Genomic DNA, 55,103 nt, shown 5'->3' with positions numbered 1-55,103 from the left:
TAGACGTTCTGGTCCACCACCTCGCCGGTGCCCAGGTTGGTCACCTGCTGCGGCAGGCCCAGCACCCAGTGCGCGGTGTCGTTGAGGTAACTGGTCTGCTCCTGCAACGTGCCCTGGCCGGCGATCGAGTTGAAGCGCCGGGTTTGCGTGACCTGGGCGTATTCGTTGAAGGCCTCCGCCTGCCAGGTGTAGGTGTCGCCATCCTGTTGCAGCACGCGCTGGCTCTGGGGCGACAAGGTCCGCAGCAGCGCCTCGTTCATGTACAGCTGCAGCGAAGAGCCCAGCGACGTCGGCCACGGGCCGCCGGTGGGGTTGGCGTAGTTGCTCTGTTCGCTGCGGATTAAAGCCGAACCCGCCGCGCCCGCATAGAAGTCCGTACTCAGCAGCAGGCCCTCAGTCGCATCGAAGCGGTTGCTGAAGGTGTAACGCTTGGCATGGCCCTCAGGATCGATGGCATCGGTCCATACCGTCGAGACGCAACCGTTCGAACAGTTTTCGATGGCATTTTCATTGGGAGGCGAATAGGCGTAGTTCCACGTCTGATTCGGCATCCCTGCCCCTGACAGCACCTCCTGCGTAACCGCGGCGACTACGTAGGCATACGGCGTGCGGGTCTCCTTTTGCCAAGCCCCTACCTGAACACAGGTTGAAGGCGTATAGGAGCGGCCGCGCACCGTACTGGTGACGGCGAACGTGCCTAGAAGCCCCGAAGGATGGGTAACCGACAACGTCGAGCTTGTACCGGGATGATCCCAGACATCCAGACATCCCGATGAGGAGTCCAGCAAGTGGTCGAGCGTGGGGTTCCGAGCATTGGCGAAGTTGAAAGACCAAAACGTACCGTCCGGCAACTGCACTTGCGATAGCCGGGGCAAGTTATTCACGACGGTGTAGAAATAACGCCACGTGCGTGGCGCGCCGCTCTCGGGTTGCAGGGTAACCGAGGCGAGTCGGACGCCCGCAACTGTGGAGGTCTGCCAAGACTCGTAGCTCGCGACCAGTTTGCGTCCATCGCTGGCGACGATGCTCGTGAGATGCCCGTTGGCATCGTAGGCGTACGTCAACGCATTGCCGAAGCGATCTTCGATGCGGGATACCAGCATCTTGATGTTGCGTCGACGCAATGGGCTGCCCGATTTCTTGATCATCACGGGCGCGTCGGTATAAGCCAGCCAATCGAACCAGAACTTGGTCCCGTCCGTCGATACGGCGAGAAATCCCTCGCCCGGCTGGCCGTTCGAGGTCTGCGCCAGACAGCCGACGGCCCAATGCTGCTTGGTGACCGCCGTGAACGAAACGGCCTGGCCACCCACACTCAACGTCGGTACCTGATTGTTGCTGCTGTCACGCTTGAGCAGGTCTTGGCTCGAGCCATCCGGCGTGATCAGCTGATAGCCGTGCCACCAGTTGTAGGCTTCGTATTCGACAGGAACCGACCCCGGTGTCTGCTGCACTGTGATGCTTGGTGCGCTGCGTATAGCCGTGCAACGCTGAGGGTTGTCCTGAAAGAACCACAGGTTGTTGAGCGTCTCGTCCTTGGCGGAGAGCGTCTCGATGCGCGGAACGTTGAGCGTCCAGTCCGTAAGCTCGCTCGTCGTGATATCGACGTAGTACTGCTCCGGCGGCAGGTCGGGAATTTTGAACGACCGGGTCAGTTGCAGCGTGGGGCCGTTACCCGACGCGTTGGCATCCACCTGCGTGAACGAGAGCGCGCCACTGTACAGGCTGATGCTCTCGCCAAAGGGATGCTCGCCCAGCGGCTGCACGTCCTCGGAGACACGGATCTTCTTCGAGAATTCGTCCTCCGGCTTGACCGAGGTCGATTGGGCATGAAGCACACTGCCCACCGCACATACCACCATGAACACACACGAGCGAGCCAACCATCCCTTTGGCAACCTGGACATGCACGCCCCTGTTTGGGCCGCATTGCGCGGCCCGGGGATTCCAATCAATCGAACGACTGACGTCTATAGGGCTAAAGTTATAGCTGCAAAGCAGCATGAGAAATGCTTGCTTCTCACTGCGCTCAGCGGCGACGCCACGACAAGAGCCTTTACATGGTGGCGTGCCCGCACTGCTGCGGAAGTACCGGCCATGCGCGCATATCGCACGTAAGCACCGAGTTCCCCGAGGCCGCCAGGCATTGCGCCCGCGCACAAAAAAAGTGGGCGGCTCGCGCCGCCCACCCGTTCTTCAATCACGCCGTAGCGTGGAAATCGGAACGCTTAACGCACATTCCCGACGTTGACGTTGGCCGGGATGTCGCCGAAGCCGCCCAGGCCGCCGGTGCCGTAGGTCAGGTCGACCTGCGTGGTGGTGGCGCCGATGTCGATCTTCACCGTCGGGGCCAGCGCACCGCCGCGGCGGGGACCGATCGCGTCGATGAACGACTCGACCAGGCCGCCCGGCATGACGTAGTGCGAGTACGACTGGAAGGCGCGCGGGTTCTGCGACGGATCCAGCGCGAACGGCGCACCGACCGGCGCATTGAGGTCGGTCGGGTTGCCGAGCACCAGGCCGCTACCGCCGTTCAGCGGCAGGAAGTCGCTGCGGATGCCGTTGCCGATGAAGCCCATCACGCCGTCCGGACCATCCATGCCCGCCGCATAGGTGGAGCGGTGGGTGATGGTGAACAGGTAGTACTTGCCGTCCTTGAGGTAGAACTGCGGACGCTCGGTCTGGTCCGTGACGCAGTTGGCCGAGAGGATGGGCGGCAGGAACTTCCACTGGGTGAGCTGCTTGTTGGTGGCGACCGCCAGGCCGACGTTGGCCTGCTGGAAGGTGGCGCCGGAGTTCAGCACGTCCTCAAGGTTCTCCCGGTTCGGATCGTCGGGCGCATAGCCCAGGTCGGCCTCGGTGCAGGAACGGGCGCCGCGCTGCACGGCCGTGTTGCCCTCGAACACCATGTAGGTCTGTCCCGGGTGCGCCGGATCCTCGAACACGAACGGGTCGCGGAAGTTATAGAACGGGTTCTGCGCGCCATTCTGGTAGTACACGCCATCGGGCCTGAGCAGCGGGGCGTGCTTGTCGAAGCCGGTGAACCACACGTGGGTCTTGTCGGCATGCAGCTGGCCGTCGGTGCGCGAAATGATCGCCACGGCCGGGCTGATGTCCTGGCCCTGCGGCGTGCGGTTGAACGCCAGCGCGGTGTAGTACACGCTGACCTTGCCGCCACGGTTTAGCAGGCGGCTCGAGCCGGACCATTCCGCATTCTGGGTGATCGGGGTTCCCGGGTCGAACACCTTGATGCTGGCGCCGTCGGGGAACACGTGGCCGCCGTAGATCCAGCCGCCGTCGCGCGGACGCTGCGAGGCCGGGATGCCCGCCTTGCGGTAGAAGAAGCCCAGGCGCGCATGCACGTGGCGGTCATCGAAGACGTAGCCGGCGTGCGGGTCGGCGGTCAGCGAGAAGATCACCTCCCAGCCATCGAAGCTGATGTTGTTGGCCTGCATGTCGCTGAGCGGCCAGGTGTCCCACACCCACACGTCCGGGTCGGTCTGCGGGAAGTCGGCGGGGATGTCGGGCATGGTGAGCCACGACGGCAGCGAGTTCTGCCCGGTGGGAACCGACGGGTTGGACATCGCCTTGATCTGGCTGGCGTCCGCACGGGTCCAGAGGGACGTGAAGGCCGCCGCGGGGTCGTGGGCCTCCTGCGTGTGCGGCGTGGGGAACGGGAAGTCGGCCGCCAGGGCCACCGGCGCAGCAACGACCGACGCCAGCGCGGTGGAGAGCAGAACGCCCAGCGCGCGCGGACGCGGGCAACGGATATTGAACTTCTGAGACTTCATAGCCTCCCTCCTTATGGGGTAAGCGCCCGTGGGGTGATTGATGAGCGCAAAGGCTAGCTAACACGCATAAAACCAACTTTCAATAAACAGTAGATGAAAAAGAGACACCGCACATCGTTACACGTATATTATTGATCAGGCAGCATTTTATTTATGGATAGTTTTGATCGTTTTTTCAGCATCAAGACAGCCCTTTTGCAGGATGTGTAAAATTGTCGCAGATAGCTGTCAATATACATTTTTGCCAACCTCATTCAAATTGAATTCATTTACCTGATTTAGCTTGGCCTGTTTTTTTCGAGGAAGCCCCATGCATCCGGCACGAAGCTTTTTTCTCTCCCTCGGTGCGGCGCTGGCGGTCTCGACCGCGGCGTGCTCCGCGCCCACGGGCAGCCAACCGGCGCAGGCCGGCGAGGGCACCTCGCAGTGGCGCCCCGCCCTCCACTACACGCCGCAGCGCAACTGGATGAACGACCCCAACGGGCTGGTCTACTACCAGGGCGTCTACCACCTCTTCTATCAGTACAACCCGCACGGCAATTACTGGGGCGACATGTCGTGGGGCCATGCGACCAGCCGCGACCTGATCCACTGGAGCGAGCAGCCCGTGGCCATGCCGGTCACCGACAGGGAGGAGATCTTCTCCGGCTCGATCGTGCTGGACGAGCACAACACCTCGGGCCTCGGCAGCGCCGGCAAGCCGCCGCTGGTGGCGCTGTACACCAGCGTCTTCAAGGAAGGCTCCGGCCACGAGGCCGGCATGCAGGCGCAGTCGGTCGCCTACAGCACCGATGGCGGCGAGAGCTGGCGCAAGTACGAGAAGAACCCCGTGCTCACGCTCAACCCCGAGTCGCGCAACTTCCGCGATCCCAAGGTGAGCTGGTACGCGCCGGGCGGCTACTGGCTGATGGCCACCGTGGTGTCGGACGCGCACGTGGTGAAGTTCTACCGCTCGAAGAACCTGATCGACTGGGAGTTCCTGAGCGACTTCGGCCCCGCCGGCGTCGCCAGGCCCGGCGTGCTGTGGGAGATGCCCGACCTGTTCCCGCTGCCGCTGGACGGCAATGCGCGCGACCCGCGCTGGGTGCTGATCGTCAACATCAATCCGTGGTCGATCGCCGGCGGCTCCGGCGCGGAGTACTTCGTGGGCCGCTTCGACGGCAAGACCTTCACGCCCGAGAACCTGGCGCCGCCCGACTCCGACCCCTCTCGCTACCTGTGGCTCGACCACGGCGCCGACTACTACGCCGCCGGCACCTTCGCCAACGAGCCCCACGGCAAGGCGGTGACCATCGGCTGGATGAGCAACTGGGACTACGCCGACCGCGTGCCCACCACGCCATGGAAAGGCGCCATGGCCCTGCCCCGCCAGCTGGCCCTGAAGACCATCGACGGCGTGCCGCAGCTCACCTTCGCGCCGGCCGACCAGTACGCCGCCCTGGTGGACAAGGGCCCGACCACGCGCGTGGGCACGTTCGCCGTGTCCTCCGGCAGCAAGGAGCTGGTGCCGGCCGCGCGCGGCACCGTGCAGAACATCGACCTCACCCTCGAACCGCGCTCGGCCCGGCGCGCCGGCCTGGTGGTGCGCGGCTCCGCCGACGGCGCCGCCGGTACGCGGATCGTCTACGACACCGCCCGGCACACCTTGACGCTCGACCGCTCCCACGCCGGCATCGGCAACTTCTCGCCGGCCTTCAGCAAGGAGCACATCGTCAACCTGCCGCTCGACAACGGCCGGCTGCGCCTGCGCATCGTGGTCGACCGCGGCTCGGTGGAGGTCTTCGCGGCGGACGGACGCGCCGTCATCACCGACCTCGTGTTCCCCGCTTCCACCGACGACCGCATCAGCGCGTTCGCCGAGCAGGGCGAGGCGAGCTTTCACGACGTGGCGGTGACGAACCTGCGCTGATCGGCACCACGTACTGCCCACGACCAGGGCCCGGCATGCCGGGCCCTTTTTGCGACCGGAGGCTTGCCGGGTACAGCGTGGCGCAGCCACGGCCGCATCGCGCGGACGCGATGCGCGAGGGCGGCGACATGTCCGCCCCGGCAAGCACGTCAGGGACGTCGGGCCCGGCGCCGGCGATGCGCGGCAGGCGCCGGCCCGCCTGGTTCAGGACTCGCCCGGCTCCTCGTCGCGCGGCGTGCGGTCGCGGCGGATCACGTGCATCGCCAGGCTCGCGCCGAGCGCCGCGGCCAGGGCAAACAGCAGCAGGGCCAGCACCGGATAGCCGAACAGGCGCGCCCCGCCCGGCACCCGCGCCAGCATCGCGCCGGCGATCACCAGCGCGGCCGTGATCACGCCGGTGCTGATGCGGTTGGCGATCTTCTGCAGGTTCTCGATCAGGCGCGACTCCTCCAGCCCGTCCAGGCGCACCCGGAAGCGGTTGTCGGCCAGGGTCTGCAGGATGCTGCCGAGCTGCGCCGGCGTGCGCACCGCGAGGTCCTGCAGGTCGAGCAGCGAGGCGGCGCCCTGGGCCGGCGAGGCGGTGCGCAGCAGGTGCCGGGCCAGCACCCGCTGCAGGTGCGAGCGCACCACCTCGCGCACCGGCAGCTGGCGGTCGAGGGCGAGCAGCACCGTCTCCAGGTTGAGCAGGGTCTTGCCGAGCAGGGTCAGCTCCGAGGGCGGGCGCAGGCCGTGCTCGGCGCCGCGCACGGTGAGTTCGAGCAGCAGGCGCCCTTCGGAGAAGGCCGCGTCCTGGCGGCCCGTCTCGTAGCGCGACACGGCCGTGCAGATCTCGCGCCGGTAGGCGGCCGGATCGAAGTCGGCTAGCTTGCTGCCCAGACGCTCGGTGATCGCCGCCACGCGGTCGCCGTCGCCGTCGACCGCCGCCAGCATCATGCGCAGCAGCTGGCTGCGGACCTGCGGCGAGAGCCGCGCGACCATGCCCAGATCCACCAGGGCCACGCGCCCGTCGTCGGTCACCATCACGTTGCCCGGATGCGGGTCGGCGTGGACCAGGCCGTGCACGAACACCTGGTCGAGGTAGGCGCGCAGCAGCTCCTCCCCGTGCGGCCCCCAGCGCCGTGACGTTCGCGGCAGCCCGGCCGCCTCCGACACCTTGCGGCCGATCACCCGCTCCATGGTCAGCACGCGCACGGTGCACAGGCCGGACACCGGCCGCGGCACCCACAGGCGCGGATAGCCGCGCAGGTTGTCGGCGAAGGCGTCGAGGTTGTCCGCCTCCAGCAGGAAGTCCAGCTCGCCCAGCAGGCTGCTGCGGAACTCGTCGACCCAGTGGGCGATGCCGTAGCGGCGGCCCGCCTCGGTGTAGCGCTGCGCCGCGGCGGCCATGCGGTCGAGCGCGGCGAGGTCCTCCATCACCTGCGCGCCGACGCCCGGGCGCTGAACCTTGACGATGGCTGCGCGGCCGTCGCGCAAGGTCACCGCGTGCACCTGCGCCAGCGAGCCGGCCGCCAGTGGCACGGGGTCGAAGGCGCCGAAGGCCGCCTCGACGGGGCGCCCCAGCTCCGCCTCGATCACCGCGCGCACCGCCGCGGCGTCGATGGAGGCCACCTTGTCCTGGATGCGCTCCAGCGCCGCGAGGTAAGGCGGCGGCACCAGGTCGGGGCGCGTGGACAGCACCTGCCCGAGCTTGATGAAGGTCGGCCCCAGCCGTTCGAGGTCCGCGACGAAGCGCTCGGGCAAGTTGTCCGATGCGGCCACGGCGCCGCCCTGCGCCAGCGACTCGTCCACGCTCAGCCCGTGCAGCAGGCCGGTGTGGCGGTAGCGCAGCACGAAGGCGGCGATCTTGGCGTAGCGGGAAAGTTCGGCCATCGCCGTCTGGATCTCCTCGCGCGCCGGTGCCGGCAAGGCCGGCATGCGAGCGCCTGGATGGGTACCGGCCGTGCATGGATGCGGCGTGCGCACATCCGGCGGCGGTCGGAACCGGACCTGGCGGCCGGACAGCGGGGGTCGCGCCGGCCACCGGCCCCCTCGAGACTGCCGCAGCGCCATCCTGTCATGCCCGCCTGCGTGGCCGGCGTGAACGGGCGTGCCGCGAAGGTGTCCGGCCGTCGCGCCACTTGCACGGACCATCGCCCGCAGCCTGCGCCACCCGGAGTGTCCCATGGACGCCCTCGAACGGCTGACCGCCGACCGCAGGCCGCGGCGCGTACTGCGCGAACAGCCCGAGGCCACCACCGCTCCCGGCATCAAGATCCGGCAGGAACTGCTGGAGCAGATGGTACTCGCGAGCAGATCGTGAACAGGTTCCGAGAGCATGAGCGGCCACCAAGAAGCCCACGCGGAAAAATTTACGCAAACGATACGGGGTAGCGGTTTTCCGCTACCCCTTACTTTATGCGCAGCCGCCTCGCCGACACGCTGGCCAGCTACGAGGAACGGCTGCCGCGCGAGGAGCGCCGCGAGCTGCTGGAGGCCATCCTGGGCGAGGGCCAGCGGCTGGACCGCTACATCCAGAACCTGCTCGACATGACCCGGCTCGGCCACGGCACGCTCAAGCTCAACCGCGACTGGACCGACGCCGCCGAGATCGTCGTTGCGGCGGTGGCGCGCCTGCGCAAGCTGTTCCCCGAGCTGCGCGTGGACACGCAGCTGCCGGCGGAGACCGTGCTGCTGTACGTGCTGCCCGGCGGCGCGCGGCGACCGCGCGCCGCCGGGCACTTGGCTCGGCCTCGCCAGGTGAGCCTGGACGACGCGCCGCTGGCGCTCACCCGCAAGGAATACGCCGTGCTGGCGATGCTGCTGCGCCACGCCGGCCGCGTGGTCGCGCAGCAACAGCTGCTGCGTGAGAGATGGGGCGCCAGCCACGTGGAGGACACGCACTACCTGCGCATCGTGCTCGGCAAGCTCCGGCAGAAGCTCGGCGACGATCCCGCCTCACCGCGCTGGCTCAAGACCGAGCCCGGCGTGGGCTACCGCTTTCTCGGCGGCGGCTGAATGCTTCGGCGGCACTGAAGGCGGCGGGCCGTCGGCAATACGGCGGCGGGTGGTTTAGGCGGATGGTTTAGGCGCCCCGGCACGCGCCCGGCCGCCCACGCCCTCCCCTGCTTGCCGGGGAGGGCCACGGAGGGTAAGCCCTGGCCTTCGGGGCAAGGGCTCACCCTCTCCCCGCCCCCCCCCCTTGCACGCAGGGGAGGCGCGGTGCCAGGCGCCTCAGCAGGTGGGCGACAGCCAGCCCTGGCTGCCCGTCGCGCCCTTGCTGGCGTAGGCCACGGCGTCGTGCGGGTGCAGGCTCTCCTGATGTTCCAGACGCACGTGGAAGTCGGCGATGCGCGCGTCGGCGTCCAGCGCCTTCTGCACGCGCCGCGCGGCGTCCTCGCAGAACATCAGGTTGCCGCCGTTGGCGAGCGCGAAGGCCTGCTCGTCCTCGCGCTTCACCGCCGTCTGCACCGGCGTGCCCAGGGCCTGCTCCACGCGGTCGAGCAGGCCGATCAGGTCGAGCGGCGCGCCCTCGGCGAAGCGCACCAGCAGGCGCGCCACGCTGCGCTGCGCGTGCGGCGTGGCGACGATGCCCTGCTCGCTGCCCAGCCAGGCCAGCACGGCGGAGTAGTCCAGCGGCCGGTCCTTGGCGAAGTCCTTGGCGAACTGCTCCTGGATCAGCTGGCGCGAGAGCGCCGCGGAGGCCGGGCAGGTGGAGGAATAGACCACCTCGGTGCCGAGCTCCAGGCGGAAGCCGTCGGCATCGAGCTGCGCCTCGATCGACACCGGGTAGGCGCGCCAGCCGCTGTTGCCACTGCGCAGCGCGGCGCGGCGCACCAGGTGCTCGAAACGGATGCTGATCCGGGCACGGTCGGAAAGCTCCTTGTGCGTGCCGAGGAACTCGCGCAGCAGCGACTCGACCATCGCCGCATCCAGCGTCTTCGCGCTCAGGTACTGATCGACCAGCAGGTACAGGCGCGACATGTGGATGCCGCGCTTGTCGGGGCGGTTGAGGTTGACGAAGGCGCCGACCTGCGCGCTGGCGCGCTGCACCTCGCCGTCGCCGGCGTCGAAGCGGACCGGCACCTCGATGTCGTCCATGCCCACCCAGTCCAGCGCGCCGGCGAGGTGCGGCTGCGCCTGGCTGGCGACGTCGGGCATGAGGCGGACGGTGTTTTCGTGGCTATGCATGGGGGAAATCCTGTAACGCTTTCGGCGGCCGCGCCGCCTGACCCGAGCTTATGTTGGGGCAGCTCGGGCGAGCGCAACAGGCCGCTGCCGGAAACACTGCGTCGCGGCGGAGCGGTCCGAACGCCGCGAAATCGCTTACGCCGCCGCCCGCCGCCAGCGCCGCGCGGCCTGCCAGGTGGCGAACACCGCCGGCAGGCCAGCCTTGTCGCCCGTCTGCAGGGCGGCCAGCGGATCGGCCGCGGATGCCGCGCGCCGCGCCGCGCGCGCCGCCTGGCGCGCCTCCAGCGCCCGGAACACGCTGAGCGGCCCCGGCAGGCGCTCGGCCTCGCGCCAGGCGGCGAGCAGGCTTTGGAGCTGCGCGCGCACGGCGCCGTCGCGCGCCTCGTTCCGCTGGCGCAGCTGGCCGCGGCGCAGGCCGAAGCGGGCCAGCCGGTCCATCGGCAGCGGCAATCGGTCGCGCTCGGCATCCTCCTCCAGCCGGCGCAGCGCGTGCAGCAGGTGGGCCAGGGTCGCCAGGCGGCCGGCGCGCTCTGGCGAGGCGCCCTCGCCGTACCACCAGGCGGTCTCCAGCGCCGCCAGCGCGCCGTGCAGCGCGGAGGCAGCCGCGAGCTGGGCGTCGAAATCCGCCGCGGTGCCCTCTTCCAGCTGCGCCATCGCGGCCAGCACCGGCGCCAGCCAGCGCCCGGGCGGCAGCGCGCGGGCGCGCCCGTCGTCGAACAGCACCCGCGTCAGCGGATGGCGGCCGCCGCTGGCGGGGGCGCCGGTGAGTTCCTGCGCCCACCATTCGAGCTTGGCCGCTGCCACCTGCGGCTCGCGGATGCCGTAGGCGGCGCCGAGCAGTTCCTGTTCCAGCGCCGCCAGCGCGATGTGGCCGGCGTGCCGCGGCGCATCCACGAAGGCCAGCGCGATGCGCTGCGGCGGCTGCACCGCCAGCCATTTGTCGATGTAGCTCTGCAGGGCGCCGTGCCCCTCCGCGTTCATGCGAGGGCCTGTCGCCCGGCGAGCAGCGCGGCGAGTTCCTGCGGGTGGTCCACCACCAGGTCCGCGCCCCAGTCGTCCGGGTCGCCGCCGTTGAGGTAGCCCCAGCGCACGGCCACGGTGTACAGGCCGGCGCCGCGGCCGGCCTCGACGTCGCGGCGGTCGTCGCCCACGAACAGGCTGCGGGCCGGCGCGAGGCCGGCGCGGTCGCAGGCCAGGCGCACCGGTGCGGGGTCGGGCTTCTTCACCGGCAGCGTGTCGCCGGCCACTACCGCGGCCGCGCGCCCCCCCCAGCCGATGCGCGCCAGCAGTTCCTCGGTGAGGAAGCCGGCCTTGTTGGTGACGATGCCCCAGCGCACGCCGTCCGCCTCCATGCCCTCGAGCAGGGCGTCCACGCCGGCGAACGGGCGCGTGTCGCGCCCCATCACCGCGTGGTAGAGCTGCAGGTAGCGCGGCAGCAGGGCCTGCCGGGCCGCCTCGTCGTGGGCGGGAAAGCCCTGCCGCAGCACGGCGGCGGCACCGCTGGAGACCACCTCGCGCACCGGCTCGTACGGCGGCGGCGCCTCGCCCTCCTCCTCGCACTGCGCGAGCAGGGCCGCGTAGAGGTCGGGGGCGCTGTCCAGCAGCGTGCCGTCCAGGTCGAACAGCACGCCTTCGATGGCATCGGGCAAGGGCTGGGTCATGGCGGTTTCCGTGGATCGCGGCCATCAGGCCGGCTTGCGCGCGCAGAGCACGTAGTTCACCGCGGTGAGGCGGCTCAGCCAGGCCTTGCGGGTGAGGGGGTTGTAGCCCAGGCCCGAGACGTCCTCCAGCTCCAGCCCCGCCGCGCGCAGCAGGCGCGCCAGCTCGGAGGGCTTGAGGAACTGCGCGTAGTGGTGCGTGCCGCGCGGCAGCAGGCGCGTGATGTATTCGGCGCCGAGGATGGCCGCGCCGAACGCCGCCGGCGTGCGGTTGAGGGTGGAGACGAACACCCGCCCGCCGGGCCTGAGCATGGCGGCGAGGTCGCGCACCAGCGCGGCCGGGTCGGGCACGTGCTCGATCAGTTCCATGCAGCACACGGCATCGAAGCTGGCCGGCTCGGCGGCGGCCAGTTCGGCGGAGGATTGCACGCGGTAATCCACTTCGAGGTTGGACTCGTGCAGGTGCAGCTGGGCCACGTCGATCACCCGCTGGCCGAGGTCGATGCCGGTGACCTTGGCCCCCGCGCGCGCCAGCGCCTCGCTGAGCAGGCCGCCGCCGCAGCCGACATCGGCCACGCGCGCGCCGCGCAGGTCCACCCGCGCGGCCACGTAGTCGAAGCGCACGGGGTTCAAGTCGTGCAGCGGGCGCGACTCGCCGTCCGGGTCCCACCAGCGCGAGGCCAGTTTGCCGAAGCGGGCGATTTCCTCGGGGCTCGCGTTGCTCGTCGTCTGCATGGTCGGTTCCTTACGTCTACTACGGCGCGCAGCTTAGCGCGCCAGCCATTCGTACACCGTGATGTCCCAGCCGCCGCTGGTGTGGGCGGGATCGCTGAAGGCGACCCGGCGCGCGTCGTCGAGGTCTGCCGCGCGCATCAGGTAGGCGCCGCCGGTCTGGTCGCCGAACGGCCCGGAGCGTTCCAGCCGGCCCTCGGCACGCAGGGCGTCGAGGAATTGCTTGTGCGCCGGCACCACCGCGGGATCGAACTGCGGGCGGCGCATGGCAAGGACGAGGAACAGGGGCATGGGCGTTTCCATGGAATCGGCTCGGTGATGGATGGTCAGGCGTAGGAGACGATGCGCTCGCGCCAGGCGCGCGCCTTGGCGAGGATGGCCGGCACGTCCATGTCCACCAGCTCGCGCGCGGCGAGCTTGCGCTTGCCCGCGATCCACACGTCGCTCACCTGCTGGCGGCCGCTGGCGTAGACCAGCTGCGAGGCGACGTGGAACATCGGCTGCGTCTCCAGGTCCGACAGGCGCACGGCGGCGAGGTCGGCCTGCTTGCCTTCCTCGATCGAGCCGATCTCGTTCTCCAGCCCCATCGCCCGCGCGCCGTGCAGGGTGGCCGCGCGCAGCGCGTAGGCGGCGTCGAACGCGGCCGCGTCCTCCGCCACCGCCTTGGCCAGCAGCGCGGCGGTGCGCATCTCGCCGAACATGTCCAGGTCGTTGTTGGAGGCGCAGCCGTCGGTGCCCAGCGCCACGTTGACGCCGGCCCGGCGCAGCTTCTCCGCCGGGCAGAAGCCGGAGGCGAGCTTGAGGTTGGACTCCGGGCAATGCACCACCGACACGCCGGCCTCGGCGCAGGCGGCGATCTCGCCGTCGGTGAGCTGGGTCATGTGCACGGCGATCAGGCGGTCGTTGACCAGGCCGAGCTTCTGCAGGCGCTGGAACGGGCGCAGGCCGCTCTTGCGCTTCTCCTCCTCCACCTCATGCGCGGTCTCGTGGGTGTGCAGGTGCACCGGAATGTCGAGTTGGTCGGCCAGCACGCGGATGCGCTCGAAGCTCGCGTCCGACACCGTGTACGGCGCGTGCGGCGCGAAGGCGGTGCGCACCAGCGCATCGCCGAGGAAGGCGTCGTGCACCTCGCCGGCGCGCTCGAAGTATTCGTCCTGGGTCTTGGCCCAGGCGGTGGGGAACTCGATCACCGGCAGGCCCACCACGGCGCGGAAGCCGAGCTTGCGGTAGGTGGCGCCGATGGCGTCGGGGAAGAAGTAGTTCTCGTTGGCGCAGGTGGTGCCGCCGCGCAGCATCTCGGCCACCGCCAGCTCCACGCCGTCGCGCACGAACTCAGGCCCCATCACCTTGGCCTCGGCCGGCCAGATGTGCTCCTGCAGCCAGGTCATCAGCGGCAGGTCGTCGGCCAGGCCGCGCAGCAGGGTCATCGGGTTGTGCGTGTGGCTGTTGACCAGGCCGGGGATCAGCGCGTGCTCGGGCAACTCCACCCGCTCGCGCGGTGCGAAAGCCGCGCGCGCCTCGGCGATGGGCAGCAGGCCCACGATGTAGCTGCCGTGCACGGCCACCGCGTGGTGCTCCAGCACCACGCCATGGGGCTCGACCGGCACCACCCAGCGGGCTTCGATCAGGAGGTCGACAGTCTGCGGCGGGGTCTGGCTCATCGGGGGGCTCGCTTTCGTTTCTGGGGGTTGGATACAGCAAGGGGCGGCACACCCAGCGGCGTCCGCCCCCTCGCTTTGGATCGCCATGCCGGCGCGGGCCGGAATCCAGTCCGGCCTGTGCGGTGCGCACACTTCAGTGTCGTGTGCTTCGCACGGGTGCCTTGACTGGATCCCGGCCTGCGCCGGGATGACATATCGGTCCGCACGCGGACCGATATGTCACTTGCCGACGCGGCTGACGTATTCGCCGGAGCGGGTGTCGACCTTGATCGTCTCCTCCTGGCCCACGAACAGCGGCACGCGCACCACGGCGCCGGTTTCCAGCGTGGCCGGCTTGCCGCCGCCGCCGGAGGTGTCGCCGCGCACGCCGGGATCGGTCTCGACGATCTTCAGCTCCACGAAGTTCGGCGGCTGCACGGCGATGATCTCGCCGTTGAACAGCGTCACCACGCACTCCTCCTCGCCCTTGAGCCACTTGGCCGCCTCGCCCACGCCGGCCTTGCCGGCCTGGTGCTGCTCGAAGGTGTCCGGCTGCATGAAGTGCCAGAACTCGCCGTCGGCGTACAGGAACTGCATGTCGGTGTCGGTGACGTCGGCAACCTCGAAGGAGTCGCTGGACTTCATGGTCTGCTCGGTGGTGCGGCCCGTCTTCAGGTTGCGGATGAAGATGCGGGTGAACGCCTGCCCCTTGCCGGGCTTGATGAATTCGGCGTCGGTAATGACCCACGGGTCATTGTTGTGAAGGATCTTCATACCCTTCTTGACGTCATTGAGACCGGCGGTGGCCATGCTTGAGCTCCAGAGGTAAATCCGCCCCGCCAAAGGGGCTAACATTAGGGGTTCGTCACGGGCCGAGCGGCCCACTCCAAGGCCGACCATGATAACCGCAAGCCCCACTTCCCGCCTATCGTCACCGGTCCGCGACTGGCGCGAGCTGTGGCGCGAGGCGATCACCGACGCCGGCGAGCTGCTGCGCACCGTGGGGCTCGGCCAGCATGCGGAGCGCCTGCCCCCCGGCGACGCGGGCTTCGCGCTGCGCGTGCCGCGCGGCTTCGCCGCCCGCATGCGCCACGGCGATCCGCGCGACCCGCTGCTGCTGCAGGTACTGCCGCAGCTGGCCGAGCTGGACGAGGCGCCGGGCTACGCCACCGACGCGGTGGGCGACCTCGCCGCGCGCGAGGCCCGCGGCGTGCTGCACAAATACCGCGGCCGCGCGCTGCTGATCGCCAGCGGCAGCTGCGCCGTCAACTGCCGCTACTGCTTCCGCCGCCACTTCCCCTACGGCGCGGAGATCGCCGCCGCCGGCCAGTGGCGCCAGGCGCTCGACCACGTGCGCCGGGACGCCACCATCAGCGAGCTGATCCTCTCCGGCGGCGACCCGCTCTCGCTCGCCACCGCCAAGCTGGAGGAACTCGCCCGCGGGCTGGCCGACATCCCGCATGTGACCCGCCTGCGCATCCACACCCGCCTGCCGGTGGTGCTGCCCGAGCGCATCGACGACGCCTTCGCCGCTTGGCTGGCCGCCCTGCCGCAGCAGAAGGTGGTGGTGCTGCACGCCAACCACGCCAACGAGTTCGACGCCGCGGTGGACGCCGCCTGCGCCCGGCTGCGCGAGGCCGGCGCCACCGTGCTCAACCAGTCGGTGCTGCTGCGCGGGATCAACGACGACGCCGACACGCTGGCCGCACTGTCCGAGCGCCTGTTCGCCGCCGGCGTGCTGCCCTACTACCTGCACCAGCTCGACCGCGTGCAGGGCGCGGCCCACTTCGAGGTGGACGACGACGCCGCGCTGGCGCTGATGGGCGCCCTGCGCGAGCGCCTGCCCGGCTACCTGGTGCCGAAACTGGTGCGCGAGGTGGCCGGCGACGCCGCCAAGCGCCCGCTGTGAAAAGCCGCCGCGGATGATCTTCGTCATTTTCGCGGCAGGCGCGACTGGCAGCCTCGGCCGGAATCCGCTACAACCGCAGGAACAGGCTGAACCGTTTGCATCGCCCCGGCCTGCGCAATCCCCGAGGACAGCCCGGCGGCCATGAAGAAAGATTTCGTCATCAAGGTGCTCTTCGTCGAGAAATCGGTCGAGGAGGCGGAACAGATCATTAGCCTGCTGCGCAACGCCGGCATCGCCGTGCGGCCCGCCCGCGCCACCCAGCTCGAGGAAGTGCGCGCCGCCCTGGAAGAACTGGTGCCCGACCTGGTGCTGCTCGATCCCGGCGCCGGCCTCGACCTGCGCGAGCTGACCCACGAGCTCGACGTCTACGGCCGCGACCTGGCCCTGCTCGCCGTGGTGCCCCAGGTGGACAACCGCACCGCCATCGAGCTGTTCGCCGCCGGCATCCGCGGCCTGGTGCTGCGCAACCAGCCCAAGCAGATGATCGCGGTGCTGCAGCGCGAGTTCGAATCGCTGCAGACGCGGCGCCAGGTACGCCTGCTGGAGGCCGCGCTGCGCGAATCCGAGCGCCGCTGCGACGCCCTGCTCGACTCCTCCAACGACCCCATCGCCTACGTGCACGACGGCATGCACGTGCGCGCCAACCAGGCCTACCTGGAGACCTTCGGCTACGACAGCTTCGACGACCTGCTCGGCCTGCCCGTGCTGGACCTGATCAGCACCGCCGACGCCGAGCCTTTCAAGCAGCTGCTGCGCAGCCACGCGCGCGACGAGAAGGCCGAGCCGCGGCTGGAGCTGCACGCGCGCCGCGCCGGCGGCGACGGCTTCAAGGCCACGGTGGAGTTCGCCCATGCCACCTTCGAGGGCGAGCCCTGCCTGCAGATCGTGTTCCGCCGCCAGCAGGTGGACCCTTCGCTGATCGACCAGCTGCAGCGCGACCCCGTCACCGGCCTGTTCAACCGCGCCCGCACGCTGGAATTCATCGACGAGGCGGTGGCCGCTGCCGCCAAGGGCAAGAAGAGCCAGACCCTGCTGCTGATCGAGCCGGACAACTGGCAGGACCTCGTCGCCGGCATCGGCCTGGCCCAGGCCGACCAGCTGCTGGCCGCCTTCGCCGGACGCATCGGCGACCTGCTCGGCACCGACGAGGTGGCCGGCCTGCTCGCCGATCACACCGTCGGCGTGATGCTCGACAGCCGCGGCGACGAGGACGTCAAGCGCTGGATCGCCGAGGTGCAGCAGGCCGTCGCCAGCGAGATCTTCGACGCCGGCTCCCGCTCCGTCACCATCACCGCCAGCCTGGGCGGCAGCCTGCTCGGCGAGAAGAATGCCAACACCGAGCTGCTGCTCAACCAGGCCGGCCAGGCCCTGCGCAACGCGCAGAGCCAGGGCGTGGGCCGCATGGAGCTGCATGACCCGGCCGCGCGCGAGAAGGCCGAGGAGGAGCGCGAGCGCTACTGGCTGCAACTGCTGCGCGAGGCGCTGCGGCAGGACGGCTTCGTGCTCTACCACCAGCACATCATCAGCCTGCAGGACGCCGAGGGCGAGTACTCCGAGATCCTGCTGCGCCTCAACGGCCCGCAGGGCGAGGTGCTGCCCGGCTTCTTCATGCCCATCGCCGAGAAGCACGGCCTGACCGGCGCGATCGACCGATGGGTGATCGACCAGGCCATCAAGACCCTCACGGCACGCGACCATTACGGCGTGCAGACCACCTTCTTCATCAAGCTCACCGCCGAGGCGCTGCAGGACGCCGCACTGCTGCCGTGGCTGGCCCAGCGCCTGCAGCAGGCCGGCCTGCGCCGCGGGCAGATCGTGCTGGAGATGACCGAGAGCAAGGTGGTCACCCTGCTGCGCCCGGCGCAGGAGTTCATCGGCGAGTGGAAGAGGATCGGCGGCCGCTTCGCGCTGGAGCAGTTCGGCTCGGGCCTCAACTCGTTCCAGCTGTTGCAGCACATCGGCGCGGACTACCTGAAGATCGACCGCACCTTCATGACCCAGCTGCCACAGCACCCCGAGAACCAGAAGAAGGTCGCCGAGATCTGCCAGCAGGCGCGCGACATGGGCCGGCAGACCATCGCCGAATGGGTGGAGGACGCCGCCAGCACCTCGCTGCTGTTCGCCTGCGGCGTCGACTTCGTGCAAGGCAACTTCCTGCAGGAGCCGCAGAAGCTCGCTTGAATAGCGCACGGACCTCCTGAGCTTCGGAGCCTGTTCGTGACGCCCTTGCGAGGTGCTTGTGGAGCGCGCTTGCGCGCGATCAGCCTATGTAGCGGCAACACCGCAGTTGCGCGCAAGCGCGCTCCCGCATTGCTTCCAGACACGTTTTCGACGGCGTGATCGTCGGGGCGAGCTCCAATGCCTGGGCGTCAACCTTTGTCCGCAGCCGGCCGAATAGCCAGAATGCAAAAGCCCCGCGAATCGCTTCGCGGGGCTTCGTATTGCGGCGATGGCGGGCGCGCTTACTCGGCCGCGCTGGCCTTGGCGTTGGCCTTGGCCTTGGCCGCCGCGGCGATGTCTTCCTTGATGCGGGCCGCCTTGCCTTCCAGGCCGCGCAGGTAGTACAGCTTGGCGCCGCGCACCTTGCCCTTGCGCTTCACCTGCACCGAGTCGATGGTCGGGCTGTGCGCCTGGAACACGCGCTCCACGCCGGTGCCGTGCGAGATCTTGCGCACGGTGAAGGAGGAATGCAGGCCGCGGCTGCGCTTGGCGATGACCACGCCCTCGAAGGCCTGCACGCGCTCGCGATTGCCTTCCTTCACCTTGACGTTGACCACCACGGTGTCGCCAGGGCCGAATTCCGGCAGCTGGCGGGTGATCTGCTCGGCTTCGAACTGTTCGATGATCTTGTTCATGGCAACACCTGATTGATTTCTGAGTCGGTCACTGACCGAGTGCATCGTCGTGCCGCGCCTGCGCTTGCCGTGCATGCTCGCGGCGGAATTCATCCAGCAGCGCACGGGATTCCACATCCAGCGCGCGCTGCGCCAAAAGGTCGGGACGGCGCAGCCAGGTCCGTCCCAGCGACTGCTTCAGGCGCCAGCGGCGGATCGCCGCGTGGTCGCCGGAGAGCAGCACTTCCGGCACGTCGCCGTATGCGTCGTGCACCGGCTTCGCATAGTGCGGGCAATCCAGCAGGCCGTCCGAGAACGAATCCTGCTGCGCCGACTGCGCGTCGTTCAACGCGCCGTCCTGCAAGCGGCCCACCGCGTCGATGATCACCGCGGCGCCCAGCTCGCCGCCGGACAGCACATAATCGCCGATGGAAAGCTCCTCGTCGACCTCGTGCGCCAGCAGACGCTCGTCCACACCCTCGTAACGCCCGCAGAGCAAGGCGATGCGCGGCAGTTTCGCCAGCGCTTCCACCCTGCCCTGCGTCAGCCGCGTTCCCTGCGGACTGAGGTAAATCGTGTGCACCGGCTCCGGTGCCGCCTCCCGCATCGCCTTCAGGGCGCTGCGCAAGGGCTCGATCAGCATCACCATTCCGGGCCCGCCGCCGCAGGTGCGGCCGTCCACGGTGCGGTAGTTGTCGGTGGCGTAGTCGCGCGGGTTCCAGGCTTCCACCCGAAGCAGCTCGCGCTGCTGCGCGCGCCCCACCACGCCGACCGTGGCGCACTGGCGCACGAAGTCGGGAAACAGCGTGACGACGTCGATGCGCATCAGATCCTCAAACCCCGGCTTTCAGAATTCGGGATCCCAGTCCACCACCATGCGCCCGCCGGAAAGATCCACCGACCGCACGTAAACGCCCTGGACGAAAGGAATCAGCCGCTCGCGCTCACCGTCCCTTGCCACCACCACGTCGTTGGCGCCGGTGGCGAACAGGTGGGTGACCCGTCCCAACGCCACGCCCTCCGTGGTGACGACCTCGAGTCCCTCGAGATCGACCCAGTAGTACTCGTCCTTGCCGGGCGGTGGCAGCAGCTCGCGGGCGACGTGGATGTCGTGCCCCACCAGCGCGGCCGCCTGGTCCCGGTCATCGACCCCGGGCAACTGGGCGATCAGCCCCTTGCCCTGCGGTCGACCCTGCACTCCTTCGATCTCCGTTTCCGTGCCCGGCGCCGAGGTCAGCAGCCAGGGCTGGTAGCGGAAGATCTGCGTGCGGGGCTCGGTCCAGGATTCGATCTTGACCCAGCCCTGCACGCCGTACAGCCCGACGATGCGCCCGACGGGGACGCGCCGACCGGCTGCGGTCATGCTCAGGCAGCCTGCTGCTTGCCGGCTTCCTTCACCAGCGCCGCGACCTTGTCGGTCAGCTGGGCGCCCTTGGCCACCCACTCCTGCACGCGGGCGACGTTGAGCTCGAGGCGCTTGTCGTTGCCCGAGGCGACCGGGTTGTAGTAGCCCACGTTCTCGATGCTGCGACCGTCGCGCTTGTTGCGCTGGTCGGTCACGACGACGTGGTAGAACGGACGGCCCTTGGCGCCGCCGCGCGAAAGACGAATCTTGACCATAGTAAAAAGCTCCAGAGTTGCCGGAATCGCCGGCAGCGCGCACGAGACCGGGCGCGGTGAACGCGGCATTTTAGGGGGGGAATCGAAAAAAGGGAATAGGGAGTCGGAAAATCGGGTCAAAACAAGCCGCTAAGCCCGCTCCAATTCCCCATTCCCGACTCACGACTCCCAGCGCAGCTCCGGCGCAGCCTCACCGCATCGGCGGCAAGCCGCCGCCCATGCCGCCCATGCCCTTCATGGCGCCGCGCATCTGCCGCAGCAGGCCCTTGCCGCCGCCCTTGGAGAGCTTGGACATCATCTTCTCCATCTGCATGTACTGCTTGAGCAGGCGGTTGACGTCGGCCGGCTGGGTGCCGGAACCGCGCGCCACGCGGGCGCGGCGCGAGCCGTTGAGCAGGTCAGGGTGGCGGCGCTCCTTCTTGGTCATCGACTGGATGATCGCGACCATGCGCTTGATCTCGCCATCGTTGACCTTGGACTTCACGCTGTCGGGCAGGCCCGACACGCCCGGCAGCTTGTCCATCAGGCCGGCCAGGCCGCCCATGTTGGTCATCTGCTCGAGCTGGTCGCGCATGTCGTTGAGGTCGAAGCGCTTGCCCTTCATCACCTTCTGGGCGAGCTTCTGCGCCTTCTCCTGGTCGACCTTGCGCTCGACCTCCTCCACCAGCGACAGCACGTCGCCCATGCCGAGGATGCGCTGCGCTACGCGGTCGGGGTGGAACGGCTCCAGCGCGTCGGTCTTCTCGCCGGCGCCGAGGAACTTGATCGGCCGCCCGGTGACGTAGCGCACCGACAGCGCCGCGCCGCCGCGGGCGTCGCCGTCGGTCTTGGTCAGCACCACGCCGGTGAGCGGCAGCGCCTCGGCGAAGGCCTTGGCGGTGTTGGCGGCGTCCTGGCCGGTCATCGAGTCGACCACGAACAGGGTCTCGACCGGCGTGATCGCGGCGTGCAGCGCCTTGATCTCCGCCATCATCGCCTCGTCCACGTGCAGGCGGCCGGCGGTGTCGACCAGCAGCACGTCCACCACCTCGCGGCGCGCGGCGGCGATGGCGCCCTTGGCGATGTCGACCGGGTCCTGCCCCGCCTCGGACGGGAAGAACTTCACGCCTACCTGCTCGGCCAGCGTGCGCAGCTGCTCGATGGCGGCCGGACGGTACACGTCGCAGCTCACCACCATCACCTTCTTCTTTTTGCGCTCGGTGAGGAAGCGCGCGAGCTTGGCCACCGTGGTGGTCTTGCCCGCGCCCTGCAGGCCCGCCATCAGCACCACCGCGGGCGGCTGCTGGGCGAGGTTGAGCTCGGTGTTGGCGGTGCCCATCACCGCGGTCAGCTCGTCGCTCACCACCTTTACCAGGGCCTGGCCCGGCGAGAGGCTCTTCATCACCTCCTGGCCCACCGCACGCACCTTCACGCGCTCGACCAGCGCCTGCACCACCGGCAGGGCGACGTCCGCCTCCAGCAGCGCGATGCGCACCTCGCGCAGGGATTCGCGGATGTTCTCCTCGGTCAGCCGGCCGCGGCCGCGCAGGCGGTTGACGGTGGTGGAGAGGCGTTGGCTGAGCGACTCGAACATGGGCGTGGCAAATCAGGCAATGAAGGAGGCGAGTATAGCGGAGGCGGCGGACGGACTACGGGCGGGCCTGGGCTACCTGCTTCGCCACGAAAGGCTGCGCCTTGGTCCAGGCCGCGATGTCGCGGATCACGCCGGCATCAACATGGCCCGGCACCGCGTAATCGGCCAGGGTCTGCGTGCCGCCAGCCGGCATGAACAGGTGGCTCAGCCCCGGATACAGATGGAACGACACCCGCGTCCTGCCAGCCAGTGCCTGCTTCCAGCGCGCGAAGTCCTGGGCCGGCGAGACCTGGAAATCGCCGCCGCCCTGCAGGACGAGCAGCGGCATCGACAGGCCCTGCGCCACCTCGACCTGGCGGTAGTCGCGCAGGCTCAGCCAGTAATGCTGCGGGACGCCGCCGAACCGCCCGGGCGGTGGATGCCGGGGATCGGCACCGGCGAGAAGCTTCCGCTCGGCGACGATCGCCTGCGCCCTGCCGACGATCTGTGCCTCGTCCAGGCCATGGCGCGCCCCCTGCTCGCGCGCCTGCTCGGCGGACACGTCCAGCAGCGGCCGTGCCGGCGCCGCCAGCAGGACCAGGCCCGCCAGCCGCGCATCGCGCTGGCCGATGCGCGGCGCCATCATCGCGCCCAGGCTGTGGCCCAGCACGAACAGGCGATGCGGATCGATCGCCGGCTGGGCAGCGAGCAGGCGCACGGCCGACAACGCATCGTCGGTCACTTCGTCATCGATGGAGAGATCGGCGGGCCGTTCCATCATCGCCTTGCCATAAACATGGGTGCGCTTGTCGTAGCGCAGCGAGGCGATACCCTCGGCGGCCAACCCCTGCGCCAGGTCGCGGAACGGCTTGTTGGGGCCGATCGTCTCGTCGCGGTCACTGGGGCCCGAGCCGGCCACCAGCAACATGGCGGGGAAAGGCCCCGCGCCGGCCGGCAGCGTCAACGTACCGGGCAGCGGCCCGAGCGGCGAAGGCACCGCCAGCGGCTGCTCGCGCACACCGGCGGGCAGCGCGGGACCCGGCGCCTCCGCCGCGGGCGCCAGAGCCACGGCGGCCGCAGGGATCAGCCGGAAAGTGTCGATCCCGCCCTCGGCATCGCAGCCGACGAGCGCGGCAAGCGGCTGCCTGGCGAAGACCACCCGTGTCACCGCCAGCTCGCGGCCCGCCATCGCGCGCCATGCGGGCGCACCATGGGACTGGTAGGCCCCCATCTGCGCCTGGACCTGCTCCCAGACCTGGTGCAGCCTGTCGGCACCCAGCGCACGACTGACGTCGGCATCGAAATCCTTGCCGGCATGCGCGTAGTCGCCGCGAGCCAATGCATCGAGCAAGGCGGTGGAATGCGCCTGGCAAGCAGCGGCGGCGGCGCTATCGGCCGTCGCGGCCAGCGGCGTCGCTAGCAGCAGGCCGGCACATGAGGCAAGCAGGAAACGAGTGATCATGAACGCGCTCCTCCGTGAATCACCAAAAGGGGGAACAGGCGGCGGGGCCGCCTGCAAGGCTCAGCGCCGGCGTTCCAGCCGCCGGTAGAGCACGAACGAGTATCCGACGGAACCCAGCGCCGCGGCGGCGATGCACGCCAACGGCAACCAGCGGCCGAAGCGCAACAGCGTGCCCAGCACAGCGACCAGCCCCGCCAGCACGAACAGCCGGCCGCCCAGCCGGTGCGTGCGCTCCCACGCCGCGTCGCTGCTCAGCGTCCACGGCGTGCGGATGCCGATGAAGAAGTTGCGGCGCAGCTTGCCCATGTAGTTGCCGATCACCATCAGCAGCGCCCCGACCGCCAGCATCGCCACGGCCGGCACCGGCACCGCATGGCCGGCGCCGCGCAGCAGGATCGCCAGCCCCGCCGCCAGCACCACGCCCTGCGCGGCCAGCATCACCAGGTGCCACGCCCCGGCGAACGGCTCGAGTTCGTAGCGCCGCGGCGCCAGGGCCGGCAGCACCCGTGCCATGAGCGCCAGCAGCGCGATCAGCAGCGGCGCGAAGACCACGGCCCACTGGCGCGCGTGATAGCCGTCGATCCGGCCGTGCAGGTCCCAGTGCGTGGGCACCTGCGCCGGCAGGGCCGGATACAACCAGACCGCGGCGCCCGCCGCGATCAGCACGAAGGCCACGGAGATCCACAGGGCTTGCGGCGATTTCATCGTTTACCTCCCCGGGCGCCGCCCGGCGGGAACAGGTCCAGCACCATGCGTGCGAGGTCTTCCATCACGGTGCTGTTGAGCGAATAGACGATGTACTGCCCGCGCCGCTCGGTGCGCACCAGGTCCGCCTGCTTGAGCACGGCGAAGTGGTGCGAAAGCGAGGCGGGCGTGATGTCGAACGCGGCGCCGATGTCGCCCGCACTGAGCGCGCCGCCCTGCAGCCGCTTGAGGATGGCGCGGCGGGTGGGGTCGGCGAGTGCGCGGAAGACGTCCTGCTGCTTCATGGCTCGGCTTGGCGATTCGATAGCCAGACATTTAGCCAATCATCTAAATATTTCAAGCCCCTCCCGACGGGACTTTTCGCCGCCGATCGGCGTCACTCCGGCGCATGTACGGCTTTCGGGGCCTGTGCGACACTCTCGGGTCATGCTGACCGCCCTCTCGCTCATCGCCATCGCCTGTTACCTGCTGGCCACCGCGCTGCTCGCGCGGCCGCTGTTCGGCGGCGCCACCGCGCCGGCCGGCAGGGGCTGGCGGCGCCCGGCGCTGGCCATCGCCGCGGTGGCGGTGCTGGCCCATGCCGGCGTGCTGCTCGGCATGCACCGAGGGCGGCTGGATCTGCACTTTTTCGCGGCGCTCTCGCTGATCGCCTGCGCCATGTCGGTGCTGGCCCTGCTGGTGAACCTGCTCTCGCGGCCGGTGGTCGCCGCCGGCGTGATCGTGTTTCCGCTCAGCGCGCTGATGCTGGCGCTGGACAGCCTGCTCGCCCCCTCGACCCGGCCCGAGGTGCTGGACTGGCAGATCGAGCTGCACGCCGCGGTGGCGGTGCTGGCCTTCAGCGTGCTGGCCATCGCCGCGGTGCTGGCGGCGCTGCTGGCGGTGCAGGAGCATGCGCTGCGCCGTCGCCGCTTCGGCCACTGGCTGCGCGCGCTGCCGCCGCTCACGCTCACCGAATCGCTGCTGTTCCGCCTGATCGCGGTCGGCTTCGTGCTGCTCACGCTGACCCTGCTGACCGGCATCCTGTTCGTGGACAACCTGTTCGGCCAGCACCTGGTGCACAAGACCGTGCTGTCGATCATCGCCTGGCTGGTGTTCGGCGCCCTGCTCTACGGCCGCTGGCGCCACGGCTGGCGCGGCCGCCAGGCGGTGAATCTGACCCTCGCCGGCATGGCCCTGCTGCTGCTGGCCTTCTTCGGCAGCAAGGCCGTGCTGGAACTGATCCTGCACCGCGTAGCCTGATTTCTCCCAACGCATGTCGACCGAATACGTACTGACGCTCTCCTGCCCCGACCGCCCCGGCATCGTCGCCGCCGTCTCCGGCCACCTCGCCGCGCAAGGCGCCAACATCGTCGAGGCGCAGCAGTTCGGCGACACCGAGACCGGCCGCTTCTTCATGCGCCTGGTGTTCGCGGTGGACGCCGCCGCCGAAGCGTTGCGCGGCGCGTTCGCGCCGGTGGCCGACACCTTCGGCATGCAGTGGCAGCTGCGCGAACGCCACGCGCGCCGGCGCGTGCTGCTGATGGTGTCGAAGTTCGACCATTGCCTGGCCGACGTGCTCTACCGCTGGCGCATCGGCGAGCTGCCGATGGAGGTGGTGGGCATCGTCGCCAACCACCCGCGCGAGACCTACCGCCACCTCGACTTCGGCGACATCCCGTTCCACTACCTGCCGATGGAGAAAGACGCCAAGGCGGCGCAGGAAGCCCGGGTGTGGGCGGCGATCGAGCAGAGCGCCGCCGAACTGGTGGTGCTCGCGCGCTACATGCAGGTGCTGTCGGACGAGCTGGCCGGCAAGCTGGCCGGGCGCTGCATCAACATCCACCACTCCTTCCTGCCCGGCTTCAAGGGCGCGCGGCCGTACCACCAGGCGCACCGGCGCGGGGTGAAGCTGATCGGCGCCACCGCGCACTTCGTCACCGCCGACCTCGACGAAGGACCGATCATCGAGCAGGACATCGAGCGCGTCACCCACCACGACACGCCCGAGGACATGATCCGCATCGGCCGCGACATCGAGCGGCGCGTGCTGGCGCGCACGCTGCGCCACTACCTGGACGACCGCGTGCTGCTCAACGGCAGCAAGACGGTGGTGTTCGCTTCCTGACCCTGCCCCGGAGACGCTGGTGGAACTGATCGGCATGCTCGACTCGCCCTACGTGCGCCGCGCCGCGATCTCGCTGCGCCTGCTGGGCGTCCCGTTCACGCACCGCTCGCTGTCGGTGTTCCGCGGCTTCGACACGTTCCGCGCGATCCACCCGGTGGTGAAGGCGCCGACGCTGGTCTGCGACGACGGCGAGGCCCTGATCGACTCCACCCTGATCATCGACCACGCCGAGGCGATCAGCCCCGGCGGCCGCAGCCTGATGCCGGTGGCGCCGGCCGAGCGCCGGCGGGCGCTGCAGCTGATCGGCCTTGCCCTCGCCGCCTGCGAGAAGACCGTGCAGATCGTCTATGAGCACCAGCTTCGGCCGCCGGAGAAGCAGCACGCGCCGTGGTTGGAGCGCGTGCAGGGCCAGCTGCACGCCGCCTACGGCCTGCTGGAGCCCGCGGCCCGGGCCGCCCAGCCGTGGTTGCTGGGCGCGCAGATCGGCCAGGCCGACGTCACGCTGGCGGTGGCCTGGCGCTTCACCCAGCTGATGGTGCCCGAGGTCGTCGACGCCACCGCCTATCCCGCCCTCGCGGCTTTCTCCGCCCGCGCCGAGCAGTTGCCGGCATTCATCGCCCTGCCGCCGGTGTAGGCGCGGCGGCACCGGCGCACGCCCTGCACGCGGCAGAGACGCTCAACGGCAGGCGTCGATCGCCTGCGCCAGCCGCTCCACGCCGATGATCTCCATCTCGCCGATGCGCGCCTTCTTCGGCGCGTTGGCCTTGGGCACGATGGCGCGCAGGAAGCCGTGCTGCGCGGCTTCCTTCAGCCGCTCCTCGCCGTTGGGCACCGGGCGGATCTCGCCGGAAAGGCCGACCTCGCCGAAGGCGATGGCCTTCTCCGGCAGCGGCCGGTCGCGCAGACTGGAGAGCACCGCCAGCAGCACCGGGAGATCCGCCGCGGTCTCCTGCACGCGGATGCCGCCGACCACGTTGACGAACACGTCCTGATCGTAGGCGGCCACGCCGCCGTGCCGGTGCAGCACCGCCAGCAGCATCGCCAGGCGGTTCTGCTCCAGGCCCAGCGCCACGCGGCGCGGGTTGCCCAGGGAGGACTGGTCCACCAGCGCCTGCACCTCCACCAGCAGCGGCCGCGAGCCCTCGCGGGTCACCATCACGGCGCTGCCCGGAGTCGGCCCGGCGTGGGCGGAGAGGAAGATCGCCGAGGGGTTGGGCACTTCGCGCAGGCCTTTCTCGCTCATCGCGAACACGCCCAACTCGTTGACCGCACCGAAGCGGTTCTTGAACGCGCGCAGCACGCGGAAGCGGCTGCCCGACTCGCCCTCGAAATAGAGCACTGCGTCGACCATGTGCTCGAGCACGCGCGGGCCGGCGATGCCACCCTCCTTGGTCACGTGGCCGACCAGGAATACCGAGGTGCCGGTCTCCTTGGCGAAGCGGGTGAGCTTGGCCGCCGACTCGCGCACCTGGCTCACCGAGCCCGGCGCCGCGGTGAGGAGTTCGGTCCAGATGGTCTGGATGGAGTCGATCACCAGCGCGCGCGGCCGGCTCGCCGCGGCCTCCGCGAGGATGCGCTCGATGCAGGTCTCGGCCAGCGCCTGCAACGGCGCCAGCGGCAGCTCCAGCCGCTGCGCGCGCGCCGCCACCTGGGCCAGCGATTCCTCGCCGGTGACGTAGACGCTGGGCAGCACCTCGCCCAGCTTGCCGAGCATCTGCAGCAGCAGGGTGGATTTGCCGATGCCCGGGTCGCCGCCGATCAGCACCACCGAGCCGTCGACCAGGCCGCCGCCGAGCACCCGGTCCAACTCGCCGATGCCGGTAAGCGTGCGCGATTCCGCCGTCACCGCCACCGCGGTCAGCGGCGTCACCCGGGGCGCGTCGTTGGCCGCGCCGGCGTAGCCGCTGCGCCGCGCGGCGCCGGCCGACTTCGCCGCCGGCTGCACCACGAATTCGGACAGCGTGTTCCACGCCCCGCACTCCACGCACTGGCCCTGCCACTTGGAGTGCTCGGCGCCGCAGTCGGCGCAGACGTAGGCGGTCTTGGCTTTGGCCATGCGGGGTTCCTGGGAAGACGGTACGGCGGACGAGCTTAGCCGGCGCGGGTCGCAGACGGCGAGACGCGAGACGCCCGTCCGCATGCATGCGTCATTGCGCACATCGCCCTTGCACGCCATGCCCGGCGCAGGAGCGCGCCTTCGCGCGGCCGCTCCGCCTGGTCGCCAGGCTCGCGATAGAGCGGTCGCGCGCAGGCGCGCCTACAAGAAAGCGGCGCGGCTACTCGAACGCACCGACGAACGAATCCGGCGCGTAGTTCTCGAACTTGGTGTAGTGGCCGAGGAAGGTGAGCTTCACCGTGTCGGTGGGGCCGTTACGCTGCTTGCCGATGATGATCTCGGCCAGGCCCTTGTCCGGCGATTCCTTGTTGTAATACTCGTCGCGGTAGATGAACATGATCACGTCCGCGTCCTGCTCAATGGCGCCCGACTCGCGCAGGTCCGACATCATCGGCCGCTTGTCGGCGCGCTGCTCCAGCGAGCGGTTGAGCTGGGAGAGCGCGATCACCGGGCAGTTCAGTTCTTTCGCCAGGCCTTTCAGCGAGCGCGAGATCTCGGAGATCTCGGTGGCGCGGTTCTCCTTGTTGCCGGGCACCTGCATCAGCTGCAGGTAGTCGATCACGATCAGGCCCAGCGTGCCGTGCTCGCGCTGCAGGCGGCGCGCGCGCGAGCGCAGCTCCACCGGCGAGAGGCCGGGCGTGTCGTCGATGAAGATCTTGGCCTCGGAGAGGATGGCGATGGCGTTGGTGACGCGCGGCCAGTCCTCCTCGTTGAGGTCGCCGTTGCGCAGGTGCTGCTGGTGGATGCGGCCGATCGAGGAGATCAGTCGGAACGCCAGCTGCGAGGCCGACATTTCCATCGAGAACACCACCACCGGCTTCTTCGCCCGCAGCGCGGCGGCCTCGGCCAGGTTGAGCGCGAACGCGGTCTTGCCCATCGAGGGGCGCGCCGCGAGGATGATGAGGTCGGAGGGCTGCAGGCCCGAGGTCAGCTCGTCCAGGTCGGTGAAGCCGGTGGAGATGCCGGTGAGCTGGCCGCGGTTTTCGTAGCGCTCGGTGAGCAGGCGGAAGGCGTCCTTCACCGCCTCGCGCATGGAGACGGAATCCTTCTTGCCGCGCGCGCCGGATTCGGCGATGTGGAACACGCGCTGCTCGGCGGCCTCCAGCACCTCCTGCACGCTCTGCCCTTCCGGGCGGTAGCCGTCCTCGGTGATCGCGGTGCCGGCGTCGATCAGCTGCCGCAGCACCGACTTCTCGCGCACGATGTCGGCGTAGGCGCCGATGTTGGCCGCGCTCGGCGTGGCGTTGGCCAGCTCGATCAGGTAGCTCGCGCCGCCCACCATCTCGGCCAGGTCGTTGGCCTCGAACCAGTCGCCCAGGGTCACCGCGTCGCACGGCATGCCCTTGTTGGCCAGCTCGGTGATGGCGCGCCAGATCAGGCGGTGGTCCTTGCGGTAGAAATCCTTTTCGCCGAGCTTGTCGGCCACCTTGTCCAGCGCGTCGGGCGCCAGCATCAGGCCGCCGAGCACCGCCTGCTCGGCCTCGATCGAATGCGGCGGCATGCGCAGCGCCTCCACCACCGAAGGGCTGCCGGATCTGCGCTCGGGACTGAAGGCCATCGATTCGCCTCGCGATGCGTCGGAAGACCGGCGGCGCCTTTTCCGCGCGCCGCGTTCGTCGTCCTCGATCATACGCGGCGGCGTCCCAGGCGCCGAGACGATAAGTCTGTGGAAAAGCTGTGCATGTCGGTGGATAACCTTCTGGCGCAAACGAGAACGGGCGCCCGAGGGCGCCCGTTCGTGCCGAATGGCATCGGCGGCGGCTTACTTGTCGCCGACCACGATCACCTTGACGGTGGTCTGCACGTCGGCGTGCAGGCTGACCAGCACGTCGTACTCGCCGGTGTTGCGGATCGGGCCTTCGCCCTGGATCACTTCGCCCTTGTGCACGTCGTGGCCGGCGGCCTGCAGCGCCTCGGCGATGTCGCGCGGACCGACCGAGCCGAACAGCTTGCCTTCTGGACTGGAGTGGGCGGCGATGGTCACCGAGACGTCGGCCAGCTTGGCGCGGCGCGACTCGGCCTCGCCCAGCAGGCCGTTGGCCTTGGCTTCGTAGTCGGCGCGACGCTGCTCGAAGGCTTCGAGGTTGGCGGCGGTGGCCGGCACGGCCTTGCCCTGCGGCAGCAGGTAGTTGCGGCCGTAACCCGGCTTCACCTTGACCTTGTCGCCCAGGTTGCCGAGGTTGCGGACTTTCTCGAGAAGAATCAGTTCCATGGTCTATTCCTTTTCGTTAGCGCCGGACGCGGCCGGCGCAGCCTTGGACGGGTGTCCGAAGAGTTGGGCATCGGGAAGCGAATAGGGAATCGGAGAGCAGGCCGCAAGGGCGAACCTATTCCCTATTCCCTACTCCCTCGACAATCAGACGTCGTGGTTGTCGGTATACGGCAGCAGCGCCAGGAAGCGCGCGCGCTTGACCGCGGAGGCCAGCTGGCGCTGGTAGCGCGCCTTGGTGCCGGTGATGCGGCTCGGCACGATCTTGCCGGTCTCGGTGATGTACTGGCGGAGCGTGTTGAGATCCTTGTAGTCGATCTCCTTCACCTTCTCGGCGGTGAAGCGGCAGAACTTGCGGCGGCGGAAGAACTTGGACATGGCTACGCTCCTGATCAGTCGTTGTCGCTGCTGTCGCGGTCGCCATCGTCATCGCGGCGGCGGGCGGACTTGGCGTCATCCTTTTCCTTGCTCTTGAGGATGAAGGACGGCTCGGTGTCGGCTTCGTCGCGCTTGACGGTCAGGTGGCGCAGCACGGCGTCGTTGAAGCGGAAGCCCGACTCCAGCTCGTTCAGCGCGTTCTGGCCCACTTCGATGTTGAGCATCACGTAGTGCGCCTTGGCCAGGTTCTGGATCGGGTAGGCCAGCTGGCGACGGCCCCAGTCTTCCAGGCGGTGGATCTTGCCGCCGTCGGCTTCGATCAGCGTCTTGTAGCGATCGATCATCGCCGGGACCTGCTCGCTCTGGTCAGGGTGGACCAGAAACACGATTTCGTAATGACGCAGGGTCATCGGTCAAACTCCTCGTGGATGCGGCCCTTGCGGGCCTCGCAGCCTCCCGCCGGTGCGGTGAGGCAAGGGCGCCCGCGTGGCAAAGCCGTGCGGACAGAAGCGGAAGTGTACGATGCGCGGCCGGCTGGCGGCAAGCGCTTGAAAAGCCTGGGACGAGGGGCGGTAGCGAAGTTGCGACGGCCAACCGCCTCGCGGGCACGAAGGACTTGAGAGCCGAATCCGGTATGCCGCAGGGACTCGTGGCGCCCGGGCAGGCGCGTCCCCGCCCTCAACCCACCGTAAAGCTCTCGCCGCAGCCGCACTCGCCGGTGGCGTTGGGGTTGTGGAACACGAAGGCGGCGTTGAGTCCCTGGCGCTGGAAGTCGATCACGGTGCCGTCCACCAGCGGCAGGCTCTTGGCGTCCACCACCAGCGGCACGCCGTCGATCTCCACCACCTGGTCGCCTTCGCCCACCGTGTCGGCCAGGTCCACCACGTAGGCGAAACCGGAGCAGCCGGTGCGCTTGACGCCGAAGCGCACGCCGGACGCGGCCGGGGCCTGGGCGAGGAACTGGCGCATGCGCTGGTTGGCGGTGGCGGTGATCGAGATGGTCATGGCAATTCGTGGCGGCGCGCGATGAGGTCGCGGGGCGGACAAGGCCTACATTATCATGTCGGTTTGTCCTAGCGCCGAGATATGGCGCCACAGCGGGAGTTTCAATTCATGGCGGTTGTTAGCGTGAAGCAGGCCCTTTCCGGCCGCGTCGAGGCCGGCGGCAAGGTGACCGTGCGCGGCTGGGTCCGCACGCGGCGCGACTCCAAGGCGGGCCTGTCCTTCGTCAACGTCAGCGACGGCTCCTGCTTCGACCCGATCCAGGCGGTGGTGCCCGCCACCCTCGCCAACTACGAGAGCGAGGTGAAGCACCTCACCGCCGGCGCCGGCGTAATCGTCAGCGGCACCCTGGTGCCCTCGCAGGGCAAGGGCCAGAGCTTCGAACTGCAGGCGGACGCGGTGACCGTGACCGGCCTGGTGGACGATCCGGAAACCTACCCGATCCAGCCCAAGGCGCACTCGATGGAGTTCCTGCGCGAGGTGGCCCACCTGCGCCCGCGCACCAACCTGTTCGGCGCGGTGACGCGCGTGCGCCACAGCATGATGATGGCGATCCACCGGCACCTGACCGAGCAGGGCTTCTTCTGGATCAACACGCCGATCATCACCACCTCCGACGCCGAGGGCGCCGGCGACATGTTCCGCCTGTCCACCCTGGACCTGGCCAACCTGCCGCGCGACGAGAAGGGCAGGATCGACTTCCGCAAGGATTTCTTCGGCCGCGAGGCCTTCCTCACCGTGTCCGGCCAGCTCAACGTCGAGGCCTACGCGCTGGCGATGAGCAAGGTCTACACCTTCGGCCCCACCTTCCGCGCCGAGAACTCCAACACGCCGCGCCACCTGGCCGAGTTCTGGATGGTGGAACCGGAGATCGCCTTCGCCGACCTCGCCGCCGACGCCGACTGCGCGGAGGCCTTCCTCAAGGCGATCTTCAAGGCCGTGCTGGAGGAGCGCGCCGACGACATGGCGTTCTTCGCCGAGCGCGTGCTGCCCGAGGCCATCACCCGGCTCGAAGCCTTCATCGCCCAGCCGTTCGAGCGCATCGACTACACCGACGCCATCGCCATCCTGAAGAAGTCCGGGCAGAAGTTCGACTACCCGGTCGAGTGGGGCATGGACCTGCAGACCGAGCACGAGCGCTACCTGGCCGAGAAGCACGTCGGCCGCCCGGTGGTGGTGATGAACTACCCCGAGGCGATCAAGGCCTTCTACATGCGCCTCAACGACGACGAGAAGACCGTCGCCGCGATGGACGTGCTGGCGCCCGGCATCGGCGAGATCATTGGCGGCGCCCAGCGCGAGGAGCGCCTGGACTACCTCGACCGCCGCATGGCCAAGTTCGGCCTCGATCCGGCCACCTATGGCTGGTACCGTGACCTGCGACGCTATGGCACCGTACCGCACGCCGGTTTCGGCCTAGGCTTCGAGCGGTTGCTGGTATACGTCTGCGGCCTGTCCAACATCCGCGACGCCATCCCCTATCCACGCGCGGCAGGGACGGCCGAATTCTAAAGATCTGCGACTTTCCATGCCCCGACGACGTACCGCCCCGCTCATCGCGCCGATAGCCCTGACGCTGCTGCTCGGGGCCTGCCACAGCATCAAAGTGCTGGTGCCGCCGAACCTGCGCGCGCCGAGCGACACCAGCAACTCGCTGGACGCGGCGCGCAACCGGCTCAAGCAGGCCACGCCCTGCTGCAGCAGCTTCGCCGATTTCTCCTACCAGACGATGCTGCCTTGGCGGCCGAAGAAGTTCGAGCTGGGCCCGGGCAGCCCGGTGGTCAACATCAACGGCGTGCACAGCTATTTCCTGGCCTTCCGCCTGCCGCCCGACGCCAAGCTGCCCTACCGCGTGGCGCTGAAGGCGGACTTGAACGGCCGCTGGCTCAGCGCCAGCTACCTGTTCGCGCCCACCGTGGTGCAGCTGGACGAAGCCTTCCAGCCGCTCGACACGCGCGACGTCGGCCTGTGCGAGTACATGGGCTGGAGCAACAGCAGCACCGGCGCCTTCGGCCAGGTCGAGGTGAACAGCGACAAGGCCCGCTACCTGGTGCTCTACTCCTCCGCCGGCCAGCAGACCGGCAGCACGTACTGGGAGCAGTCGCCGGCCGCCTTCTCGGCCGAGGCGCCGGTGAAGATGGCCCCCAACGGCAGCTTCCGCCTCCCGCACGGGCCCGATGGCGCGATCTGGGCCGGCGTGATGAACGATTCCTACAGGAAGGCGATCGACAACGCGATCTGCGACAAGGCCCCGCCGGGCGACGGCCTGCTGCATACCTTACGCACCTCCCTGCCGGTGCCCTGGCTCAGGAGCAAAGATTGAACGTGGTCGTCCTCTACCTCGCGCTGCTGTTCGGCGGCGTGGTGTGCTTCGTGCTCTATTACGTGGCGCAGTACCGCGTGGCGACGCTGCTGCGCCAGCGCCACCCACAACAGTGGAAGATCATCGCCGAGCCCGAGGAAGGCTCGCGCAGCGCGGTGCGCATCTGGATGCGCCTGCAGCTGGTGCTGCGCACCGCCCGCCCGCGCCTGCCCGAGCTGTTGCAGGATGCGGCGATCACCCGCTGGTACCGCGTCTGGCGCTGGGCCCTGTGGCTGGCCTGGGCCTGCTGGTTCGCGGCGCTGTACCTGCAATGGCGGGCGCGCTGAGCGGCCCGCCGCGACGCATCGCCCGCGCCACTGAGCGTACACTTCCCGCAAGCCCTCCCGAGCGGCGCGCCGGCGTTTCGCGCGGATCGCCGGGAGATCGGACAGGTTCTCGAAGGAGCACCGTCATGCAACTCGATCTGAGCGGTCGCCACGCGCTGGTCTGCGGCGCCTCGCAGGGCATCGGCCGCGCCAGCGCCATCGAGCTCGCCACCCTGGGCGCCGACGTCACCCTGCTCGCCCGCTCGGCCGACGCGCTGGCCGCGCTGGCCGCCGAACTGCCCCGCACGCACGCGCAACAAGAGCACCGCTGGCACGCCGTGGACATGCTCGACACCGGCGCGCTGCAGGCCTTCGCCGTCGATCTGGCGACGGCCCATCCGGCGCAGATCCTGATCAACAACACTGGCGGCCCGCCCGGCGGGCTGGCGCACACGGCCGACCCCGCCGCCTTCGAGGCCGCCTTCCGCCAGCACCTGATCGCCGGCCAGGTGCTGGTGCAGGCGCTGCTGCCGGGCATGCGCGAGGCCGGCTACGGCCGCATCGTCAACGTGATCTCCACCTCGGTGAAAGAGCCGATCCCGGGCCTGGGCGTCTCCAACGCCGTGCGCGCCGCGGTGGCGGGCTGGGCCAAGACGCTGTCCGGCGAACTGGCCGCCGACGGCATCACCGTCAACAGCGTGCTGCCGGGCTACACCCGCACCGACCGCCTGGAGAGCCTGCTCGCCGCGCAGGCGGCGGCCAGCGGCCGCAGCGCCCGCGACATGGCGAACGCGCTGGTAGCGAGCGTGCCCGCGCGCCGCTTCGGCGAGCCCAGCGAGGTGGCGGCGGTGGTGGCCTTCCTCTGCACGCCGGCGGCGGCCTACGTCAACGGCGTGAGCATCCCGGTGGACGGCGGACGCACGCGCTCGTTGAGCTGACGCCGGCACGCGGCCGTCGCGCTAAGCTCGCCCCCATGGCGGCGACCCTTTCCCATCTGATCGGCGGACGGCTGCGGCCCCCGGCAGGCGGCCGCTACCTCGACGTGCACGAGCCGGCCATCGGCGCCCCCTTCGCGCGCAGCCCCGACGGCGACGCGGACGACGTGGCGGCGGCGGTCGAGGCCGCCGGCATGGCCGCCGCGGCCTGGGCGGCCACACCCGCCGCCGAGCGCGCCCGCTGGCTGCGCCGGCTGGCCGAGGCTGTCGAGGCGCGGCTGGAAACCTTCGCCGCCGCCGAGTCGCGCGACACCGGCAAGCCGCTCGCGCTCGCCCGCAGCCTCGACATCCCCCGCGCCGTCGCCAATCTGCGCTTCTTCGCCGCCGCGGCCGAGGCCTGGGGCAGCGAGGCGCACGCGATGGAAAGCGGCGCGGTGAACTACACGCTGCGCCAGCCGCTGGGCACGGTGGGCTGCATCAGCCCGTGGAACCTGCCGCTGTACCTCCTCACCTGGAAGATCGCCCCCGCGCTCGCCGCCGGCAACGCGGTGGTGGCCAAGCCCTCGGAGGTCACGCCCTACACCGCCCACCTGCTCGGCGAACTCAGCGTCGAGATCGGCCTACCGCCCGGCGTGCTCAACATCGTGCAGGGCACCGGCGGCGGCGTCGGCGAGGCGCTGGTGCGGCATCCGGCGGTGAAGGCGATCTCCTTCACCGGCTCCACCCGCACCGGCGCCGCGATCGCGGCCGCGGCGGCGCCGCAGTTCAAGAAACTCTCGCTGGAACTGGGCGGCAAGAACCCGGCCATCGTGTTCGACGACGCGGCGCTCACCGACGCCGACCTCGACACCCTGGTGCGCTCGGGCTTCGCCAACCAGGGCGAGATCTGCCTGTGCGGCTCGCGATTGCTGGTGCAGCGCTCCATCTACGAGGCTTTCCGCGAGCGCTACCTCGCGCGCGTGCGCCGCCTGCACGTGGGCGACCCGCTGCGGGCGGACAGCGACCTCGGCGCGCTGGTCTCGCGGCCGCATTTCGACAAGGTGCTCGCCTGCATCGAGCGCGCCCGCACCGCGGGCGGCACCCTGCTCTGCGGCGGCCACGCGGTGCAACCCGGCGGCCGCTGCGCGCAGGGCTGGTTCGTCGCGCCGACGGTGATCGAGGGCCTGCCGGCGGATTCGCCCACCAACCAGGAGGAGATCTTCGGCCCGGTGGTCAGCCTGCTCCCGTTCGAGGACGAGGAGGAGGCCCTCGCCATCGCCAACGGCACCGGCTACGGCCTCGCCGCCTCGGTGTGGACGCGCGACCTCGGCCGCGCCCACCGCCTCGGCGCACGGCTGGAGGCCGGGGTGGTGTGGGTCAACTGCTGGATGCTGCGCGACCTGCGCACGCCGTTCGGCGGCATGAAGCAATCCGGCGTGGGCCGCGAGGGCGGCGTCGAGGCGCTGCGCTTTTTCACCGAGGCGAAGAATGTCTGCATCCGCTACTGAAACCGCCGTGCCTTACCGCCGCGCCGTGCACGCATGCATCGGCGGACGGCCCGCATGAGCCGCATCGTGCGCACCGGCGACGCGCCCGCGCCGGTCGGCGCCTACCCACACGCGCGGCGGGTCGGCAACCTGCTGTTCCTCTCCGGCGTCGGCCCGCGCCGGCCCGGCAGCGGCGAGATCCCCGGCAACGTCTACGATGCCGCCGGCGCGCTGCTCGCCTACGACATCGAGGCGCAGTGCCGGCAGGTATTCGCCAACGTGCGGGCGGTGCTGGAAGCCGGCGGCGCCCGCTGGGAAGACCTCGTCGACGTGACCGTCTTCCTCACCGACATGGCGCGCGACTTCGCCGCCTACAACCGGCTCTACGCCGAGCATTTCGCCGGCGTCGACGCCTGCCGCACCACGCTGGGCATCAGCGCCCTGCCCACGCCGATCGCGATCGAACTCAAATGCGTCGCCGCGCTGGAACGGTGAGCGCATAGAAAAACCCCGGCGGCGCGAGCCGGCCGGGGTTTCGCAGCAGACCGCGTAGCGCTTACTTGCCGCTGGTGCTGGCCGGAGCCGGCGCCGTGGTGGACTTGGTCGCGGCCTTGTGCTTGTGGTGGTGATGCTTGGTGGTGGTCTTGGTCGCGGCAGGCTGGCTGCTCGTCGAACCGGCGGCCGGCGCCGTGGCGGCGTCCTGGGCCAGCGCGGAACCGGCCAGGGCAAGACCCGACACGAGCAGGGAAGCGATCACGAGTTTGCGCATGGTTGTAGCCTCGAAGTTGGGGGAAAGAGCGCCACGCCGCCGCCCCCTTGCATCAGCCGGCAGGCGATGTGACGGCTTCACGATGCGACCGCCGCGTCGTCTCGAAACTGAACACGCCGCACCGCCCGGCGCACGCAAACCGGCCTGCGGCCTTGACTTCACATGCGCCTAACGGCACCCGCAGAAACCTGCGTTCACGCGATGCAGCGGCGCAGCAGCAGTCGGATCAGGCCCTGCACCGCGGCCGCCCCGGCCTCGTCGTAGGCGAAGCTGCTCTCGTCCATGTAGCGGTATTGCGCCAGCTCCAGCTGCACCGCCTCGACGCCTTCGTCTGGACGTCCATACTGCCGGGTGATGTAGCCGCCCTTGAAGCGCCCGTTGACCGCGAAACTGAAGTCCCGCTGCGCTTCGAGGCCATCCGCCAGGCTCGCCTGCAAGGCCGCTCCACAGCTGGCGCCGTCCGCCGTGCCCAGGTTGAAATCCGGCAACGGCCCTTCGAACAGCATCGGCACGCGGCGGCGGATGGAATGGCCTTCCCACAGCACCACCCGCCCGTGTTGCACCCGCAACATCGCAAGTTCCTGCTGGAGCGCGAGGTGGTAAGGCCGCCAGTAGGCGTTTATCCGCCGTTGAATTTCGGCCGCGTCCGGTTCGGCGCCAGGCAGGTACAGCGGCTCGCCGTCGAAGCCGAGGGTGGATACCAGCCCGGTCTCGCGCCGCCCCGGATACAGCGCCTGCCCGTCGGCCGGACGGTTGAGGTCGATCACGTAGCGCGACAGCCGCGGCCGCAGCAGGCTGGCGCCGAGTTCGCGGGCCAGCGGCTCGTAGAGGCGGCCGACGTGCCAGTCGGTATCGGGCGAGCGGCGCGCGGCGGGATGCAGGCGCACGGCGAGTTCCGACGGGATGTCGCTGCCGTCGTGCGGCAGGCTGATCAGCAGGGGCGCGCTGCCGCGTTCGAGCGTGTAGAGGTCCATGGCCGTAGTGTCGGCGGCGGTAGGGGGCACGGCAACCGTAGGCGCAGCGAAGCGCCCCGACCGCTTCGCTGCACAGCGCCTTGCGCCGGCTGGGGCGTAAATCTAGGCTGGCGCCCACTGTCATGGATCGGGGGATCGCTGGCATGCGTCGGATGACAGTCGTCTGTCTCGCCATGCTCGGCGTCGCGCTGTGCGCCGCCGCCCCGGCGCGCCAGGCGCCGCAGCAGGATTTCCTGAGCGGCATCCAGCCATTGCGGGACGACCTGCCGCGCTACCGCTACCTGGTCACGCGCCTGCCCGACCTCGCCGGCCAGGACCTGCTGCTCGCGCACCAGTGGCTGGCCTTCACCGAGAACGAGCTCGGCCTCTACAGCGAGGCGGTGCGCGACTTTCCGCTCAAGAACCAGCCGCTGGCCGGCGCCCAGCTGCCGGTGCCGCCGGAGTGGGAGGCCGTGGATGCGGTCGAGGCGATTGCCGCACAGGCCGCCGGCCGCCGCATCGTGATGGTCAACGAGGCGCACCACGACGCCCACACGCGCCTGCTCACGCTGGCCCTGCTGCCGCGGCTGCGCAGGCTCGGCTTCACGCATTTCGCCGCCGAGGCGCTGGACGAGCGCGACGAGGGGCTGATGCGGCGCGGTTATCCCGTCGCCGCCAGCGGCAGCGAGTACCTGCACGAGCCGGTCTACGGCGAGATCGTGCGCGAGGCCGTCCGGCTGGGCTACACCGTGGTGCCGTATGAGGCCGGTGGGGGCTCGCCGCAGAGCCGCGAGGACGGCCAGGCCCGCAACCTCTACCGGCGCGCGCTCGCCGGCGACCCGAAGGCGCGGCTGTTCGTGCACGGCGGCTACGCCCACATCGACAAGGCCGCCGGCCGGCTGGGCGCGACAGTGAAGCCGATGGGCCTGCTGCTGCGCGAACTGAGCGGCAGCGACCCGCTGTGCATCGACCAGGTGGACCTGCGCGAGGAAGAGCCGGCCAGCGAGGCCGCCGCCCGGCGCGAGATCGAGGCCAGCCTGCGCAAGAGCCGGATGCTGGACATGCTCACGCTCGGCACGGAGCGCCATCGCCCGGCCAAGGACTACTACGCCCAGTTGATCAGCGCCTACCATCCGAACCGCCCGGTCGTGTTCCGCCGGCGCGACGGCCAGGCATTCTGGAGCGCGCGGCCGCAGGCCTATGACGCCAACGTCGTCCTGCCGCCGGCCAACGAGGCGATTTCCGACTACTCGCGCGGCCCCGTGCGCGTCGAGCTCGACGGCAAGGGCTACCCCATGCTGCCGCCCGCCTCGCGCGGCCGGCGCCCGCCCTGGCTCGCACTCGGCGGGCTGCGCGTCCCCGTGCCGGTGGACAGCCACGCCTGCAAGGCGGGCGTGCCGTGCCTGGTCGAGGCGCGCTACGCCAACGAATCCGCCGAAGCCGTGGCGGCCGACCGCTATCTGTTCCTCGAAGCGGGCGCGGACAACACGCTCTACCTGCGCTCCGGCGCCTACCGGCTGCGCACCGTGGACATCGACGGCCGCGTCCTGGCCGAGCGCGCGCTGGACGTGGCTCCGGGCGTGCATTGAGCCGGGCGTGCGGCCTCCATCGGCGGAGGGCTGCCGCGTGGGCCGTCGCGTCTGAAGAGGATGCGTACAACACTCGCCTTTAGTCTCAAGACTTCTACGCAATCCCTTGATTTGCTAGCCTTGCCGAAAACTTCACCCGAGGTTTTCGCATGCGCCTGGCCGCCCCGCTTCGCCCGCTGTCGCCCTCCCTCCGGCCGGCCGCCGCCCTGCTGCTCCTGCTGCTGGCCGGCTGCGCCGGCGGCCCGCATCGCCGAGAGCCTCCGGCTTCGGTGCTCGCCAACCTGCCCGCCCGCGCGCCCTCGACCGCCAACGCGCAGGTCGCCAACGACGTGCTGTTCCACGCCATGGCCCTGGTCGGCACGCCCTACCACTGGGGCGGCAACACCCCGCAGGGCGGCTTCGATTGCAGCGGTCTGGTCGACTACATCTACCGCAACGGCGCCAACATCAGCCTGCCGCACAGCTCGCGCGAGTTGGCCGCGCTGGACGGGCGCAAGCTCACCCGCATGACCGAACTGGCCAGCGGCGACCTGGTGTTCTTCGGCGGCCGCGGCGGCATCAGCCACGTGGGCGTGTACGTGGGCAAGGGCCGCTTCGTGCACGCGCCCAACAGCGGCGGCACGGTGCGGATGGACGACATCGACGGGCCCTACTGGCGCGACCACTTCGCCTACGGGAAGCGGCTGCTCGACTGAAATCCAGCGACCGCCGCACATGAAAAACGGCGCCCGAGGGCGCCGTTTTCGTTTCCATCACCGGCCATCGCCGCAATGCGCTCAGTGCGCCTCGGCGTTCGGCGCGTGCGCGTGGCCGTGCTGGATCTCCTCCTCGCTCGCCTCGCGCACTTCGTTCACGGTGACGTCGAAGTGGAGCGTCTTGCCGGCCATCGGGTGGTTGAGGTCCACGTCCACCGCGGTCATGCCGACCTTGTGCACCACCACCACGCGGTGGCCGCCTTCCTTCAGCGCCAGCACGGTGGTCTGGCCCGGCTTGAGCCTGGCCGACTGCTGGAAGTACTTCTTCGGCACGCGCTGGATCATGCCCTCCTGGCGCTCGCCGTAGCCCTCGGCCGGGCTGATCTCCGCCTTGAGCGACTCGCCCGCCTCGCGCTCTTCCAGCGCCTTCTCCAGGCCCGGGATCAGCTGGCCGTGGCCGAGCAGCACCCACAGCGGCTCGCCGCGGTCGTGCGAGCTTTCCACCTGCTCGCCGTCCACCGCGAGGGTGTAGTGGAGGGATACGACCTTGTCCTTGCCAGCCTTCATCGTGCGTCTCGTCAGGGATTGCAAAGCGGCGGATTCTATCAGAACGCCCCGCCGCCCATGCCGTCAGGGCCGCTTAGTTCTTGGTCGGCGCAGCGCCGCCGAAGCCCACCCCGCGCGCCTCCGGCCCCAGGTACACCAGCAGCGCCAGCACCAGCGCCACCACGGCCATCCAGCCCGACATGGCCAGCGGCAGCCCGACGTGGCGCTCGGCCAGCCAGCTCTGCGCGCTGGCGGTGCCGGCGGCGAGCAGGTTGCCCATCTGGTAGGCGAAGCCCGGCAGGGTGCCGCGCACCGCGTCGGGCGAAAGTTCGTTCAAGTGGGTGGGCACCACGCCCCAGGCGCCCTGCACCATCACCTGGATCAGGAACGCCCCCAGGCCGTAGAGCGCCAGCGAGCCGCCGTACATCCACAGCGGGATCACCGGGATCGCGAGCAGCGCGGCGACGATCATCGCCCGCCGCCGCCCGACGCGCTCGGACCAGGCGCCGAAGAACAAGCCCGCCAGCCAGCGCGCCGAGGTTGAGCAGCGCCACCAGCACGAAGGCCGCGCCCGAGCCCGTCTTGAGGCCGAGGTCCACCTCTTCGAAGGTGTGGTACATGTCCTGCGAGCCGTGGCTGAACATGTTGAACGCGGCCATCAGCAGCATCAGGTACAGCGCCAGCTTCCAGTGCCCGCGCATCGCCTCGCCCAGGCCGCGCCTGGCCTGCGCGGGCTGGCGCGCCTGCCACACCGGCGACTCGGGCACCTTGCGGCGGATGTAGAGCACCAGCAGCGCCGGCAGCGCGCCGACCACGAACAGCCCGCGCCAGCCGATGTGGTCCACCAGTAGCCAGTTCGCCAGCGCGCCGAGGAAGAAGCCGCAGGGGTAGCCGCTCTGCAGCAGGCCCGACACCGCGCCGCGCGCCTTGGGCGGGATCGACTCCATCGCCAGCGAGGCGCCGATGCCCCATTCGCCGCCCATCGCGATGCCGAACAGGAAGCGCAGCGCCAGCAGCGTGCCGAGCGTGTGTGCGAAGGCGGTGGCCAGTTCGAACACCGAGAACAGGATCACGTCCAGCATCAGCACCGGCCGCCGCCCGAAGCGGTCGGCCAGCCGGCCGAAGATCAGCGCGCCCAGCGGCCGCGCCATCAGGGTCAGCAGCAGGCCGTAGGTGACCTCGCTGTTCGCAACGTGGAATTCGCTGGCGACGCTGACGATGACGAAGGTCAACAGGAAGTAGTCGAAGGCATCGAGCGTCCAGCCGAGGAAGCTGGCCAGGACGGTGTGACGCTGCTGGGGATCGAGTTCGCGCAGCGTGGAAAGAACGGCCATGCTCCGGCTCCGGCAGGGGCGAAACGCAAAGGCCGGAGGCTAGCACTTCCGCCGGCCGTGACGCGGGGCCGGTTATCCGCATTGACGGCATCCCCCGCAAGATCATACGTTGCGGCAGCCGGCATCCGTCGCCGATGGAGGGGATTGGCGACGGGCACTGCCGGCGGCACGCCGGCGGTCCATGACGGACCGCCGGTCCATCCATTCGGGGAGGTTAGAACGATGATGCACAAACCGCTGGCCGGCGCCCTGTTCGCCGCCATGGGTCTTGCCGCCGCTTCCGGCGCGATGGCCGCCACGTCCACGCGCATCCACGCACCGGCGCTGGGCCGGCTCGCTGCTGCGGAGGTCGGCCGCCACCTGGGCCTGGATCCGGAAGCTTCGCTGTCGCCGCAGCGCTCGGCGCAGACGGTGCACGGCACGCTCAAGACCCGCGAGCAGCAGTTGTTCCGCGGCGTGCCGGTGTACGGCCGCGGCCTGGTCGTCGAGCACGATGCGGTGGGTGCCGCGCTCGGCGCCGAAGGCAGCATCGCCCAGGGCCTCGGCTTCGACCTGGCCTCGGTCACGCCCGCGCTGAGCCGCGCCCAGGCCCTCGCCGCGCTGCGCCAGCACGCCGGCCTGCTGCCGCTCGGCATCGGCATCGATGCGGTGGCGCCGTCCGACATCGGCGTCGAGCAGGCCGACCTGTTCGTCTACGCCGAAGGCAAGAAGGCGCGCCTGGCCTACCTCACCTCCTTCTTCGTCGACCGCAGCGGCAAGCCCTCGCGCCCGACCGCGCTGGTCGACGCCAACACCGGCGAGGTGATCCAGAGCTGGGAAGGCCTCACCACCGGCAAGCCCGGCGGCGGTGGCGGCGGCACCGGCACCCCGGCCACCGCGACCGGACCAGGCGGCAACCAGAAGACCGGCCAGTATCTCTACGGCACCGACTACGCGGCGCTGGAGGTCACCCAGTCCGGCAGCACCTGCTACGCGCAGAACCCGGACGTGAAGACGGTGAACCTGGGTGGCCGGCGCACCGGCGGCTCGGTGTGGGCCTTCACCTGCTTCAACAGCACGGGCGACGGCATCAACGGCGCCTACTCGCCGATCAACGACGCGCACCACTTCGGCGGCGTCGTGCACGACATGTACAACAGCTGGTTCGGCGCGCCGCCGCTGAACTTCCAGCTGGTGATGAACGTGCACTACAGCCGCAACTACGAGAATGCGTTCTGGAACGGCAGCTCGATGAACTTCGGCGACGGCGCCAGCTATTTCTACCCGCTGGTGTCGCTGGACGTGACCAGCCACGAGATCAGCCACGGCTTCACCGAGCAGCACTCGGGCCTGCAGTACTCGGGCCAGTCCGGCGGCATCAACGAGTCCTTCTCGGACATGGCGGGCGAGGCGGCGGAGTTCTTCGACCGCGACCACAACGACTGGCTGGTGGGCGCCGAGATCATCAAGAACGGCACCGCGCTGCGCTGGATGTGCACGCCCACGCAGGACGGCCGCTCGATCGACAACGCGGCCAACTACACCTCGGGCCTGGACGTGCACTACTCCAGCGGCGTGTACAACAAGGCCTTCTGTACGCTGGCCAAGACCGGCGGCTGGGACACCAAGAAGGCCTTCGAGGTGTTCGAGCGCGCCAATGCGCTCTACTGGACGGCCACCACCACCTACAACTCCGGCGCCTGCGGCGTCGAGAGCGCGGCGGCCGACTACGGCTACTCCGGCAGCGACGTGGCGGCGGCGTTCACCGCCGTCGGCGTGACCTGCCAGTAAGCGACGCCAGCGTGGCTTGAAGAAGGGCCGGCCCTGTCCACCGGGGCCGGCCCTTCGCGTTTTCAGGTATCGATACGTGTGCGACCGCCATCGATGCGTACTGCACTGCCGCCGCATTCGCATTTGTCGGCCAAGATGCTCACAATGCGACGACGAGGCTTGCCTACACTCGTTCCATCACCACTCGCCAAGGAGATGTCGATGCAACGCACAGGTATCTGTGTCCCTGCCCTGGCCCTCGCCGGCTTCGCGCTCGCCCTGGGCGCGGCCCATGCCCAGCAGGAACCCCGCCCCGCGCCGCAGCAGATGCCCACGGGCCATGCGGCCGATGCCGACGTGCCGTCCTTCGGCGAGCTGGACACGCAGCATCACGGCTACCTCACGCGCGGCGACATCCCGAAGGACGTGGAGGGCCTGAAGGCCCTGCGCGCCCACTTCCGGGAAGCAGACAAGGACGGCAACGGCCGCCTGACGCCGGACGAATACGCCGCCTATACCGGCGGCAAGTGATGCCGGTCGCCGCGCTCGTCCCGCGCGGCCCCTGCGGCAGGCCGCGATCCCGCCATCACGCAGGAGCCCGCTCCCGCCACCGACCGCGCCGCACGCCATGACGCGCATCGACCGCCCCACCCGCCTCGCCATCGCCGCGCGCTTCCCCACCGCCGGCCAGCGCCAGTACGTGCGCAACAAGCTGGCCGGCGACCCGTTGTACGCCGCCGCGGCGAAGACGCTCGCCCTCGCCGCGCCGCTGCCGCTGCTAGACGTGGGCTGCGGCATGGGCCTGCTCGGCCATTACCTGCATGCCTGCGGCGTCCTGCGTCGATACCTCGGCATCGACCACGACGAGCGCAAGATCGTCGCCGGCCGGCATGCCGCGGAGGGGCTGGAGGGCGCCTTGCAGCTCAAGGTCGCCGACGCCGCCGACCTGCCCGAGTTCCGCGGCCACGTGGCCCTGCTCGACGTGCTGCACTACCTGCCGGCCGGGCGCCAGCCCGAGCTGCTCGCCGCGCTGGCCCCGCACGTGGCGCCGGGCGGGTTGCTGGTGATCCGTAACGTGCTGCGCGAACGCCACTGGCGCTTCCATGCCACCGTGGTGGAGGAGCAGTTCCTCTACTACAGCGGCTGGATGCGTGTGCGCCCCACCCACTACCCCTCGGCGGACGAAGTCGCCACGCCGCTGCGCGCCGCCGGTCTGGACGTCCGCATGCAGCCGCTGTGGGGCCGCACGCCGTTCAACAGCTACCTGATCCTGGCGCAGCGCCCGGCCTGACCGCCGCGGAATGCGGCGCGGCGAGACCTGCGGCACGCTTCCGCACGCCGGTTCAGCACGCCATGGCGTTCCCCGCTATACTTGCCGGCGCACGCCCGCCACGGGCGGCCTCTCCCCCCCCCTAATTGATTGCAACGCGGTTCTGAAAGAACGCTCCGGGTTGCGCAGGAGTATGCATGTCTTTCGAATCGCTGGGCCTTGCGCCGGCGCTGTTGCGCGCGCTGGCCGACCAGGGCTACGCCAATCCCACCCCGATCCAGGCCGGCGCCATCCCGCTGGTGCTGGAGGGCCACGACCTGCTGGCCGCCGCACAGACCGGCACCGGCAAGACCGCCGCCTTCGCGCTGCCGCTGCTGCACAAGCTGATGCACGGCCGCGAGGCCACCCAGCGCCGTCCGCGCGCACTGGTGCTCACGCCCACGCGCGAGCTGGCGGCCCAGGTCAACGACAACCTGCGCGACTACGGCAAGCACCTGCGCGTGAGCAGCACGGTGATCTTCGGCGGCGTCGGCATGGGCCCGCAGATCCAGGCGCTGCGCCGCGGCGTGGACGTGGTGATCGCCACGCCCGGCCGCCTGATCGACCACATGCAGCAGCGCACGGTGGACCTCTCCGGCGTCGAGGTGCTGGTGCTGGACGAGGCCGACCGCATGCTCGACATGGGCTTCCTGCCCGCGCTCAAGCGCGTGCTCGCCGCGCTGCCGAAGCAGCGCCAGACGCTGCTGTTCTCGGCCACCTTCGCGCCGCCGATCAAGGCGCTGGCGCTGGACTTCATGCACCAGCCGCGCGAGGTCTCGGTGACGCCGGCCAACACCGTCGCCACCACCATCACCCACCGCGTGCACCCGGTGGACGCCGCGCGCAAGCGCGACCTGCTGCTGCACGTGCTGGCCGAGGACAGCCGCCGCCAGACGCTGGTGTTCAGCCGCACCAAGCACGGCGCCGACAAGCTGGTGAAGTTCCTCGAGGCCGCCGGCGTGCGCTCGGCCGCCATCCACGGCAACAAGAGCCAGAACGCGCGCACCCGCGCGCTCGGCGACTTCAAGAGCGGGCGCATCACCGTGCTGGTGGCCACCGACATCGCCGCGCGCGGCATCGACATCGACCAGCTGCCGATGGTGATCAACTTCGACCTGCCGATGGTGGCCGAGGACTACGTGCACCGCATCGGCCGCACCGGCCGCGCCGGCGCCGAAGGCCTGGCGGTGTCGCTGGTGAGCCACGAGGAATCGGGCCTGCTGCGCGACATCCGCAAGCTGGTGAAGCAGGAGATCGAGATCGTCGACGCGGCCGGCTACGAGCCCTCGCAGCCGCTGCGCCTGGACGCCGGCGCGCCGCGCCCGCAGCAACAGCAGCGCCAGCCGCGCGGCGCGCGCCAGCCCCGCACCGGCAGCCACGGCGCGCCGACGCCGCGCGCCAACGCCGGCGCCGCCGACCAGGCCAGCCACAACCGTCGCCGCCGCCGGCGCAAGCCGGGCAACACCAGCTCGCAGGCCTGACCCCCGGCCCCGACGCCACGGCTAGGCCGCCCGGCCTAGCCGTCCGGCGGATACCGCGCGGCCCGACCTCCGCCGATGATGCGCGCCCTCGCCATCCTCTGGAGTGTTCCATGACCGTGTTCGCGCATGGCCTGCTGTTCGCGCTGCGCCTGGCTTTCGGCGCCTGGTTCGTGTTCGCCGGCCTCAACGACCTGCTGCATTTCTGGACGCCGCCGGCGCCGAGCACGCCGCAGTCGCAGATCTTCATGACCGGCCTCGCCGGCAGCGGCTTCGTCTTTCCCGTGCTCGGCGTGGTGTACCTCGCCTGCGGGCTGGCCGTGCTCTGCAACCGCTATGTGGCGCTGGCCCTGGTGGTGCTGGCCGCGCCCACGGTGGTGATCGTCGGCTACCACGCGGTGATGGAACGCCACCTGCTCAGCCCCGGCCTGGTGCTGCTGGCCGTGCACCTGCTGCTGGCCTGGCAGCAGCGCGCCACCCTAGCGGCGCTGCTGCGCCCGCAGCCTCTGCTCGCGCCGGTGCGCCGCATCGGCTAGTTCTACCCGCCGGGGCGGACCTTGGCGGTGAGTACGTGGCCCTCCCACGCGCCGGCAATCCTGAGATAGCGCGGCGCGTAGCCTTCGCGCTCGAAGCCAAGGCGCTCGAGCAGCCGCGCGCTGCGCAGGTTGCGCGGCATGTAGTTGGCCATCACGCGGTGCAGGCCCAGATCGCCGAACGCCCAGGCCAGTGCGGCCTGCAACACCTCGTGCATCAGGCCGCGGCCCTGCTGCCCGGCATCCACCGCGTAGCCGAGATGGCAGGCCTGGAAGGCGCCGCGCACCACGTTGGAGAAGGCGAAGGTGGCGAGCACCGCCGAGCCGTCCGGCGCGAAGGCCGCGAGGCGATAGCCGCGGTCCTCGGCCGCCGCGCGGCGGCCTTCCGCGATTGCCGCGCGCGTGCCGGCCAGGGTGTAGTAGTCCGCCTCGCGCACAGGCTCCCACGGCGCCAGATGCGCACGGTTTTCCAGCCGGAAGCGCAGCAGCAGCGGGGCATCCGCCGCCTCCGGCAGGCGGATCGCCGCGCGCGCGGTACGCAGCGGCGACAGTGGCGGCGCGCCGTCCGCCCCGGCCATCCTCAGCGCTCCTGGTCGGTGGGCCGCATCAACACCTCGTTGATATTGACGTGGGCCGGGCGGCTCACGCAGAAGGCGATCACCTCGGCCACGTCGCGGCTTTGCAGCTGGCGCATGCTGTCGGCCCAGGCGTTGAGCGCGTCCTTGGTGTCGGCGTGGCCGATGTGTTCGCGCAGCTCGGTGGCCACCACGCCCGGCTCGATCACGCTGACGCGGATGTTGTCCTGGTAGACCTCGCGGCGCAGCGCCTCGGAAAAGGCCACCACGCCGAACTTGGTGGCCGAATACGCCGCCGCGTTGGGGTTGGCCACGCGCCCGGCGGTGGAGGAGACGTTGACGATGTGCCCGTCGCGCCGCGCGCGCATGCCGGCCAGCGCCGCCTGGGTGGAGGCGATCAGGCTGAGCACGTTGAGCTCCAGCATCCGCCGCCAGCGGCCGAGGTCGGCCTCCGCCACCGGCTCCAGGTACATCACGCCGGCGTTGTTGACCAGGATGTCGAGGCGGCCGTAGTGGGCCTCGGTCTCGGCCACCACGCGCTGCGCCTCGCGCTCGTCGAGCAGGTCCGCCGCCAGCAGCAGGGGCTCGGCGCCGAGCGCCTCGAGCCTGGCCGCCAGCGCCTCGAGCCGGTCGCGCCGGCGCGCCGCGATGGCGACCCGGGCGCCCTCCTCGGCCAGCGCCAGCGCAGTCGCCTCGCCGATGCCGGAGGAGGCGCCGGTGACCAGGGCGATACGGCCGTCCAGACGTCTTTGCATGCGTGTCACCTCTTTATCAAAGGGAATGGGGAATCGGGGAGGAAAAAAGCGCGCACGCCGCGGGCGGGGCGCAAGGGGCTGGTACAATGCCCTACATTCTGCCGCATGCCGCCGGGCATGCCACCCCGAGGTTTCCCCCATGTCGTCCGTCGATACCGATACCGCCCCGGCAACCGCCGGTTTCACCGCGCTCGCCCTCGCCCCGGAGGTACTGCGCGCGCTGGCCGACGTGGGCTACGAGTCGCCCTCGCCGATCCAGGCCGCCACCATCCCGCCGCTGCTGGAAGGCCGCGACGTGCTGGGCCAGGCGCAGACCGGCACCGGCAAGACGGCCGCCTTCGCGCTGCCCATCCTCTCGCGCATCGAGGCCCGCGCCGGCAAGCCGCAGGCGCTGGTGCTTGCGCCCACGCGCGAACTGGCCATCCAGGTGGCCGAGGCGTTCCAGCGCTACGCCGCGCACCTGTCCGGCTTCCAGGTGCTGCCGATCTACGGCGGCCAGAGCTACGGCCCGCAGCTGCACGCGCTGCGCCGCGGCGTGCACGTCGTGGTGGGCACCCCCGGCCGCGTGATCGACCATCTCGACAAGGGCACGCTGGATCTCTCCGAGTTGAAGTTCCTGGTGCTCGACGAGGCCGACGAGATGCTGCGCATGGGCTTCATCGACGACGTCGAGAAGGTGCTCAAGGCCACCCCGCCGGAGCGCCAGGTGGCGCTGTTCTCCGCCACCATGCCGGCGCCGATCCGCAAGATCGCGCAGGGCAACCTCAAGGACCCGGTCGAGGTCACCATCAAGACCAAGACCACCACCAACACCAACATCCGCCAGCGCTACTGGTTCGTCAGCGGCCTGCACAAGCTCGATGCGATGACGCGCATCCTCGAGGCCGAACCGTTCGACGCCATGATCGTGTTCGCCCGCACCAAGCAGGCCACCGAGGAGCTGGCGGAGAAGCTCTCCGCCCGCGGCTTCGCCGCCGCGGCGATCAACGGCGACATCGCCCAGGCGCAGCGCGAGCGGGTGATCGGCCAACTCAAGGACGGCAAGCTCGACATCCTGGTCGCCACCGACGTGGCCGCGCGCGGCCTGGACGTGGAGCGCATCAGCCACGTGCTGAACTACGACATCCCCTACGACACCGAGAGCTACGTGCACCGCATCGGCCGCACCGGCCGCGCGGGGCGCAGCGGCGAGGCGATCCTGTTCGTCACCCCGCGCGAGAAGGGCATGCTGCGCGCGATCGAGCGCGCCACCCGGCAGCCGATCGAGGAGATGAAGCTGCCCTCGGTGGAGGCCGTCAACGACCGCCGCGTGGCACGCTTCAAGCAACGCATCAGCGACACCCTCGCCGCCGAGGGCCTGGAGCTGTTCCGCCAGCTGATCGACCAGTACGAGCAGGAGCACGACGTGCCGGCCGCGGAGATCGCCGCCGCGCTCGCGCGCCTCGTGCAGGGCGACCGCCCGCTGCTGCTGGAGCCGCCGGCCCGGCGCGAGCGCACCCACGAGCGCGACGGCGAGGAACGCGCGCCGCGCCACGCCGACCGCGACGGCGCCCCGCGCGAGCGCGCGTCCCGCGCGCCGCGCCCGCACGCCACCGAGCCAGGCAAGCGCACCTACCGCATCGAGGTGGGCCACAGCCACGGCGCCAAGCCGGGCAACATCATCGGCGCGATCACCAACGAGTCGGGGCTGGAGGCGCGCTTCATCGGTCGCCTCAGCATGCGCGACGACTACAGCCTGATCGACCTGCCCGACGGCATGCCCGAGGAAACCTTCAACCACCTCAAGAAAGTGTGGGTGAGCCGCCAGCAGCTGCGCATCGCGCCGTGGGACGGTAACGAGGACGAGGGCGGCGGTGCCCGGCCGCGGCGCCCGCACGGCGCAGCGCCCGGCCGCGGCCCGCGTCCGCACGAAGGGCGCCGGCCGCCGCGGCGCCCGCGCTGACGGTGCCCCCGGCACGCGTCGGGCGACAGCCCGGTCGCGTTTCCCCGGTCGCGCTTCCATCCGGGCGCATCGCAACGCTGTGATGCCGTCGCCTCGCGCGACGGCGCGCCGCCGGCTTACCATCGTGCGGCCGCACAGCCCGGACGTCGCATGGCCGCCCTTCCTCCTTCCGCTCCCCCTTCGCCCGACGCGCGCCTGACCGGTCTGCCGGCATCGGCAGTCGCCCGCCTGCAGGCGGCGGCGCGGGCGATCCGCGACGGCGCCACGGCACAGGCCGCGCAACAACTGGATGCCGTCCTGCACGAGGCGCCCGCGCACCCCGAGGCGCTGCGCCTGTACGGCATCCTGCTCACCCGCACCGGGCGCCACGCCGAAGCCGTCGCCGCCTTGCAGCGCGCGCTGGCGCGCTGGCCGGACGACGCACTCGCGCTCACCGACCTCGGCAACGCGCAGCAGGCCGCCGGCCGGATCGACGCGGCGCTGGCCACCTGGCGCCGCGCCGCCGAGCTGGCGCCGCGCGAGCCGATGCCGCACTTCAACCTCGGCCGCCAGCTGCAACTGCTCGGCGAGACGGAGCCGGCCATCGCGGCGCTGTCGCAGGCCGTCGAGCTGGCGCCCGGGTTCCTGCCGGCGCACATCCTGCTCGGCGATGCGCTGGTGCACCGGGGCCGCTTCGACGAGGCGGACGCCAGCTACCGCGCCGCGCTGCGCCTGCACCCGGCCTGCGGCGACGCCTGGCGCGGCCTCGCCAACATGAAGACCCGGCCGCTGTCCGACCAGGACCGCGCGCAACTGGCCGCCCTGCTCCAGCGCGACGGCCTGGCGCCGCCGGACCGCATCGCCATGGGCTACGCGCTGGGCAAAGTGTGCGAGGACCAGGGCCGCTATGCGGAAGCCTTCTCCGCGCTGCGCGAGGCCAACGCCGAATGGCACCGGCTGGCGCCGTGGAACGCCGGCGCCTTCCATGCGCAGGTGAGCGCGGTGCTGAAGGCCGACCGCGCCTTGCCGGCGCCGCTCGACCCGGCGCTGGGCACGGAGGCGATCTTCATCGTCGGCCTGCCGCGCTCGGGCTCGACCCTGTTCGAGCAGATCCTCGCCACGCACCCGCAGGTGGAGGGCGCCAGCGAGTTGCCCGACCTCGGGCTGGTGATCCAGGAGGAATCGGCGCGCCGGCGGCAGGCCTTCCCGCAGTGGGTGGAGGCGGCCACGGCCGAAGACTGGCAGCGGCTCGGCCGGCGCTACCTCGAACGCACCGCACGCTGGCGCCGGCAGCGCCCCCGCCACACCGACAAGCTGCCGGAGAACTGGCTCTACGCCGGCGTGCTGCGCGCCATGCTGCCCGGCGCGCGCATCGTCGACGCGCGGCGCGACGCGCTGGAGGCCGGCTGGTCCTGCTACAAGCAGCAGTTCTACGCGCGGCCGCACTTCGCCTGCACGCTCACCGACATCGCCGCCTACACCCGCGACTACGAGCGCGCGATGGCGGCCTGGCAGGCGGCCGATCCGATGCGCCTGCGCATCCAGTCGTACGAGGCCCTGCTGGACCATCCCGAGGGCGAGATCCGCGCCCTGCTCGCCTTCTGCGCGCTGCCGTTCGACGCCGCCTGCCTCGACTTCCACCGCGCCATGCGCAGCGTGCGCACGCCCAGCGCGGCCCAGGTGCGCCAGCCGCTGCGCCGCGACACCGCCCGCGCCGGACACTACGGCGCCCTGCTCGATCCGCTGCGCTTCGCGCTGGGGCTGCCCAGGGCGGACGAGGTCCCGGCCTGAGCACACGCCCGGGCCCGGCAGGGGCCGGGCTGGATCAGCCGGCGGGCGCCAGCGGAACCGCGGCCGCTTCGCTCGCCGCCACCATCGCGCCGGGCACGCCGGGCGTGGGCGACGACCCCGTAGTGGCGGCCTCGCGTACGACGCCGATCCAGTCAGCCGGCGTCAACGGCGCCATGCCGTAGGCGAGGCGGGCCTTGTCGCACTGCGGGCTGGGTTCGCCGAACTCCCACGAAACCGGCACCGCGCGGCAGACCGAGGGCCGGCGCGGGTAGATGCCGCAACGGGCGCTGCCCAGCGGCCCTTCCAGCGCCGCACAGCGGGGCTTGGAGGCTTGCGTGCCGCGCATCACCACGCGGTGCGGGTCGAGCTTCTCGGTAAGCGCCGCCGGCACCGTGCCGCCCAGCGCGGGATCGGTCTCGGACCAGTGGAAGGCGACGCGGAAATAGGCGCAGCAGACGCCGCAATGCAAGCACGGATGATCCATGCGTAACCCACCAGGGAGCGCACCCCAAGGCGCGCAGCGCGCGGATTCTAATATGGCCCGCGCCGGCCGCAAGAGGGTCCGCCATCGCCATTCAACCGCCCATGGGCGTACGGGGGGCGGCTGGCCGTCACGAGCGGGGAAAACGCTCCAGGGAGAAGCCGATGCGGCGCGCCGCCGGCCGTTCGCGCCGGCCCACCGCGGGGCACGCCCGCACGGGCTCAGAGCGCGCCGGCGAAGGTGTTGCAACGGCCCACGTCGCCGCCCTCGAAGCCGGCCTTGAACCACTTCACGCGCTGCGCCGAAGTGCCGTGGGTGAAGGAGTCGGGCATCACCTCGCCACGCGCCTCGCGCTGCAGGGTGTCGTCGCCGATCTGGCTGGCCGCGTTGAGCGCGGATTCGAGGTCGCCCTCCTGCAGCCAGTGGAGGCTCTGCTGGCTGTGGCTGGCCCACACGCCGGCCAGGCAGTCGGCCTGCAGCTCCTGGCGCACCGACAGGCCGTCGGCGCCCTCCATCGGCGCGCCGCGCTGGCGCGCCCGGGCCACCTGGTCGAACACGCCGAGCAGCTTCTGCACGTGGTGGCCCACCTCGTGCGCCACCACATAGGCGCGGGCGAAGTCGCCGCCGGCGTGCAGGCGGTTCTGCAGTTCGCCGAAGAAATCCAGGTCCAGGTACACCTTCTGGTCGCCCGGGCAGTAGAACGGGCCGACCGCGGCGGTGGCGCCGCCGCAGGCGGTCGCCACACGGCCCTTGAACAGGTTGAGCTTCGGCACCTGGTAAGTCCGCCCGGCAGCGCTGAACTGCTGGCTCCAGGTGTCTTCGGTCGTCCCCAGCACGTTGCAGACGAAGCGCACGTTCTCGTCGGGCGAGTTGACGCAATCGACCTTGCGGTTGCCCTGTGCCTGCCCGCTGGTCTGCGCCGGCTCGCCGCCGCCGGAGAGGAACGGCGTGATCAGGTCGCGCTTGAAGACCAGGCTGAGCACGACCAGGATCAGCAGCCCGCCGAGGCCGAGGCCGCGCCCGCCGCCGGGCAGGAAACCGCCGCCCCCGCGGCCGTCGCCGCTGCCTTCCTCCACGTTCTCGCTGGGTCGACCTTTCTGCCAGTCCATAGGGTTCCTCGAAGCATTGCGCGGGCCCGACCGGGCTCGCCGGGACGATAGCCGTACTCGCCAGCGGGCGCCAAGCGCTACAGTGGCGTCCCCTTCAGCGAGGTTCCCATGATCCAGCACCTGCCCGCCCTGGTGGTCCTGCTTGCCGTGCTGCTGCAGCTGGGCACCGCCGCCCTGGTGGCGCGGGCGCGCACGCGCTACGGCGTCCATGCGCCCGCCACCAGTGGCCACCCACTGTTCGAGCGCGCCTTCCGCGTGCAGATGAACACGCTGGAAGCCACGCTGATGTTCCTGCCCGCGCTGTGGCTGGCCGCGCGCTACGGCGCGCCGCTGTGGGCCGGGCTCGCCGGGCTGCTGTGGGTGGCCGGCCGGGCCTGGTACGCCGCGGCCTATCTCAAGGACCCGGCCCGCCGCGGCAGCGGCTTCACGCTGGCCCTGCTCGGCCTGCTCGCCGCCCTGGCGCTGGGTGGGTTCGGGCTGGCGCGGGCCATGCTGGCGGGCTGAGCGCCGGCCGCCGCATAGGGGACTCCAAGAGCCAAAGAGCGATAAGGACAACAAGCCACCGCTCGCTCGCATCTTAGGCGCTCGCGCAGCGAGCGCGCCAAGAGTGCGCACACGGATGTGCGCGGCTCTTTCCGGGGCCCCTGGGGCGCGGCGAGGGAGGGATGGAAAAGCCCGAAGGGTGGCCGGCAGGGATGC

At 70.3% G+C, this 55,103-nt stretch carries 54 protein-coding genes and 2 pseudogenes (1 of these 56 running past the window's edge); 24 read left to right on the top strand and 32 right to left on the bottom strand.

The window, feature by feature from the left end; translation table 11 throughout:
- On the bottom strand, nt 1-551 hold the start of the coding sequence (locus tag ACH65_RS10050) for a hypothetical protein (RefSeq protein ID WP_049622456.1). The gene continues 3,913 nt to the left of window position 1, outside the view; 551 of the gene's 4,464 nt are visible here — the first part of the coding sequence; its start codon is at nt 549-551; its stop codon lies beyond the left edge, outside the window.
- A 1,677-nt stretch (nt 552-2,228) separates the two neighbouring features.
- Entirely contained in the window at nt 2,229-3,791 is a 1,563-nt protein-coding gene (locus tag ACH65_RS10045; RefSeq protein WP_082190244.1) for a glycoside hydrolase family 68 protein, read from the bottom strand.
- Between the two features lie 310 nt (nt 3,792-4,101).
- Between ACH65_RS10045 and ACH65_RS10040 the strand changes: the two genes are divergently transcribed.
- Entirely contained in the window at nt 4,102-5,700 is a 1,599-nt protein-coding gene (locus tag ACH65_RS10040) for a glycoside hydrolase family 32 protein (protein ID WP_049622455.1), read from the top strand.
- A 204-nt stretch (nt 5,701-5,904) separates the two neighbouring features.
- Here ACH65_RS10040 and ACH65_RS10035 read toward each other — a convergent pair whose 3' ends face one another.
- On the bottom strand, nt 5,905-7,614 hold the full coding sequence (locus tag ACH65_RS10035; protein WP_049622454.1) for an ABC1 kinase family protein: 1,710 nt from the start codon (nt 7,612-7,614) through the stop codon (nt 5,905-5,907).
- A gap of 247 nt (nt 7,615-7,861) precedes the next feature.
- Here ACH65_RS10035 and ACH65_RS19810 point away from each other — a divergent pair, with 247 nt between their 5' ends.
- Both ACH65_RS19810 and ACH65_RS19800 read left to right on the top strand, forming a co-directional pair.
- Nucleotides 7,862-7,999 carry a hypothetical protein gene (locus ACH65_RS19810; protein ID WP_153242550.1) on the top strand — a complete coding sequence of 46 codons (138 nt, stop codon included), beginning with the start codon at nt 7,862-7,864 and terminating at the stop codon, nt 7,997-7,999.
- Between the two features lie 431 nt (nt 8,000-8,430).
- Nucleotides 8,431-8,694 (top strand): annotated as a pseudogene (locus ACH65_RS19800) (winged helix-turn-helix domain-containing protein); the annotation flags it as partial.
- A 216-nt stretch (nt 8,695-8,910) separates the two neighbouring features.
- On the opposite strand, the gene folE2 reads toward ACH65_RS19800, so the two are convergent.
- The 7 genes from folE2 to efp all read right to left on the bottom strand — a co-directional run bounded on the left by folE2 (nt 8,911) and on the right by efp (nt 14,707).
- A complete protein-coding gene (gene folE2 / locus ACH65_RS10025) occupies nt 8,911-9,867 on the bottom strand; it encodes a GTP cyclohydrolase FolE2 (RefSeq protein ID WP_049622453.1) in 957 nt (318 codons plus the stop codon).
- Nucleotides 9,868-10,002: 135 nt separating this feature from the next.
- Nucleotides 10,003-10,848, bottom strand: coding sequence for a squalene/phytoene synthase family protein (locus ACH65_RS10020; protein ID WP_049622452.1), 846 nt, complete (start codon nt 10,846-10,848; stop codon nt 10,003-10,005).
- The gene (gph, locus tag ACH65_RS10015; RefSeq protein ID WP_049622451.1) at nt 10,845-11,528 is read right to left on the bottom strand and encodes a phosphoglycolate phosphatase; all 684 of its coding nucleotides are present in this window, start codon (nt 11,526-11,528) and stop codon (nt 10,845-10,847) included. The genes ACH65_RS10020 and gph overlap by 4 nt, the downstream gene beginning before the upstream one ends.
- 24 nt (nt 11,529-11,552) lie before the next feature.
- Nucleotides 11,553-12,260 (bottom strand): bifunctional 2-polyprenyl-6-hydroxyphenol methylase/3-demethylubiquinol 3-O-methyltransferase UbiG, encoded by a 708-nt coding sequence (gene ubiG, locus ACH65_RS10010; protein ID WP_049622450.1) that lies wholly within the window; start codon nt 12,258-12,260, stop codon nt 11,553-11,555.
- A gap of 33 nt (nt 12,261-12,293) precedes the next feature.
- A complete protein-coding gene (locus ACH65_RS10005; RefSeq protein ID WP_049622449.1) occupies nt 12,294-12,548 on the bottom strand; it encodes a YciI family protein in 255 nt (84 codons plus the stop codon).
- A gap of 35 nt (nt 12,549-12,583) precedes the next feature.
- The gene (locus tag ACH65_RS10000; RefSeq protein ID WP_049622448.1) at nt 12,584-13,918 is read right to left on the bottom strand and encodes a TRZ/ATZ family hydrolase; all 1,335 of its coding nucleotides are present in this window, start codon (nt 13,916-13,918) and stop codon (nt 12,584-12,586) included.
- 219 nt (nt 13,919-14,137) lie between these two features.
- Nucleotides 14,138-14,707: an elongation factor P gene (gene efp / locus ACH65_RS09995; RefSeq protein WP_049622447.1), complete on the bottom strand. Its 570-nt coding sequence runs from the start codon at nt 14,705-14,707 to the stop codon at nt 14,138-14,140.
- Between the two features lie 88 nt (nt 14,708-14,795).
- Between efp and epmB the strand changes: the two genes are divergently transcribed.
- Entirely contained in the window at nt 14,796-15,806 is a 1,011-nt protein-coding gene (gene epmB, locus ACH65_RS09990; protein ID WP_049622446.1) for an EF-P beta-lysylation protein EpmB, read from the top strand.
- A 141-nt stretch (nt 15,807-15,947) separates the two neighbouring features.
- Nucleotides 15,948-17,987 (top strand): GGDEF/EAL domain-containing response regulator, encoded by a 2,040-nt coding sequence (locus ACH65_RS09985; RefSeq protein WP_049622445.1) that lies wholly within the window; start codon nt 15,948-15,950, stop codon nt 17,985-17,987.
- Between the two features lie 281 nt (nt 17,988-18,268).
- On the opposite strand, the gene rplS is transcribed toward ACH65_RS09985, so the two are convergent.
- The 8 genes from rplS to ACH65_RS09945 form a co-directional block, all read right to left on the bottom strand.
- Nucleotides 18,269-18,661 (bottom strand): 50S ribosomal protein L19, encoded by a 393-nt coding sequence (gene rplS, locus ACH65_RS09980; RefSeq protein ID WP_049622444.1) that lies wholly within the window; start codon nt 18,659-18,661, stop codon nt 18,269-18,271.
- Nucleotides 18,662-18,689: 28 nt separating this feature from the next.
- The gene (trmD, locus tag ACH65_RS09975) at nt 18,690-19,466 is read right to left on the bottom strand and encodes a tRNA (guanosine(37)-N1)-methyltransferase TrmD (protein WP_049622443.1); all 777 of its coding nucleotides are present in this window, start codon (nt 19,464-19,466) and stop codon (nt 18,690-18,692) included.
- Between the two features lie 21 nt (nt 19,467-19,487).
- On the bottom strand, nt 19,488-20,003 hold the full coding sequence (gene rimM / locus ACH65_RS09970; RefSeq protein ID WP_049622442.1) for a ribosome maturation factor RimM: 516 nt from the start codon (nt 20,001-20,003) through the stop codon (nt 19,488-19,490).
- 2 nt (nt 20,004-20,005) lie between these two features.
- Entirely contained in the window at nt 20,006-20,260 is a 255-nt protein-coding gene (gene rpsP / locus ACH65_RS09965; RefSeq protein WP_049622441.1) for a 30S ribosomal protein S16, read from the bottom strand.
- Between the two features lie 190 nt (nt 20,261-20,450).
- Nucleotides 20,451-21,833 carry a signal recognition particle protein gene (gene ffh, locus ACH65_RS09960; protein ID WP_049622440.1) on the bottom strand — a complete coding sequence of 461 codons (1,383 nt, stop codon included), beginning with the start codon at nt 21,831-21,833 and terminating at the stop codon, nt 20,451-20,453.
- 55 nt (nt 21,834-21,888) lie between these two features.
- Nucleotides 21,889-23,331 (bottom strand): alpha/beta hydrolase, encoded by a 1,443-nt coding sequence (locus tag ACH65_RS09955; protein ID WP_153242549.1) that lies wholly within the window; start codon nt 23,329-23,331, stop codon nt 21,889-21,891.
- Nucleotides 23,332-23,334: 3 nt separating this feature from the next.
- Nucleotides 23,335-23,979, bottom strand: coding sequence for an SdpI family protein (locus ACH65_RS09950; protein ID WP_049622438.1), 645 nt, complete (start codon nt 23,977-23,979; stop codon nt 23,335-23,337).
- Nucleotides 23,976-24,263: an autorepressor SdpR family transcription factor gene (locus ACH65_RS09945; RefSeq protein ID WP_049622437.1), complete on the bottom strand. Its 288-nt coding sequence runs from the start codon at nt 24,261-24,263 to the stop codon at nt 23,976-23,978. The genes ACH65_RS09950 and ACH65_RS09945 overlap by 4 nt, the downstream gene beginning before the upstream one ends.
- A 142-nt stretch (nt 24,264-24,405) precedes the next feature.
- Here ACH65_RS09945 and ACH65_RS09940 point away from each other — a divergent pair, with 142 nt between their 5' ends.
- The 3 genes from ACH65_RS09940 to ACH65_RS09930 are packed head-to-tail and all read left to right on the top strand — an operon-like array spanning nt 24,406 to nt 26,717.
- Nucleotides 24,406-25,218: a cytochrome C assembly family protein gene (locus tag ACH65_RS09940; protein WP_049622436.1), complete on the top strand. Its 813-nt coding sequence runs from the start codon at nt 24,406-24,408 to the stop codon at nt 25,216-25,218.
- A gap of 13 nt (nt 25,219-25,231) precedes the next feature.
- Complete coding sequence (purU, locus tag ACH65_RS09935; protein ID WP_049622435.1) at nt 25,232-26,083, top strand: formyltetrahydrofolate deformylase; 852 nt, start codon at nt 25,232-25,234, stop codon at nt 26,081-26,083.
- 19 nt (nt 26,084-26,102) lie between these two features.
- The gene (locus ACH65_RS09930) at nt 26,103-26,717 is read left to right on the top strand and encodes a glutathione S-transferase (protein WP_049622434.1); all 615 of its coding nucleotides are present in this window, start codon (nt 26,103-26,105) and stop codon (nt 26,715-26,717) included.
- Nucleotides 26,718-26,759: 42 nt separating this feature from the next.
- Here ACH65_RS09930 and radA read toward each other — a convergent pair whose 3' ends face one another.
- The 6 genes from radA to ACH65_RS09900 all read right to left on the bottom strand — a co-directional run bounded on the left by radA (nt 26,760) and on the right by ACH65_RS09900 (nt 31,791).
- Entirely contained in the window at nt 26,760-28,139 is a 1,380-nt protein-coding gene (gene radA / locus ACH65_RS09925) for a DNA repair protein RadA (protein ID WP_049622433.1), read from the bottom strand.
- Nucleotides 28,140-28,359: 220 nt separating this feature from the next.
- Nucleotides 28,360-29,757, bottom strand: coding sequence for a replicative DNA helicase (locus ACH65_RS09920; RefSeq protein WP_049622432.1), 1,398 nt, complete (start codon nt 29,755-29,757; stop codon nt 28,360-28,362).
- A 204-nt stretch (nt 29,758-29,961) separates the two neighbouring features.
- Nucleotides 29,962-30,411, bottom strand: coding sequence for a 50S ribosomal protein L9 (rplI, locus tag ACH65_RS09915; RefSeq protein ID WP_049622431.1), 450 nt, complete (start codon nt 30,409-30,411; stop codon nt 29,962-29,964).
- Nucleotides 30,412-30,555: 144 nt separating this feature from the next.
- Entirely contained in the window at nt 30,556-30,786 is a 231-nt protein-coding gene (gene rpsR, locus ACH65_RS09910) for a 30S ribosomal protein S18 (RefSeq protein ID WP_049622430.1), read from the bottom strand.
- A gap of 14 nt (nt 30,787-30,800) precedes the next feature.
- Nucleotides 30,801-31,196 carry a 30S ribosomal protein S6 gene (gene rpsF, locus ACH65_RS09905; RefSeq protein WP_049622429.1) on the bottom strand — a complete coding sequence of 132 codons (396 nt, stop codon included), beginning with the start codon at nt 31,194-31,196 and terminating at the stop codon, nt 30,801-30,803.
- Nucleotides 31,197-31,464: 268 nt separating this feature from the next.
- Nucleotides 31,465-31,791 (bottom strand): HesB/IscA family protein, encoded by a 327-nt coding sequence (locus ACH65_RS09900; RefSeq protein WP_049622428.1) that lies wholly within the window; start codon nt 31,789-31,791, stop codon nt 31,465-31,467.
- 108 nt (nt 31,792-31,899) lie between these two features.
- On the opposite strand from ACH65_RS09900, the gene asnS reads away from it, so the two are divergent.
- The 6 genes from asnS to ACH65_RS09870 all read left to right on the top strand — a co-directional run bounded on the left by asnS (nt 31,900) and on the right by ACH65_RS09870 (nt 37,312).
- Nucleotides 31,900-33,300 (top strand): asparagine--tRNA ligase, encoded by a 1,401-nt coding sequence (gene asnS / locus ACH65_RS09895; protein ID WP_049622427.1) that lies wholly within the window; start codon nt 31,900-31,902, stop codon nt 33,298-33,300.
- Between the two features lie 16 nt (nt 33,301-33,316).
- On the top strand, nt 33,317-34,111 hold the full coding sequence (locus tag ACH65_RS09890; protein WP_049622426.1) for a MalM family protein: 795 nt from the start codon (nt 33,317-33,319) through the stop codon (nt 34,109-34,111).
- A 2-nt stretch (nt 34,112-34,113) separates the two neighbouring features.
- Nucleotides 34,114-34,437 carry a hypothetical protein gene (locus ACH65_RS09885; RefSeq protein ID WP_049622460.1) on the top strand — a complete coding sequence of 108 codons (324 nt, stop codon included), beginning with the start codon at nt 34,114-34,116 and terminating at the stop codon, nt 34,435-34,437.
- A gap of 125 nt (nt 34,438-34,562) precedes the next feature.
- Complete coding sequence (locus ACH65_RS09880; RefSeq protein ID WP_049622425.1) at nt 34,563-35,354, top strand: SDR family oxidoreductase; 792 nt, start codon at nt 34,563-34,565, stop codon at nt 35,352-35,354.
- A 35-nt stretch (nt 35,355-35,389) separates the two neighbouring features.
- Nucleotides 35,390-36,838 (top strand): aldehyde dehydrogenase, encoded by a 1,449-nt coding sequence (locus ACH65_RS09875; protein WP_049622424.1) that lies wholly within the window; start codon nt 35,390-35,392, stop codon nt 36,836-36,838.
- Nucleotides 36,839-36,892: 54 nt separating this feature from the next.
- Nucleotides 36,893-37,312 (top strand): RidA family protein, encoded by a 420-nt coding sequence (locus ACH65_RS09870; RefSeq protein WP_049622423.1) that lies wholly within the window; start codon nt 36,893-36,895, stop codon nt 37,310-37,312.
- A 61-nt stretch (nt 37,313-37,373) separates the two neighbouring features.
- On the opposite strand, the gene ACH65_RS09865 is transcribed toward ACH65_RS09870, so the two are convergent.
- Both ACH65_RS09865 and hutG read right to left on the bottom strand, forming a co-directional pair.
- Complete coding sequence (locus ACH65_RS09865) at nt 37,374-37,586, bottom strand: hypothetical protein (RefSeq protein WP_049622422.1); 213 nt, start codon at nt 37,584-37,586, stop codon at nt 37,374-37,376.
- 194 nt (nt 37,587-37,780) lie between these two features.
- Nucleotides 37,781-38,560 (bottom strand): N-formylglutamate deformylase, encoded by a 780-nt coding sequence (gene hutG, locus ACH65_RS09860; RefSeq protein WP_049622421.1) that lies wholly within the window; start codon nt 38,558-38,560, stop codon nt 37,781-37,783.
- Between the two features lie 152 nt (nt 38,561-38,712).
- Between hutG and ACH65_RS09855 the strand changes: the two genes are divergently transcribed.
- Nucleotides 38,713-40,128 (top strand): hypothetical protein, encoded by a 1,416-nt coding sequence (locus ACH65_RS09855; RefSeq protein WP_237561488.1) that lies wholly within the window; start codon nt 38,713-38,715, stop codon nt 40,126-40,128.
- Nucleotides 40,129-40,277: 149 nt separating this feature from the next.
- A complete protein-coding gene (locus ACH65_RS09850) occupies nt 40,278-40,823 on the top strand; it encodes a C40 family peptidase (protein WP_049622419.1) in 546 nt (181 codons plus the stop codon).
- A gap of 81 nt (nt 40,824-40,904) precedes the next feature.
- Here the strand turns inward: ACH65_RS09850 and ACH65_RS09845 are convergent, their stop codons facing one another.
- A complete protein-coding gene (locus tag ACH65_RS09845) occupies nt 40,905-41,390 on the bottom strand; it encodes an FKBP-type peptidyl-prolyl cis-trans isomerase (protein WP_049622418.1) in 486 nt (161 codons plus the stop codon).
- A 73-nt stretch (nt 41,391-41,463) separates the two neighbouring features.
- Nucleotides 41,464-42,703 (bottom strand): annotated as a pseudogene (locus tag ACH65_RS09840) (MFS transporter).
- Between the two features lie 222 nt (nt 42,704-42,925).
- Here ACH65_RS09840 and ACH65_RS09835 point away from each other — a divergent pair.
- From ACH65_RS09835 to ACH65_RS09815, 5 genes are all read left to right on the top strand, one after another.
- Nucleotides 42,926-44,473 carry a M4 family metallopeptidase gene (locus tag ACH65_RS09835; RefSeq protein ID WP_049622417.1) on the top strand — a complete coding sequence of 516 codons (1,548 nt, stop codon included), beginning with the start codon at nt 42,926-42,928 and terminating at the stop codon, nt 44,471-44,473.
- 201 nt (nt 44,474-44,674) lie between these two features.
- On the top strand, nt 44,675-44,983 hold the full coding sequence (locus ACH65_RS09830; RefSeq protein WP_049622416.1) for an EF-hand domain-containing protein: 309 nt from the start codon (nt 44,675-44,677) through the stop codon (nt 44,981-44,983).
- Between the two features lie 97 nt (nt 44,984-45,080).
- Nucleotides 45,081-45,743, top strand: a complete 663-nt coding sequence (locus ACH65_RS09825) for a class I SAM-dependent methyltransferase (protein WP_153242548.1) — start codon at nt 45,081-45,083, stop codon at nt 45,741-45,743.
- 176 nt (nt 45,744-45,919) lie between these two features.
- Complete coding sequence (locus tag ACH65_RS09820) at nt 45,920-47,242, top strand: DEAD/DEAH box helicase (RefSeq protein ID WP_049622415.1); 1,323 nt, start codon at nt 45,920-45,922, stop codon at nt 47,240-47,242.
- Nucleotides 47,243-47,352: 110 nt separating this feature from the next.
- Nucleotides 47,353-47,775 (top strand): DoxX family membrane protein, encoded by a 423-nt coding sequence (locus ACH65_RS09815; RefSeq protein WP_049622414.1) that lies wholly within the window; start codon nt 47,353-47,355, stop codon nt 47,773-47,775.
- 2 nt (nt 47,776-47,777) lie between these two features.
- Here the strand turns inward: ACH65_RS09815 and ACH65_RS09810 are convergent, their stop codons facing one another.
- Together ACH65_RS09810 and ACH65_RS09805 are read right to left on the bottom strand one after the other, a co-directional pair.
- Nucleotides 47,778-48,350, bottom strand: coding sequence for a GNAT family N-acetyltransferase (locus ACH65_RS09810; protein ID WP_049622413.1), 573 nt, complete (start codon nt 48,348-48,350; stop codon nt 47,778-47,780).
- 2 nt (nt 48,351-48,352) lie between these two features.
- Nucleotides 48,353-49,102, bottom strand: a complete 750-nt coding sequence (locus ACH65_RS09805; RefSeq protein WP_049622412.1) for an SDR family NAD(P)-dependent oxidoreductase — start codon at nt 49,100-49,102, stop codon at nt 48,353-48,355.
- A gap of 139 nt (nt 49,103-49,241) precedes the next feature.
- On the opposite strand from ACH65_RS09805, the gene ACH65_RS09800 reads away from it, so the two are divergent.
- Both ACH65_RS09800 and ACH65_RS09795 read left to right on the top strand, forming a co-directional pair.
- Entirely contained in the window at nt 49,242-51,044 is a 1,803-nt protein-coding gene (locus tag ACH65_RS09800) for a DEAD/DEAH box helicase (RefSeq protein WP_049622411.1), read from the top strand.
- A gap of 150 nt (nt 51,045-51,194) precedes the next feature.
- Nucleotides 51,195-52,814, top strand: a complete 1,620-nt coding sequence (locus ACH65_RS09795; protein WP_049622410.1) for a tetratricopeptide repeat-containing sulfotransferase family protein — start codon at nt 51,195-51,197, stop codon at nt 52,812-52,814.
- A 34-nt stretch (nt 52,815-52,848) separates the two neighbouring features.
- Here the strand turns inward: ACH65_RS09795 and ACH65_RS09790 are convergent, their stop codons facing one another.
- Nucleotides 52,849-53,298: a YkgJ family cysteine cluster protein gene (locus ACH65_RS09790; protein ID WP_082190243.1), complete on the bottom strand. Its 450-nt coding sequence runs from the start codon at nt 53,296-53,298 to the stop codon at nt 52,849-52,851.
- A gap of 218 nt (nt 53,299-53,516) precedes the next feature.
- Nucleotides 53,517-54,404, bottom strand: a complete 888-nt coding sequence (ypfJ, locus tag ACH65_RS09785; RefSeq protein ID WP_049622409.1) for a KPN_02809 family neutral zinc metallopeptidase — start codon at nt 54,402-54,404, stop codon at nt 53,517-53,519.
- Nucleotides 54,405-54,512: 108 nt separating this feature from the next.
- Here ypfJ and ACH65_RS09780 point away from each other — a divergent pair, with 108 nt between their 5' ends.
- Entirely contained in the window at nt 54,513-54,908 is a 396-nt protein-coding gene (locus ACH65_RS09780) for an MAPEG family protein (protein WP_425478279.1), read from the top strand.
- Nucleotides 54,909-55,103 lie beyond the last annotated feature (195 nt).

Source organism: Frateuria defendens (assembly GCF_001182895.1).
GTDB lineage: Bacteria > Pseudomonadota > Gammaproteobacteria > Xanthomonadales > Rhodanobacteraceae > Frateuria_B > Frateuria_B defendens.
Note: the sequence above shows the minus strand (reverse complement) of the source record. Positions and strands in the feature narration are given on the sequence as shown.

Coding starts and splice junctions, on each gene's coding strand:
- ACH65_RS09825 (WP_153242548.1), top strand. CDS start 45,081: ATGACGCGCATCGACCGCCCCACCCGCCTCGCCATCGCCGCGCGCTTC.
- folE2 (WP_049622453.1), bottom strand. CDS start 9,867: ATGCATAGCCACGAAAACACCGTCCGCCTCATGCCCGACGTCGCCAGC.
- ACH65_RS10005 (WP_049622449.1), bottom strand. CDS start 12,548: ATGCCCCTGTTCCTCGTCCTTGCCATGCGCCGCCCGCAGTTCGATCCC.
- rplS (WP_049622444.1), bottom strand. CDS start 18,661: ATGAACAAGATCATCGAACAGTTCGAAGCCGAGCAGATCACCCGCCAG.
- ACH65_RS09850 (WP_049622419.1), top strand. CDS start 40,278: ATGCGCCTGGCCGCCCCGCTTCGCCCGCTGTCGCCCTCCCTCCGGCCG.
- rpsF (WP_049622429.1), bottom strand. CDS start 31,196: ATGACCCTGCGTCATTACGAAATCGTGTTTCTGGTCCACCCTGACCAG.
- ACH65_RS09870 (WP_049622423.1), top strand. CDS start 36,893: ATGAGCCGCATCGTGCGCACCGGCGACGCGCCCGCGCCGGTCGGCGCC.
- ACH65_RS09945 (WP_049622437.1), bottom strand. CDS start 24,263: ATGAAGCAGCAGGACGTCTTCCGCGCACTCGCCGACCCCACCCGCCGC.
- ACH65_RS10020 (WP_049622452.1), bottom strand. CDS start 10,848: ATGAACGCGGAGGGGCACGGCGCCCTGCAGAGCTACATCGACAAATGG.
- ACH65_RS09875 (WP_049622424.1), top strand. CDS start 35,390: ATGGCGGCGACCCTTTCCCATCTGATCGGCGGACGGCTGCGGCCCCCG.
- hutG (WP_049622421.1), bottom strand. CDS start 38,560: ATGGACCTCTACACGCTCGAACGCGGCAGCGCGCCCCTGCTGATCAGC.
- efp (WP_049622447.1), bottom strand. CDS start 14,707: ATGGCCACCGCCGGTCTCAATGACGTCAAGAAGGGTATGAAGATCCTT.
- ACH65_RS09820 (WP_049622415.1), top strand. CDS start 45,920: ATGTCTTTCGAATCGCTGGGCCTTGCGCCGGCGCTGTTGCGCGCGCTG.
- ACH65_RS09835 (WP_049622417.1), top strand. CDS start 42,926: ATGATGCACAAACCGCTGGCCGGCGCCCTGTTCGCCGCCATGGGTCTT.
- ACH65_RS19810 (WP_153242550.1), top strand. CDS start 7,862: ATGGACGCCCTCGAACGGCTGACCGCCGACCGCAGGCCGCGGCGCGTA.
- ACH65_RS10035 (WP_049622454.1), bottom strand. CDS start 7,614: ATGCCGGCCTTGCCGGCACCGGCGCGCGAGGAGATCCAGACGGCGATG.
- ACH65_RS09830 (WP_049622416.1), top strand. CDS start 44,675: ATGCAACGCACAGGTATCTGTGTCCCTGCCCTGGCCCTCGCCGGCTTC.
- ACH65_RS09950 (WP_049622438.1), bottom strand. CDS start 23,979: ATGAAATCGCCGCAAGCCCTGTGGATCTCCGTGGCCTTCGTGCTGATC.
- ACH65_RS09800 (WP_049622411.1), top strand. CDS start 49,242: ATGTCGTCCGTCGATACCGATACCGCCCCGGCAACCGCCGGTTTCACC.
- gph (WP_049622451.1), bottom strand. CDS start 11,528: ATGACCCAGCCCTTGCCCGATGCCATCGAAGGCGTGCTGTTCGACCTG.
- rpsR (WP_049622430.1), bottom strand. CDS start 30,786: ATGTCCAAGTTCTTCCGCCGCCGCAAGTTCTGCCGCTTCACCGCCGAG.
- radA (WP_049622433.1), bottom strand. CDS start 28,139: ATGGCCAAAGCCAAGACCGCCTACGTCTGCGCCGACTGCGGCGCCGAG.
- ACH65_RS09815 (WP_049622414.1), top strand. CDS start 47,353: ATGACCGTGTTCGCGCATGGCCTGCTGTTCGCGCTGCGCCTGGCTTTC.
- purU (WP_049622435.1), top strand. CDS start 25,232: ATGTCGACCGAATACGTACTGACGCTCTCCTGCCCCGACCGCCCCGGC.
- rpsP (WP_049622441.1), bottom strand. CDS start 20,260: ATGGTCAAGATTCGTCTTTCGCGCGGCGGCGCCAAGGGCCGTCCGTTC.
- ACH65_RS09940 (WP_049622436.1), top strand. CDS start 24,406: ATGCTGACCGCCCTCTCGCTCATCGCCATCGCCTGTTACCTGCTGGCC.
- epmB (WP_049622446.1), top strand. CDS start 14,796: ATGATAACCGCAAGCCCCACTTCCCGCCTATCGTCACCGGTCCGCGAC.
- ACH65_RS09780 (WP_425478279.1), top strand. CDS start 54,513: ATGATCCAGCACCTGCCCGCCCTGGTGGTCCTGCTTGCCGTGCTGCTG.
- rimM (WP_049622442.1), bottom strand. CDS start 20,003: ATGACCGCAGCCGGTCGGCGCGTCCCCGTCGGGCGCATCGTCGGGCTG.
- ACH65_RS09810 (WP_049622413.1), bottom strand. CDS start 48,350: ATGGCCGGGGCGGACGGCGCGCCGCCACTGTCGCCGCTGCGTACCGCG.
- ypfJ (WP_049622409.1), bottom strand. CDS start 54,404: ATGGACTGGCAGAAAGGTCGACCCAGCGAGAACGTGGAGGAAGGCAGC.
- ACH65_RS10000 (WP_049622448.1), bottom strand. CDS start 13,918: ATGAGCCAGACCCCGCCGCAGACTGTCGACCTCCTGATCGAAGCCCGC.
- ubiG (WP_049622450.1), bottom strand. CDS start 12,260: ATGCAGACGACGAGCAACGCGAGCCCCGAGGAAATCGCCCGCTTCGGC.
- ACH65_RS09880 (WP_049622425.1), top strand. CDS start 34,563: ATGCAACTCGATCTGAGCGGTCGCCACGCGCTGGTCTGCGGCGCCTCG.
- ACH65_RS09845 (WP_049622418.1), bottom strand. CDS start 41,390: ATGAAGGCTGGCAAGGACAAGGTCGTATCCCTCCACTACACCCTCGCG.
- ACH65_RS09900 (WP_049622428.1), bottom strand. CDS start 31,791: ATGACCATCTCGATCACCGCCACCGCCAACCAGCGCATGCGCCAGTTC.
- ffh (WP_049622440.1), bottom strand. CDS start 21,833: ATGTTCGAGTCGCTCAGCCAACGCCTCTCCACCACCGTCAACCGCCTG.
- ACH65_RS09890 (WP_049622426.1), top strand. CDS start 33,317: ATGCCCCGACGACGTACCGCCCCGCTCATCGCGCCGATAGCCCTGACG.
- ACH65_RS10040 (WP_049622455.1), top strand. CDS start 4,102: ATGCATCCGGCACGAAGCTTTTTTCTCTCCCTCGGTGCGGCGCTGGCG.
- ACH65_RS09985 (WP_049622445.1), top strand. CDS start 15,948: ATGAAGAAAGATTTCGTCATCAAGGTGCTCTTCGTCGAGAAATCGGTC.
- ACH65_RS09865 (WP_049622422.1), bottom strand. CDS start 37,586: ATGCGCAAACTCGTGATCGCTTCCCTGCTCGTGTCGGGTCTTGCCCTG.
- ACH65_RS09920 (WP_049622432.1), bottom strand. CDS start 29,757: ATGGCCTTCAGTCCCGAGCGCAGATCCGGCAGCCCTTCGGTGGTGGAG.
- ACH65_RS09795 (WP_049622410.1), top strand. CDS start 51,195: ATGGCCGCCCTTCCTCCTTCCGCTCCCCCTTCGCCCGACGCGCGCCTG.
- trmD (WP_049622443.1), bottom strand. CDS start 19,466: ATGCGCATCGACGTCGTCACGCTGTTTCCCGACTTCGTGCGCCAGTGC.
- ACH65_RS09790 (WP_082190243.1), bottom strand. CDS start 53,298: ATGGATCATCCGTGCTTGCATTGCGGCGTCTGCTGCGCCTATTTCCGC.
- ACH65_RS10045 (WP_082190244.1), bottom strand. CDS start 3,791: ATGAAGTCTCAGAAGTTCAATATCCGTTGCCCGCGTCCGCGCGCGCTG.
- asnS (WP_049622427.1), top strand. CDS start 31,900: ATGGCGGTTGTTAGCGTGAAGCAGGCCCTTTCCGGCCGCGTCGAGGCC.
- ACH65_RS09805 (WP_049622412.1), bottom strand. CDS start 49,102: ATGCAAAGACGTCTGGACGGCCGTATCGCCCTGGTCACCGGCGCCTCC.
- ACH65_RS09855 (WP_237561488.1), top strand. CDS start 38,713: ATGACAGTCGTCTGTCTCGCCATGCTCGGCGTCGCGCTGTGCGCCGCC.
- rplI (WP_049622431.1), bottom strand. CDS start 30,411: ATGGAACTGATTCTTCTCGAGAAAGTCCGCAACCTCGGCAACCTGGGC.